Annotated in this window: 59 protein-coding genes and 1 pseudogene (2 of these 60 cut by a window edge); 28 read left to right on the top strand and 32 right to left on the bottom strand. The window is 44.4% G+C overall.

The features are described 5' to 3' along the window. From HYN46_RS06170 to HYN46_RS06180, 3 genes are all read left to right on the top strand, one after another. Window positions 1-383 carry the 3' portion of a YraN family protein gene (locus HYN46_RS06170; protein WP_114898560.1) on the top strand. It extends 25 nt beyond the left edge of the window, so only the last 383 of its 408 coding nucleotides appear in the window; its start codon lies beyond the left edge, outside the window; its stop codon occupies window positions 381-383. A 336-nt stretch (window positions 384-719) separates the two neighbouring features. After that, window positions 720-1,490, top strand: coding sequence for a BON domain-containing protein (locus HYN46_RS06175; RefSeq protein ID WP_407640793.1), 771 nt, complete (start codon window positions 720-722; stop codon window positions 1,488-1,490). Window positions 1,491-1,568: 78 nt separating this feature from the next. After that, window positions 1,569-2,531 carry an alpha/beta hydrolase gene (locus HYN46_RS06180; RefSeq protein WP_210009419.1) on the top strand — a complete coding sequence of 321 codons (963 nt, stop codon included), beginning with the start codon at window positions 1,569-1,571 and terminating at the stop codon, window positions 2,529-2,531. Window positions 2,532-2,559: 28 nt separating this feature from the next. On the opposite strand, the gene HYN46_RS06185 is transcribed toward HYN46_RS06180, so the two are convergent. Beyond that, complete coding sequence (locus HYN46_RS06185) at window positions 2,560-3,240, bottom strand: alpha/beta hydrolase (protein WP_114898561.1); 681 nt, start codon at window positions 3,238-3,240, stop codon at window positions 2,560-2,562. A gap of 159 nt (window positions 3,241-3,399) precedes the next feature. Here HYN46_RS06185 and HYN46_RS06190 point away from each other — a divergent pair, with 159 nt between their 5' ends. Both HYN46_RS06190 and HYN46_RS06195 read left to right on the top strand, forming a co-directional pair. Continuing rightward, the gene (locus HYN46_RS06190; protein ID WP_114898562.1) at window positions 3,400-3,921 is read left to right on the top strand and encodes a GNAT family N-acetyltransferase; all 522 of its coding nucleotides are present in this window, start codon (window positions 3,400-3,402) and stop codon (window positions 3,919-3,921) included. Window positions 3,922-4,041: 120 nt separating this feature from the next. Continuing rightward, entirely contained in the window at window positions 4,042-4,917 is an 876-nt protein-coding gene (locus tag HYN46_RS06195) for a Kdo hydroxylase family protein (RefSeq protein WP_114898563.1), read from the top strand. Between the two features lie 73 nt (window positions 4,918-4,990). On the opposite strand, the gene HYN46_RS06200 is transcribed toward HYN46_RS06195, so the two are convergent. The 6 genes from HYN46_RS06200 to HYN46_RS06225 form a co-directional block, all read right to left on the bottom strand. Continuing rightward, window positions 4,991-5,503, bottom strand: coding sequence for a hypothetical protein (locus tag HYN46_RS06200; protein ID WP_210009421.1), 513 nt, complete (start codon window positions 5,501-5,503; stop codon window positions 4,991-4,993). 227 nt (window positions 5,504-5,730) lie between these two features. Then, a complete protein-coding gene (locus HYN46_RS06205; RefSeq protein WP_114898564.1) occupies window positions 5,731-6,939 on the bottom strand; it encodes an MltF family protein in 1,209 nt (402 codons plus the stop codon). 229 nt (window positions 6,940-7,168) lie between these two features. Then, window positions 7,169-7,654: a transcription elongation factor GreB gene (gene greB, locus HYN46_RS06210; protein ID WP_114898565.1), complete on the bottom strand. Its 486-nt coding sequence runs from the start codon at window positions 7,652-7,654 to the stop codon at window positions 7,169-7,171. Between the two features lie 114 nt (window positions 7,655-7,768). Beyond that, window positions 7,769-8,395, bottom strand: a complete 627-nt coding sequence (locus HYN46_RS06215) for a superoxide dismutase (protein ID WP_114898566.1) — start codon at window positions 8,393-8,395, stop codon at window positions 7,769-7,771. A 248-nt stretch (window positions 8,396-8,643) separates the two neighbouring features. After that, on the bottom strand, window positions 8,644-9,246 hold the full coding sequence (locus HYN46_RS06220) for a peroxiredoxin (protein ID WP_114898567.1): 603 nt from the start codon (window positions 9,244-9,246) through the stop codon (window positions 8,644-8,646). A 204-nt stretch (window positions 9,247-9,450) separates the two neighbouring features. Next, window positions 9,451-10,248: a Nif3-like dinuclear metal center hexameric protein gene (locus HYN46_RS06225; protein ID WP_114898568.1), complete on the bottom strand. Its 798-nt coding sequence runs from the start codon at window positions 10,246-10,248 to the stop codon at window positions 9,451-9,453. Window positions 10,249-10,441: 193 nt separating this feature from the next. Between HYN46_RS06225 and HYN46_RS06230 the strand changes: the two genes are divergently transcribed. The 5 genes from HYN46_RS06230 (at window position 10,442) to HYN46_RS06250 (ending at window position 16,842) form a co-directional block, all read left to right on the top strand. Beyond that, window positions 10,442-11,674: a S1C family serine protease gene (locus tag HYN46_RS06230; protein WP_407640773.1), complete on the top strand. Its 1,233-nt coding sequence runs from the start codon at window positions 10,442-10,444 to the stop codon at window positions 11,672-11,674. 107 nt (window positions 11,675-11,781) lie between these two features. Further along, entirely contained in the window at window positions 11,782-12,405 is a 624-nt protein-coding gene (locus tag HYN46_RS06235) for a glutathione S-transferase family protein (RefSeq protein WP_114898570.1), read from the top strand. A gap of 111 nt (window positions 12,406-12,516) precedes the next feature. Further along, the gene (locus tag HYN46_RS06240; protein WP_114898571.1) at window positions 12,517-13,188 is read left to right on the top strand and encodes an RluA family pseudouridine synthase; all 672 of its coding nucleotides are present in this window, start codon (window positions 12,517-12,519) and stop codon (window positions 13,186-13,188) included. A gap of 176 nt (window positions 13,189-13,364) precedes the next feature. Beyond that, window positions 13,365-16,184 (top strand): RNA polymerase-associated protein RapA, encoded by a 2,820-nt coding sequence (rapA, locus tag HYN46_RS06245; protein ID WP_114898572.1) that lies wholly within the window; start codon window positions 13,365-13,367, stop codon window positions 16,182-16,184. A 127-nt stretch (window positions 16,185-16,311) separates the two neighbouring features. After that, a complete protein-coding gene (locus HYN46_RS06250) occupies window positions 16,312-16,842 on the top strand; it encodes a hypothetical protein (protein WP_114898573.1) in 531 nt (176 codons plus the stop codon). A gap of 9 nt (window positions 16,843-16,851) precedes the next feature. Here HYN46_RS06250 and HYN46_RS06255 read toward each other — a convergent pair whose 3' ends face one another. Continuing rightward, a complete protein-coding gene (locus HYN46_RS06255; RefSeq protein ID WP_114898574.1) occupies window positions 16,852-17,751 on the bottom strand; it encodes a Rossmann-like and DUF2520 domain-containing protein in 900 nt (299 codons plus the stop codon). Between the two features lie 6 nt (window positions 17,752-17,757). After that, window positions 17,758-20,016: a bifunctional 23S rRNA (guanine(2069)-N(7))-methyltransferase RlmK/23S rRNA (guanine(2445)-N(2))-methyltransferase RlmL gene (gene rlmKL, locus HYN46_RS06260; protein ID WP_114898575.1), complete on the bottom strand. Its 2,259-nt coding sequence runs from the start codon at window positions 20,014-20,016 to the stop codon at window positions 17,758-17,760. 162 nt (window positions 20,017-20,178) lie between these two features. On the opposite strand from rlmKL, the gene HYN46_RS06265 reads away from it, so the two are divergent. From HYN46_RS06265 to HYN46_RS06290, 6 genes are all read left to right on the top strand, one after another. Then, a complete protein-coding gene (locus HYN46_RS06265) occupies window positions 20,179-20,541 on the top strand; it encodes a DUF962 domain-containing protein (protein WP_114900650.1) in 363 nt (120 codons plus the stop codon). After that, the gene (thiE, locus tag HYN46_RS06270; protein ID WP_114900651.1) at window positions 20,531-21,175 is read left to right on the top strand and encodes a thiamine phosphate synthase; all 645 of its coding nucleotides are present in this window, start codon (window positions 20,531-20,533) and stop codon (window positions 21,173-21,175) included. The genes HYN46_RS06265 and thiE overlap by 11 nt, the downstream gene beginning before the upstream one ends. Window positions 21,176-21,307: 132 nt before the next feature. Then, the gene (locus HYN46_RS06275; protein ID WP_114898576.1) at window positions 21,308-23,425 is read left to right on the top strand and encodes an FUSC family protein; all 2,118 of its coding nucleotides are present in this window, start codon (window positions 21,308-21,310) and stop codon (window positions 23,423-23,425) included. Continuing rightward, window positions 23,422-23,652, top strand: a complete 231-nt coding sequence (locus HYN46_RS06280; RefSeq protein WP_114898577.1) for a DUF1656 domain-containing protein — start codon at window positions 23,422-23,424, stop codon at window positions 23,650-23,652. The genes HYN46_RS06275 and HYN46_RS06280 overlap by 4 nt, the downstream gene beginning before the upstream one ends. Window positions 23,653-23,658: 6 nt before the next feature. After that, complete coding sequence (locus tag HYN46_RS06285) at window positions 23,659-24,627, top strand: efflux RND transporter periplasmic adaptor subunit (protein ID WP_114898578.1); 969 nt, start codon at window positions 23,659-23,661, stop codon at window positions 24,625-24,627. Beyond that, a complete protein-coding gene (locus HYN46_RS06290) occupies window positions 24,627-26,135 on the top strand; it encodes an efflux transporter outer membrane subunit (protein ID WP_114898579.1) in 1,509 nt (502 codons plus the stop codon). The genes HYN46_RS06285 and HYN46_RS06290 overlap by 1 nt, the downstream gene beginning before the upstream one ends. A gap of 52 nt (window positions 26,136-26,187) precedes the next feature. Here the strand turns inward: HYN46_RS06290 and HYN46_RS06295 are convergent, their stop codons facing one another. Next, the gene (locus HYN46_RS06295) at window positions 26,188-26,769 is read right to left on the bottom strand and encodes a TMEM165/GDT1 family protein (RefSeq protein ID WP_114898580.1); all 582 of its coding nucleotides are present in this window, start codon (window positions 26,767-26,769) and stop codon (window positions 26,188-26,190) included. 131 nt (window positions 26,770-26,900) lie between these two features. Next, window positions 26,901-27,800 (bottom strand): LysR family transcriptional regulator, encoded by a 900-nt coding sequence (locus HYN46_RS06300; RefSeq protein WP_114898581.1) that lies wholly within the window; start codon window positions 27,798-27,800, stop codon window positions 26,901-26,903. Between the two features lie 98 nt (window positions 27,801-27,898). Here HYN46_RS06300 and HYN46_RS06305 point away from each other — a divergent pair, with 98 nt between their 5' ends. After that, the gene (locus tag HYN46_RS06305) at window positions 27,899-29,071 is read left to right on the top strand and encodes an MFS transporter (protein ID WP_114898582.1); all 1,173 of its coding nucleotides are present in this window, start codon (window positions 27,899-27,901) and stop codon (window positions 29,069-29,071) included. 105 nt (window positions 29,072-29,176) lie between these two features. Further along, entirely contained in the window at window positions 29,177-29,977 is an 801-nt protein-coding gene (dkgB, locus tag HYN46_RS06310; protein ID WP_114898583.1) for a 2,5-didehydrogluconate reductase DkgB, read from the top strand. Window positions 29,978-29,989: 12 nt separating this feature from the next. Here dkgB and HYN46_RS06315 read toward each other — a convergent pair whose 3' ends face one another. After that, the gene (locus HYN46_RS06315; protein ID WP_162818102.1) at window positions 29,990-30,418 is read right to left on the bottom strand and encodes a hypothetical protein; all 429 of its coding nucleotides are present in this window, start codon (window positions 30,416-30,418) and stop codon (window positions 29,990-29,992) included. A gap of 262 nt (window positions 30,419-30,680) precedes the next feature. Between HYN46_RS06315 and hemL the strand changes: the two genes are divergently transcribed. Next, complete coding sequence (gene hemL, locus HYN46_RS06320; protein WP_114898585.1) at window positions 30,681-32,012, top strand: glutamate-1-semialdehyde 2,1-aminomutase; 1,332 nt, start codon at window positions 30,681-30,683, stop codon at window positions 32,010-32,012. Between the two features lie 46 nt (window positions 32,013-32,058). Then, on the top strand, window positions 32,059-32,397 hold the full coding sequence (locus tag HYN46_RS06325; protein ID WP_114898586.1) for an FKBP-type peptidyl-prolyl cis-trans isomerase: 339 nt from the start codon (window positions 32,059-32,061) through the stop codon (window positions 32,395-32,397). Window positions 32,398-32,444: 47 nt separating this feature from the next. On the opposite strand, the gene HYN46_RS06330 is transcribed toward HYN46_RS06325, so the two are convergent. Together HYN46_RS06330 and HYN46_RS06335 are read right to left on the bottom strand one after the other, a co-directional pair. Further along, window positions 32,445-32,951 carry a DUF1993 domain-containing protein gene (locus HYN46_RS06330; protein ID WP_114898587.1) on the bottom strand — a complete coding sequence of 169 codons (507 nt, stop codon included), beginning with the start codon at window positions 32,949-32,951 and terminating at the stop codon, window positions 32,445-32,447. Between the two features lie 231 nt (window positions 32,952-33,182). Then, a pseudogene (locus HYN46_RS06335) lies at window positions 33,183-34,388 on the bottom strand (multifunctional CCA addition/repair protein); the annotation flags it as partial. A gap of 278 nt (window positions 34,389-34,666) precedes the next feature. Between HYN46_RS06335 and trhA the strand changes: the two are divergent. Then, window positions 34,667-35,365 carry a PAQR family membrane homeostasis protein TrhA gene (gene trhA / locus HYN46_RS06340; protein WP_114898589.1) on the top strand — a complete coding sequence of 233 codons (699 nt, stop codon included), beginning with the start codon at window positions 34,667-34,669 and terminating at the stop codon, window positions 35,363-35,365. A 79-nt stretch (window positions 35,366-35,444) separates the two neighbouring features. Here the strand turns inward: trhA and HYN46_RS06345 are convergent, their stop codons facing one another. Next, window positions 35,445-36,383, bottom strand: coding sequence for a DMT family transporter (locus tag HYN46_RS06345; RefSeq protein WP_114900652.1), 939 nt, complete (start codon window positions 36,381-36,383; stop codon window positions 35,445-35,447). Between the two features lie 205 nt (window positions 36,384-36,588). Between HYN46_RS06345 and HYN46_RS06350 the strand changes: the two genes are divergently transcribed. The 4 genes from HYN46_RS06350 (at window position 36,589) to HYN46_RS06365 (ending at window position 39,827) form a co-directional block, all read left to right on the top strand. Continuing rightward, window positions 36,589-37,386 carry an AraC family transcriptional regulator gene (locus tag HYN46_RS06350; protein WP_114898590.1) on the top strand — a complete coding sequence of 266 codons (798 nt, stop codon included), beginning with the start codon at window positions 36,589-36,591 and terminating at the stop codon, window positions 37,384-37,386. A gap of 132 nt (window positions 37,387-37,518) precedes the next feature. After that, complete coding sequence (gene gspE / locus HYN46_RS06355) at window positions 37,519-39,006, top strand: type II secretion system ATPase GspE (RefSeq protein ID WP_228254908.1); 1,488 nt, start codon at window positions 37,519-37,521, stop codon at window positions 39,004-39,006. A 3-nt stretch (window positions 39,007-39,009) separates the two neighbouring features. After that, complete coding sequence (locus HYN46_RS06360; protein WP_114898592.1) at window positions 39,010-39,444, top strand: GNAT family N-acetyltransferase; 435 nt, start codon at window positions 39,010-39,012, stop codon at window positions 39,442-39,444. Between the two features lie 17 nt (window positions 39,445-39,461). Next, window positions 39,462-39,827, top strand: a complete 366-nt coding sequence (locus tag HYN46_RS06365) for a nuclear transport factor 2 family protein (protein ID WP_114898593.1) — start codon at window positions 39,462-39,464, stop codon at window positions 39,825-39,827. 23 nt (window positions 39,828-39,850) lie between these two features. Here the strand turns inward: HYN46_RS06365 and HYN46_RS06370 are convergent, their stop codons facing one another. From HYN46_RS06370 to HYN46_RS06380, 3 genes are all read right to left on the bottom strand, one after another. Beyond that, complete coding sequence (locus tag HYN46_RS06370) at window positions 39,851-40,204, bottom strand: DUF1304 domain-containing protein (protein WP_210009543.1); 354 nt, start codon at window positions 40,202-40,204, stop codon at window positions 39,851-39,853. Window positions 40,205-40,342: 138 nt separating this feature from the next. Continuing rightward, window positions 40,343-41,089, bottom strand: a complete 747-nt coding sequence (locus HYN46_RS06375; RefSeq protein ID WP_114898595.1) for a DUF3108 domain-containing protein — start codon at window positions 41,087-41,089, stop codon at window positions 40,343-40,345. Window positions 41,090-41,258: 169 nt separating this feature from the next. Continuing rightward, the gene (locus HYN46_RS06380) at window positions 41,259-41,630 is read right to left on the bottom strand and encodes a winged helix-turn-helix domain-containing protein (protein WP_114898596.1); all 372 of its coding nucleotides are present in this window, start codon (window positions 41,628-41,630) and stop codon (window positions 41,259-41,261) included. A 207-nt stretch (window positions 41,631-41,837) separates the two neighbouring features. Between HYN46_RS06380 and HYN46_RS06385 the strand changes: the two genes are divergently transcribed. Beyond that, the gene (locus HYN46_RS06385; protein WP_114898597.1) at window positions 41,838-42,380 is read left to right on the top strand and encodes a YaeQ family protein; all 543 of its coding nucleotides are present in this window, start codon (window positions 41,838-41,840) and stop codon (window positions 42,378-42,380) included. Between the two features lie 21 nt (window positions 42,381-42,401). Here HYN46_RS06385 and yfcF read toward each other — a convergent pair whose 3' ends face one another. From yfcF to HYN46_RS06440, 11 genes are all read right to left on the bottom strand, one after another. Beyond that, window positions 42,402-43,028, bottom strand: coding sequence for a glutathione transferase (gene yfcF / locus HYN46_RS06390; RefSeq protein ID WP_114898598.1), 627 nt, complete (start codon window positions 43,026-43,028; stop codon window positions 42,402-42,404). Between the two features lie 44 nt (window positions 43,029-43,072). Then, window positions 43,073-43,852 carry a class II aldolase/adducin family protein gene (locus HYN46_RS06395; RefSeq protein WP_114898599.1) on the bottom strand — a complete coding sequence of 260 codons (780 nt, stop codon included), beginning with the start codon at window positions 43,850-43,852 and terminating at the stop codon, window positions 43,073-43,075. A 354-nt stretch (window positions 43,853-44,206) separates the two neighbouring features. Next, a complete protein-coding gene (locus HYN46_RS06400) occupies window positions 44,207-44,509 on the bottom strand; it encodes a hypothetical protein (RefSeq protein ID WP_114898600.1) in 303 nt (100 codons plus the stop codon). 82 nt (window positions 44,510-44,591) lie between these two features. Continuing rightward, window positions 44,592-45,404: a thiazole synthase gene (locus tag HYN46_RS06405; RefSeq protein ID WP_114898601.1), complete on the bottom strand. Its 813-nt coding sequence runs from the start codon at window positions 45,402-45,404 to the stop codon at window positions 44,592-44,594. After that, window positions 45,401-45,811 (bottom strand): hypothetical protein, encoded by a 411-nt coding sequence (locus HYN46_RS06410; protein ID WP_114898602.1) that lies wholly within the window; start codon window positions 45,809-45,811, stop codon window positions 45,401-45,403. The genes HYN46_RS06405 and HYN46_RS06410 overlap by 4 nt, the downstream gene beginning before the upstream one ends. Then, complete coding sequence (thiS, locus tag HYN46_RS06415) at window positions 45,811-46,014, bottom strand: sulfur carrier protein ThiS (RefSeq protein WP_228254909.1); 204 nt, start codon at window positions 46,012-46,014, stop codon at window positions 45,811-45,813. Before thiS ends, HYN46_RS06410 begins: the two co-directional genes overlap by 1 nt. Further along, window positions 46,011-46,373: a DUF423 domain-containing protein gene (locus HYN46_RS06420; protein ID WP_114898603.1), complete on the bottom strand. Its 363-nt coding sequence runs from the start codon at window positions 46,371-46,373 to the stop codon at window positions 46,011-46,013. The genes thiS and HYN46_RS06420 overlap by 4 nt, the downstream gene beginning before the upstream one ends. A 92-nt stretch (window positions 46,374-46,465) precedes the next feature. After that, complete coding sequence (gene rpoH / locus HYN46_RS06425; protein ID WP_114898604.1) at window positions 46,466-47,386, bottom strand: RNA polymerase sigma factor RpoH; 921 nt, start codon at window positions 47,384-47,386, stop codon at window positions 46,466-46,468. A 207-nt stretch (window positions 47,387-47,593) separates the two neighbouring features. Next, a complete protein-coding gene (gene ruvB / locus HYN46_RS06430; protein ID WP_114898605.1) occupies window positions 47,594-48,664 on the bottom strand; it encodes a Holliday junction branch migration DNA helicase RuvB in 1,071 nt (356 codons plus the stop codon). Beyond that, a complete protein-coding gene (gene ruvA, locus HYN46_RS06435; RefSeq protein WP_114898606.1) occupies window positions 48,664-49,272 on the bottom strand; it encodes a Holliday junction branch migration protein RuvA in 609 nt (202 codons plus the stop codon). Before ruvA ends, ruvB begins: the two co-directional genes overlap by 1 nt. A gap of 63 nt (window positions 49,273-49,335) precedes the next feature. Beyond that, window positions 49,336-50,667, bottom strand: a complete 1,332-nt coding sequence (locus tag HYN46_RS06440; protein ID WP_114898607.1) for a deoxyguanosinetriphosphate triphosphohydrolase — start codon at window positions 50,665-50,667, stop codon at window positions 49,336-49,338. A gap of 238 nt (window positions 50,668-50,905) precedes the next feature. Between HYN46_RS06440 and HYN46_RS06445 the strand changes: the two genes are divergently transcribed. Next, on the top strand, window positions 50,906-51,799 hold the full coding sequence (locus tag HYN46_RS06445; protein WP_114900654.1) for a LysR family transcriptional regulator: 894 nt from the start codon (window positions 50,906-50,908) through the stop codon (window positions 51,797-51,799). 21 nt (window positions 51,800-51,820) lie between these two features. On the opposite strand, the gene HYN46_RS06450 is transcribed toward HYN46_RS06445, so the two are convergent. Genes HYN46_RS06450 through modA form a run of 3 tightly spaced genes read right to left on the bottom strand, consistent with a single transcriptional unit; the run spans window position 51,821 to window position 54,051 of the window. Further along, a complete protein-coding gene (locus tag HYN46_RS06450; protein WP_114898608.1) occupies window positions 51,821-52,504 on the bottom strand; it encodes an ATP-binding cassette domain-containing protein in 684 nt (227 codons plus the stop codon). Between the two features lie 32 nt (window positions 52,505-52,536). Next, window positions 52,537-53,259, bottom strand: coding sequence for a molybdate ABC transporter permease subunit (modB, locus tag HYN46_RS06455; RefSeq protein ID WP_114898609.1), 723 nt, complete (start codon window positions 53,257-53,259; stop codon window positions 52,537-52,539). Then, window positions 53,260-54,051, bottom strand: coding sequence for a molybdate ABC transporter substrate-binding protein (gene modA / locus HYN46_RS06460; RefSeq protein WP_114898610.1), 792 nt, complete (start codon window positions 54,049-54,051; stop codon window positions 53,260-53,262). Window positions 54,052-54,275: 224 nt separating this feature from the next. Between modA and purL the strand changes: the two genes are divergently transcribed. Then, window positions 54,276-56,981 carry the 5' portion of a phosphoribosylformylglycinamidine synthase gene (gene purL / locus HYN46_RS06465; RefSeq protein WP_114898611.1) on the top strand. Its footprint extends 1,140 nt past the window's final position, so only the first 2,706 of its 3,846 coding nucleotides appear in the window; its start codon is at window positions 54,276-54,278; its stop codon lies beyond the right edge, outside the window.

Consider the following 56,981-nt stretch of genomic DNA (forward strand, 5'->3'; position numbering starts at 1 on the left):
CCACGCATGCTGCTGGGCAATATGCTGAAGAGCATGCTTTAGCCTTTTTAAAAATTCAGGGATTTACACTTGTTGCTCAAAATTTCCATGGCAAAGTGGGTGAAATTGATCTCGTTATGGCAAAAGATAAATTACTCATTTTTGTCGAAGTACGATTAAGACGACCTAGTCGATTTGGTAGTGCAGCAGAGAGTGTGACCTTTGCCAAACAACGTAAGATCAGCAAAACAGCAGCTTTGTTTTTGCAACGATTTACTCAGTATGAGTCTTATGATTGCCGATTTGATGTCGTCACTATTGAAGGAAATTCAGCGTTTCACGATTCTGCTCCTATGACAGCATTTAAGATTGATTGGTTAGAAGGCGCTTTTTACGCGGTGTAGTGATGAACCATAGTTACAGGCTCTCCACATATGTAATGGGGTTCTCCAAACTTTCACTGGATTTAACACAATCAACTCATTTTGTGAGTAACTATTTTGCTAGACTTGGGTCTAAAGAAAGATTGGTGGGTGTTGAGGCAAGATATGCAGGGTTTAAATGATTCGGTTTTAAGTCAAATTGATCTAAAAAATAAAGAGGCGAGAATGCAACGATTTAAACGGCTTTCCAAAGATCAAAAAGCTGAAAAAAGCAAACGTATAGCGCTTGTTTGGAAAAACATGTTTGCAAAAACCAATGCGCTTTTAAAGACCACCAGTTTTGCAACGGCAACGAGCATCTCTAAAGTGACGACCGTATCCGTGTTGTCTTCAACACTGCTACTCACAGGGTGTAGTTCTTTTATCGCTGCGAATACAGGAACTCAGCCAGTTGGGATAGAGTCGAGCGACCGCTCATTTAGCCAGGTGCTACTTGATAACTCAATTGAACGTACTGCAAGCATCAATATGTACAAACTGGATTCACGCTTTAAACAATCTCGTGTGAATATCACTAGTTTTCATAGCGTTGCTTTGCTGACTGGGCAAGTACCAGATGCTCATCTCAAGCAAGTTGCAGAAGATAATTTAAAAGCGATGAGTGATGTTAAAGCCGTACAAAACTATTTAACGGTTGGCGATGAAATCGGTTATGCACAAATTGTTCAGGACGGCATTACGACGGCGACTGTGCGTAAAAACTTTTTGTTGTTGAAAGGATTTAAAGACTCGCGGGTTAAAGTCGTTACTGAAAACAATGTGGTTTATTTGATGGGTAAACTACCCAAGAGCGATATTGATTGGCTCATCGATACTTTGCAGCGTACATCCAGCATCGCGAAGATCGTTTCACTAATTGATGTCTTGCCAGAAGTCGCGCCTACATTGCAGCCTTCTACACCTGTGGAGAGTAAACCGCTGACTAATGCGACTGCGAGCAGCAACACCAATATGAACAGCGATACGGTGACGACACCTGTGGCGATAGACCCGATGACTTCTACGCAGCCATTGATCGCCAATAGTTCAGCAAGTTTTAATGCGACGAGTCTGCCTAATTCGCAATAAGGGTATTTTGATCATTGAGTGAAGTGCAGTCGTGTTTGTAAAATGGAACCATTCTTTTTTAGTTATTTTGGTTAAATCATGAATAAATCGCTGCGCTTTCCTCAGTTGTCAAAATTATCAAGATTGTCTGGATTTAAGAAAGCTGCGATCGTAGGGACCTTAGGAGGAGTAGTTGTTGGTATATTCAGCTATTCGCCTGCTAAGGTATTAACGGCGTTATCCTCAATGCAAGGGCTGAAAATCTATAAAAAAATCCCTTACGGTACGCATCAGCGCCAATTCTTAGATGTATATCAACCCACAAACCTTCCTGCTGATCTCACGATTCATGCTAAAAATGGCTTGCCGGTGGTCGTTTTTATTCACGGAGGTTCATGGCAACATGGTGAAAAAGAGGGTCATGGTTTTATTGGGCGTAGCTTGGCTCAAGCAGGTTATTTAACGGTCGTGATTGACTATCGTTTAGCGCCAAAAAATATCTATCCTGATTTTATCCATGATTCCGTCAGTGCGATTGCTTGGGTATATCAGCGTATTGCCGAATATGGCGGTGATCCGAACAAGCTATTTATCATGGGACATTCCGCAGGTGCTTTTAATGCAGTCGTTGCTGTGGATGATGCGCGCTTCTGGCGCAATAGTCATGTGCCAAACGGTGCCATTAAAGCCGTGATTGGTTTAGCGGGTCCTTATTCGTTTGATTATCGACAATACCAGAGCAAGGTAGCATTCCCTGCGCATTTACATCCTGAAGGGGTTATGCCGGATCGACATGTACGCCCAGATGCTCCGCCACATTATTTGATGGTTGCAGAAAATGATAATCTGGTCGGCATCAAAAATATGCTGAAAATGAAGCGCGCCCTTGAGCGCGCCAAAGTTCCAGTCAAGTCAGTGGTTATTCCAAAGGTCAATCATATGACCATGATTGTCGCCATGGCCAAACCAACTCGTTGGCTTGGAAAAACACGTGAATTGGTACTGGATTATATTGCCGAGCGGCTTGAGGCTGACGCGTTAGAACAGAAAAAATCTGCATGATTTTGTTATTCTAACGCGGTAAGAAATATTATTTCTTTTCGTTAACACGTTCAACAAGCCATTTCCCAATGGCTTTAATTTCTTCTAAATTGACTGAGTGGGCCATGTGATAGGTATGCCAAGTGATCGGGCAACCCAACGCTTGAACGGTATCGCGCGCACTTTCACCCATACTTAAGCTCACCACATCATCCTGACGTCCATGCGCAGCAAAAATAGGTGTATTTTGATTCGCTGCATCAAATTCTGTTTTGATCAATGTCGCTGAAGGGATATAGGTTGAGAGTGCAATAATCCCAGCCAGTTTCTGAGGGTGTGTTAACCCGGTCGTGTAGGCAATAGCACCGCCTTGAGAAAAACCTGCAATGATTATACGTTCACTGGGAATACCACGCGCATTTTCTTGTGTGATTAAGGCACGAACTAGGTTTCTGCTCGCAATGATGCCGGCTTCATCGACAACGCGGCTATTACTATCTAATGTCAAAATATCATACCAGGCAGGCATCTGGTAACCGCCATTGATACTAACCGGGATAACTGGCGCATTCGGAAAAATAAAGCGAATAGCAGTATCATTAGATAATCCCAGTTCTGGGATTATGGGTACAAAATCATTCCCATCTGCACCTAAACCATGGAGCCATATAACCGACAATGTGGGATGGGCGGCGGTTTCGATTTCGATGGGTGGTTTTGCTGCAGGCATGATGTTTGATCCTGATAAATGATGTAAAGCGGCTTATACTATACGATAAGTTGCCGTTTCTAAAACAGATCGAATGTGTATTGTTCTATTTTAGTTATACTCAAGACAGATTTGATGTTTGGCAATGATTCTTTTTGTTTGCGATGAGGTTTGTGAATCATGCAGTTTGTCAGTTGTACTTATGAGTTACATGCAACGGCTATTCTTGATATTTTTAATGAAGCTATTGCCAATTCAACGGCACTGTATGATTACAAGCCAAGAACACTAGAAATGATGCAAGAGTGGTTTCGGGTTAAACAAGTGGGGTCTTTTCCGGTCATTGGTCTTGTTGATGATAACGGACAATTAATGGGCTTTGCCAGCTATGGCACCTTCCGTGTCTGGGCCGCCTATAAGTATACAGTCGAGCATGCGATTTATATACATCAGGATCATCGGGGTAAAGGGCTGGGCAGGATACTGCTCAATCAACTCATTGAATATGCGACAGAGCAGCAACTTCATGTCATGATCGGCGGGATTGATATTGCCAATCACGCCAGTATTGCTTTACATGAAAAGCTCGGCTTTAAACATTCGGGAACAATTCAGCAAGCTGCGTTTAAATTTGGTCGTTGGTTAGATTTAGGCTTTTATCAGTTAATTTTACCGACACCATTGCAGCCGATTGATGGCTAGAGCATGCTTTGAATGTGCAATTTTCACCGAGTACAGCCTGATTTGAGTTCCTTCAAACATCTTCTCCCATGATTCTTTGCTACAATCATAGGGTCAATGAAACGAATTAGAGTGTGCGCTATGAGTGCTGTCTTCGAGCTACCGATTACCGATTGGAATCAAACTTTCTCTCAAGAATTGACTGAGCAAGCTGTACGCTCACTTGAACAGGGCGACGTACTTATTTTACCGCAGCTACACTTTGCATTGAGTGAAGAAGAAAATCAGTTTTTATCTCCGTCTATTATAGGCAAAAGCAAAAACGTGAGCTTTGATCCCAAGACTGGTAAAGTTCAGGGCAGTATTGTAGATGATGAGGCCGCTGTTTTATTGCAAAAAATGATGCAACGCTATGCAACGTTTGCCAAAGGCCTCATGGATCATCTGTTTCCTGAGTATCAACAAGACTTGATTCAGTCACGGACCAGTTATCGTCCTCTGGAGATAGCGGGGCGTACGACCTCATGGCGCAAAGATGATACACGCCTTCATGTCGATAGTTTTCCTGCAACGCCTGTACAAGATAAGCGTATCTTAAGGATTTTTACCAATGTGAATCCTCATGGCAAACCGCGTTCATGGCGATTAGGAGAATCTTTTGAGAAAGTTGCTCAGCGGTTTTTGCCTCATATTGCCAGCCCCACATGGGGGGTTAGCGGTTTTTTAAATTCAGTGGGGCTGACTAAAAGTCGTCGCAGTGATTATGACCACTACATGCTACGGATGCATGATGGTATGAAAGCGGATCTCGATTATCAAGCGACTGTTGAGCATCTGGCTTATGATTTTCCAGCAGGGAGTACCTGGATCGTATTCACGGACCATGTTTCTCATGCAGCAATGGCAGGTCAATACGTCTTTGAACAAACCTTTTATCTGCCTGTACATGCCATGAATGATGAGAGCCAAGCTCCGCAACGTATTTTAGAACGGATGAAGCAGCAGCCCTTACTGTAAGGTGAATAAAAAAAAGGTTGCCGAGAGTGGGCAACCTTTTTTTATGGAATATAGCTAAATTTTAGATCACGTCTTAATGATCGTGACCATGTCCTTCATGTCCTTCATGTCCGCCATGACCATGTTCCCCTCGGTCATGGTCACCTCGATCATGTTCCCAGCCGTGACCTTCGCCATGCCGATCCCAGTCGCCACGGCGCTCTTCATGACGATAGTCCCGATAGTCATCTCGGTATCCAACATCACGATAATGTCTTTCACGGTAGTGCGGAACATAGACTGTGTTGTACCAATTATCGCGCACGAAATAAACGGGTCTACCGCAGGCATCATAGCGACCACAATAATAACGCCAACGTCTAGCGTGATCATAAGGCACATGTAAATAAATTGGTTCCAGTTCGACTGGACGTCGTTCTACCCACATGGGTTGTGTATAGATGAGCTGTGGAGGGGGTGCATCACCGAGATTAATCTGGCCATAGAAGCCGGGCTGTCCGACATTAACAGATACGCCCACATATGCAGTTGCAAGAATGGGGGCGGCGAGCAGGCCAGCGGTCATGACTTTTAATAAGCGCTTCATCGTCTATCTCCTCTTCAATTTCAAAAATCAAAATTAAATGGGCAGAAAAAGCTGCCATTCTTTTGTTTAATGATGTCAGTCTAAGGATAAGAAAATGATGATTCTATATAAATATGATATAGCGCCCGTAGACACGACCAGTGGCAACACCATAAAGAAACGCCCAGTGAGCAGGTCTCATTGAGCGTTTCTTATGTCTGATGGATTTTTAAATCAAGCGGCAGGTTTTAAATTTTAGTCAGATTACGATCTTGCTTAATGGCTTCTAAGTAACCACGAATGCGAGTGACATAATGCATACACTGTCCGTACTGAGTATTTTTAGCTTTGTTGTCCGCCAGATATTGAAAGACATCAGCCCAGTTATTTGGATTTTTCCCCGCTTTTCTGAGCATGGTACGTACACGCTCTAAAGTGCCTGTACCCATGTTATAGGCAGCAAGTGAAAACCATACACGATCAGGATTTGGGATATCGGTATATTGATCTTGCATTAATTTAAGGTACTGTGCTCCGCCTTTGATGCTTTCAACAGGATCTCGACGATTTTTAACGCCCATCTGCATGGCAGTGCCTTGAGTCAACATCATCAGACCTGTAACGCCAGTCGGGGAGATCGCAGTAGAGACCAGATGTGATTCTTGATAACTTACTGCGGCTAAAAGCTGCCAATCAATCTTTTGCTGTTTAGCATTCATTTGAAAGGATGCTTTCAGTAGTGGCAATCGTGTTGAAAGAGCTTCTGCGAATGCTGTTCTTTCGACTTGGTCATTCATCATCGTACGGCTATAAAAAGCCGCGAGTTGCTTTGTGCTACCGATTTGACGCTGCTCACATACAAATCCATGGCTACTTCCGACCAATGGATCAAGACCATCACGGAACGCCCAATTCAAAGCAGGATCTAAGCCCTGAGTCGTCAATACTTGTGTGTTTCCGCAGGTAAGGTCAACTGCGGCTAATGATTTACTTTGCAATTGAGATGTTGTGGCTGTCGTCAGCGCAATATCGGCTTTCCCTTTTTTAACCAGATCTAGGGCTGCGGCTGTAGTTGCAACTTGTTTAAATTCAAATTTGACATTGAGGTCACGGGCGAACTCACGTGACATTTCATAGCCAAAACCATGTAAAAAGCTGTCACGGCTAAAAAAAGTCGTATCGCCAGCCACGCTGACTACGCGCAGTTTTTGGCTTTCGATGACTTGATCAAGTTGTGTCGCTTCACCAAAACCTTGCAGTGATAATCCAGCAATAATTAAACTGCTGACCAATACGGGTTTTTTGAGTGTATTAAAAGCGGTTTTTTTAGAGAAGGAGTAAGATTGTATGGTCTCTGTTTGTTCTTGGTTTAAACGAATCTTAGGGCTTTGAGTCGAATCGTTGTTTAAAGAAAAAAAGGCAGGCCTTAAGGCTAACCAATCGGAAATGGGGCGCATGGGTGTCTCCAGCAGTCAGGTATCGGAACGATGCTAAAAAAAAGTGCATCGTGCACGGTATGGCTCGGTTCGGCATCGCATAGCGTCACAAGTGACGGTATTTAAGTGGGGGGCAGTATGCAGATTCAGAGGTCGTTTGTCATGCTTTTTTGGATAAACGGTATGTTTTTTATGCGAAATTTATGAAATTGTTTCTAAAAATTTACAATTATTTTTCTTCTTGGTATTTTTAAGTCACTGATAAGTCGTATCTAAAATTTAATATGTAATAATTAACGCGGCGGTTGTCTGGTAACAAAATATTTACATCTTCATCGACTTTTTTTCCAATTAAAGCGCGTGCTAGAGGCGATTCAATGCTGATCCAATGTTGTGCGGGATCAAATTCATCTGAACCAACAATGCGAATATTAATGATTTCGCCTTCATCATTTTCGAGTTCTACAGACGCGCCAAAGTAGATTTTTGTTGGGTCATCGGGTAACCGATCGATGACTTTTAAGTCAGGCAAACGCTTTTGCAAAAAGCGAATACGGCGATCAATTTCGCGTAGCATTTTTTTGCCGTAGATATACTCCGCATTTTCTGAGCGATCGCCCATCGCTGCAGCTTCGCTGACGGCGCGGGTGACTTCTGGACGACGAACCCGAAATAAAAAGTCCAGTTCATCGCTTAAGCGTTTGTATCCTTCAGGGGTGATATAGGGTGCACGCATGGTCGTTCTTTCCATTTTATCCGCATAAAAAACAGGCTACCGAAGCAGCCTGTCATTCAAAGCATTTTCAAGTGACCAGCAACCAAAAAATGATTGCTATATCGACTATCTAAATTACTTTTCGATACCTGCAGGTTGACCTGCCAATTTCGCGTTTGCATATTCCCAGTTGACCAATTTGTCTAGGAATGTGGTCACGTAGTCAGGACGGCGATTACGAAAGTCGATGTAGTAAGCATGTTCCCATACGTCTACAGTCAATACAGCAACTTTACCGTGTGCCAATGGGGTATCGGCATTTGCAGTTTTAACAATGGATAGCGCGCCATTCACTTGATCTGCAACGAGCCATGCCCAGCCAGAACCGAATTGAGTCAGTGCAGCTTGCTTGAACTCTTCTTTGAATTTTTCATAGCTACCAAACGCTTCAGTAATTTTAGCTGCGATAGGGCCTGTTGGTTCACCGCCGCCATTTGGCGTGATGCTGTTCCAATAGAAGGTGTGGTTCCAGATTTGAGCAGCGTTGTTAAATACACCAGCTTTGCTTGCGTCTTTTGCAGAGATCAGAATGATTTCTTCAAGTGATTTACCTGCCAGATCAGTATCTTTGATCAGGTTGTTCAGGTTGGTGACGTAAGTTTGGTGATGTTTGCCATGATGAAATTCGAGTGTTTCTGCACTGATATAAGGGACAAGTGCGTCTTTGGCGTATGGTAGCGCTGGTAGAGTAATCTCTGACATGATGCTTTCCTTAAATTGGCTGTGATTCAATAGAATCTATTGGCTGTTGTTTCTTGATAAGCAGTATCTAGATAAACAGTTTAAGCACTTGAGAGAATCAACTGTTTGACTTATTTCAAGTGTTTAAATTATTCATTCACACTATTTATTAAAATCATTATAACTTAAACAGCTCAGAACATGTTCTGAGCTGTTCTGTAATGCATATCGCTCGATCTTATAACGAACTGACGATACGCAGTGTTGAATTACAGTTTGTCTGCGTTTGCACCTAAGTAAGCGGCAACACCTTCTGGAGATGCGGTCATGCCTGCATCGCCTTTTTTCCAGTTTGCAGGGCAAACTTCGCCGTTTTCTTCAGTGAATTGCAGTGCGTCAACGATACGCAGGATTTCGTCCATGCTACGGCCGAGTGGCAAGTCATTGACGATTTGTGAACGAACGATACCGTTTTTGTCGATGATGAATGCACCACGGAATGCAACGCCACCTGCTGATTCGACATCATAGGCTTGTGCAATTTCGTGCTTGGTATCTGCTGCCAAGGTGTATTTCACTGGACCAATACCGCCTTGATCAACAGGGGTATTACGCCATGCGTTGTGGGTGAATTGTGAGTCAATTGAAACACCAACGACTTCTACACCACGTGCTTTGAATTCAGGGATTTTATGATCAAGTGCAATCAGTTCTGAAGGACATACGAAAGTGAAGTCGAGTGGATAGAAAAATACAAGTGCGTATTTGTCTTTGGTTGCTTCAGCGAAATTAAATGTATCAACGATCTCGCCAGAACCAAGTACGGCTGCAACGGTAAAATCTGGGGCTGGTTTGCCAACTAAAACTGCCATGATAACTTCCTATAAGGGACAGGTTGATGAAAAGTGATTCGATGCATTAACTTGCTATTGGATACCATTTAAACAGGCCAAGAGCGATTTAATGCGCCCCAATACCTTGCCCCAAACGACCACGCTTTGGCAAGGCGTGATATGTGTGTTTGTGTTGCTAAAGCCCAAAAAATGGGCGAAATACGATGGTATTAAACGATGATGTTAAACGGGATTTTCGATATTAATAAATTCCACATCAATTCCAAACTCTTTGGCAATGGCTTGTCCTAGTCGGTGTATCCCCCCACGTTCAGTAGCATGATGTCCACATTCAAAATAATGAATACCAAGCTCAGCGGCTTCATGAAAAGTCCGCTCACTGACTTCGCCTGAGAAATAAGCATCACACCCCATTAAGGCAGCTTGGTTGAGGAGGCCTTGTGCACCGCCAGTACACCAGCCTACCTTGCGAATGATTTCAGGCCCCCCTGCAAGGTGCTGTGGCTTGCGCCCCAGTCGTTGCTCCAGCAAATCACTCATTGCTAAAGCTGTCATGGGCTCACAGTATCCGATATTTCCAACCGGATATTTTTCGACGGGATCTAATCCTGAAGTCGTCGTAAATTCCATAAGGTCAGCAAAGGCTTTATTGTTGCCGAGTTCCGGATGCGCATCTAAGGGAAGGTGGTAGGCAAGCAAGGAAATATGGTGCTGAAATAGGTGCTTTATTCGTTTTCCTTTCATGCCTGTTAAGCATGCGTCCTCACCTTTCCAGAAGTAGCCATGATGAACCAGAATGGCATCGGCTTGGGCTGCAATTGCAGCATCTATGAGTGCTAGATTTGCTGTAACGCCCGTAACGATTTTACGAATATTTGTTTTACCTTCAACTTGTAATCCATTCGGCGCATAATCTTTGAATGCATGAGACGATAAGGTTTGATCGCACCAGCGAATAAGCTCTTCTAGTGAAAGTTCAGGATGTGTCGTATTTGGTGATAACGGACTAGATACAGGCATAGCACAAGACATAACAGTTTGTTGATTCACAAGTTTACCTAAACTAGGTGAAAATAATGCATTGTTTATGTGAAATTTAAAAAATTATCGCGATATATTGAAGATGTCTCAGCAATGACGCAGCACGGGTATGAGTGATGCGTCACAATGCAGTAAGAGTTGTTCACTAGTTCAGTACATGAGGGGAATGAACGTGCGGCGTGTCATGATGTTATTGCCTTGGTTTTTGTTAGTTGCAGTTGTGGCATATTTTTGGCAGTTACAAGAAGGGTGGAAGAAACACACAGAGACTGTGACTGTGCAAAACCAGCCTCCATTAGTTGTCCAAGGTTCTGGGGCTGCTTTTTCCTACAGTGCCGCAGTCAAGGTTGCTGCACCTGCTGTAGTCAATATCTATACTACTCAAAAGGTGCGCGTTCATCCTTTATTGCAAGATCCGATGTTGCGTCGTTTCTTTGAATTTCATCAAGGACGTGCCGATCAAGATAATCCATCTGATGGCTCTTCCAATAAGTCACCAGAACCGACTAGCTTGGGTTCTGGTGTTATTGTGACTGCGGATGGTTATATCCTCACGAATAATCACGTGGTTGCTAAAGCGGATAAAATTGTTGTTGCCTTGCATGATGGAAGGCGCGCTCAGGCCAAAGTGGTAGGTACTGATCCAGACAGTGATTTAGCCGTGATCAAAGTCGATTTAACGGGATTGCCTGTGTTGCCATTCCGTAAGTCATCCACCGAAGTGGGTGATATTGTTTTGGCTATTGGTAACCCCTTTGGTGTTGGGCAAACGGTTACGCACGGAATCATTTCCGCAACTGGGCGATCTGGTCTTGGAATCAATGCGTATGAAGATTTTATTCAAACGGATGCAGCGATCAATCCCGGTAACTCAGGGGGAGCTTTGGTTGATGTGTCAGGGAGTTTAGTCGGTATCAATACTGCAATTTTCTCAAGATCAGGTGGATCGATGGGGATTGGTTTTGCTATTCCAGCAAACTTAGCACAACAAGTTTTGACCGATATTATTCAGAACGGGAAGGTGACACGTGGTTGGCTAGGTATCGAAGTTCGTAATCAGGTGGATCCTGCAGATGATTTGGTTGCCAGCTCTGGGACTAGTACCGGTGTAAAAATTGTGGGTACGCAAAAGAATGGTCCTGCAGATAGGGGCGGTCTAAAAGCAAATGATACGATTCTAGATTTGAACGGTACACCGATAACCTCGGCTGGTCAGCTCATTCAATTGGTTGCGCTTCAGAAGCCGAACACTCAAATTCAATTAAATGTTAAACGCGGTGATCAGACTTTGAAGCTAGCCATCAATGTCGCCGAACGTCCACCAGCAACGGCAAAGAGTGATGATGACCAGAATAACGATGATGATGCCGGTCAGTTGCCGTTTGGATTGTTTGGTGGGCAGTAACGATTAAGTATCATTTGAGATTTAAGGCATCAAGTGCTGGTATACAGCACTTGATGTTTATGATTAGGTGTCTGAAATAGAAAAATTTGATAAGGGAATTGCGAAAAATGAAATTATATATTGCTGATCGAGCACCGAACCCGAGGCGAGTCCTTTTGTTTTTGGCAGCCAAAGGTTTGAATCCCGTTGATATTGGACTTGAGGTGATTGGAATTAATCTGTCCGATTCAGCAAACCGTGCCCCTGACTATTTGCGGGTCCACCCTCTCGGACAGATTCCAGCGTTAGAGCTTGATGATGGGCAGGTTATTACCGAGTCAATGGCAATCTGTCGATATCTGGAAGGTAAATATCCAGAAACACCATTGTTAGGTGATGAGTTAATGTCGCAGGTTTGGATCGATCAATATAGCCGTCAGGCTGAGATTGAGATTTTGTTGCCGCTCATGAGTGCATTTCAGCATGGCCATCCATTTTGGGCTGGGAAATACGAACAGGTTCCGGATGTTGCACCCGTCGCACGCCGCCGAGCTCAATCCCGTTTTTCTTATTTTGACCATCGTTTGCAAGCTGTGCCATTTTTGGCGGGAAATAACATCACCGCGGCAGATCTCACCCTCTATGCAGCATTGGATTTTGGCCGATTGGCAGGCTTAAAAGTTGATGAACAACATCCAACATTATTACGTTTTTATCAACGTATGCATGAACAATTTAAGGATGTCCGTTAAAGGCTAGTCGTTCTTTTGGCAACAGGGCAAAATAGTGCTTGTGCGTTAAAAGTATCGAACAAGTGCTATAATGCGACTATAGTTATTTATAAATCATAGTTAGCGTTTTGTATGTCTACCGATTCGGTCGTTCCTGAAGCACCTCATTATACGGTTCATTATCGCTGTGATGATTATTTGATCGTCAATAAGTCGTCGGGTTTGCTTTCCGTACCGGGAAAAGGCGAGCATTTATTTGATAGTCTATTAACCCGTTTACAATCGGTTGAACCTAATATTAAATTAGTCCATCGTTTAGATCGTGATACCTCTGGTTTAATGGTTTTTGCCTTGAATATAGAGGCGCAGCGTAATATTTCCAGACAGTTTGAAACCCGTTTGACCGATAAAGTTTATCAAGCCATTTTGCTCGGGGAGTTGGTTGGGGAAGGGAAAGTTGATGTGCCTGTGCGCTATGAACCTCTCACTCCGCCGTTACATGTAGCGGATAAGTTTTATCCGAAAATGGCACTGACACATTGGGAATCAATTAATAATTTAAAAATAAACAATGTAGTAGTCACAAAAGTGTTACTGAAACCAGTCACGGGGCGATCTCATCAATTGCGTGTACATAGTCAATATATCGGTCATGCGATAGTGGGAGATTCGCTATATGCGGATGATGCTGGGTCTAGGCTGATAGATCGTTTATGTCTGCATGCTGCAGCGCTTAGTTTCAATCATCCAGTAACTGGTGAGCGGGTGACCTATACGAAAGATGCAGATTTCTGGTCACTATAATCGTTGTGTTAGATGAAGAAATAGATACTTTATTTTTTGAAAAAGAACGATAAAAATCGTATAAATATGTGAAAATGAGCACCATGAAATTTGATTGGTTTTTATTGTGCTCAAGTCGTGCCAAAACAATCATTTTTTAGTTGCTATTCTTTAGTTCAGTTGGAAATAAAAGCGTTATGCAAGAGTTTGCAGTAGGCCAGCGGTGGTTATCAGATACCGAATCAGAGTTGGGTTTGGGCGTGCTTGTTGATGTTGATGAGCGAACCATCAGTATTTTATTTCCAAAGAGTGATGAGACGCGAGTCTACTCGCGTGCAACAGCACCATTATCACGAATTATTTTTGCAGCAGGTGATTCTCTAACGGATCAAGATGGTATTGATTGGTTGGTGATTTCAACCGAAGTCAAATCAGGCGTTTTACGCTACCATTGTTCACAGATTAGCGCGCCAGAAATTACTAAAACACTTTCCGAAACGCGTCTTGCCGCGCATTTGCAGCTTGCACGTCCTCTAGAACGTTTGCTCGCCAGTCAATTAGAACCCAAAGAGTGGTATGACTTACGCATCGAAGCTTTGCTCATGCAGGCACGTATGTCGACCAGTTTATTGCGCGGTATGATTGGTCCACGCGTGGGTTTGATCCCGCATCAGTTTTATATTGCCCACGAAGTGGGTCGTCGACTTGCGCCACGCGTACTCCTTGCCGATGAAGTGGGCTTGGGTAAAACCATCGAAGCTGGTCTGATTATGCACCAGCAGTTGGTGACTGGTCGTAGTGAGCGTATTCTTGTTTTGGTCCCTGATTCATTACAGTATCAGTGGATGATTGAGATGCGTCGCCGTTTCAATCTTAATTTCTCATTATTCGATCTCGAGCGTACGGCTTTTCTTAAAGAGAACGACCCAGAAGCAAATCCATTTGCGACTGAAAGCTGCATCATTGCTAGTATCGATTTACTACTCGATCATGAAGATTTAAAAGCACAGGCTTTAGATGCAGGATTTGATCTATTAGTCGTTGATGAGGCGCATCATCTGACTTGGCATGAAGATGTCGGTGGTAATGATCGTTATGACGTAGTTGCAGAGTTTGCTGATCAAACGGCTGGTGTGCTGCTATTGACGGCTACCCCTGAGCAATTAGGCGTGGATAGTCATTTTGCACGCTTGCGATTGCTAGACCCAGAACGTTTTGACACGTTAAATCACTTCCTTGATGAAGAAGCCAATTACGCAAGTACTGCACAAGTCGCTGAAGCCTTGATGCAAGAAGGCTTGCTTGATGATGAGCAGCATGAAGCCATAGCTGCGCTCTTAGGTCATCCTGTTGAAGATACTCCAGATGCTCGCTATCGCGCAATCAACGAATTACTTGACCGTCATGGAACAGGTCGTATTTTATTCCGTAATACCCGTGAAGCGATTCAGGGGTTCCAAGGCCGAGATTGTTTGCCAGCACCATTGCCTGCCCCAGAAAGTTGGCCTATCACGGGCAGCTTGCGTCAGCAGATGTGGCCAGAAGAGCAGCAACTGGATGGCGAGTGGATGCAGAGTGATCCCCGTGTCCCTTGGCTATTAAATCTGCTGAAGACCGAACTCAAGCACCAAAAAGTATTGCTCATTGCGCGTAGTGGACCCGTTGTTGAGTCGCTAGAGCTTGCTTTGCGCGTGCATGGTGGAATTCGCACTGCCATGTTCCATGAGGCGATGAGCTTGCTGGAGCGTGATCAAGCTGCTGCTTATTTTGCAGATGACACCTATGGCGCACAGATTTTATTGTGCTCTGAAATTGGTTCAGAAGGTCGCAATTTCCAGTTTGCCAGCAACCTTGTGCTGTTCGATATGCCATCTAATCCTGATGTGTTAGAGCAGCGCATCGGTCGTCTGGATCGTATTGGTCAGCAGAATCGTATCCAGATTCATGTGCCGTATTTAATGGCAACCGCTCAAGAGCGCATGTTCCGCTGGTACAACGAAGCATTGGATATTTTTGGTCATATTTCACCGACTGCTCAAGTCCTGCAAGAAAATCATTTAGTCGAGCTAAAAGACCACCTGCTGAGTGATACAGGCGAACAGTTTGATGCCTTATTGGTTCAGGTCAATGATGAACGCTTAGAACTGGAGACTGAATTGCAAGCGGGGCGAGATCGTCTGCTTGAGTTCAACTCTTGTCGTCCAAAAGTTGCGAGTCGTATCGTGCAAGCGATGCAAGAGCAAGATGCACATAATACCTTGCCTGACTTTATGCTGCGTTTCTTGTCTTCAACCAACATTGAACATGATGAACAGCATGATGGTAGCTTAATTATTCATTCTTCTGATCAGATGCTGGTTGATGGTCTAGATTTGCCAGAAGACGGCATGACCGTGACATTCCATCGCGAGCAAGCGCTCACCCGTGAAGATACGGAATACCTGACGGTTGAACACCCGCTGATGGGTCGTATTTTTGAACTGGTCCGGACTCAGCCTTTTGGCAATGCCAATGTGGCGGTACTGCGTAGTTCAGTGATTCCTGCAGGGAAGATTCTGATTGAGGCATGGTTCCGAGTTGAGGTAATTGCGCCCAAAGTGCTGAACTTGAACGCCAGTTTGCCTCAACAGTTGATCCGTGTTTTGATCAGTGAAAGTGGTCAGGATTTATCTGCGCGTATTAACTCAGCCATGCTTCATCCACAAATCCACGCACTGGATATGAACAACGCGCGTCAAGTTGTGAAGTTGCGTCGTGATGTGATTGAGGCGCGTTACAAGCAAGCGGAAGAGCTCGCACGTGCACAGATCAAGAGTTTTTCACAAACAGCTCAGAAGCGCTACGGCGACCATTTGCAGCAAGAGCTGGATCGCTTGATTTATCTCAAAGCACATAATCCCAGTGTGCGAGATGATGAAATTGACCGCTTAACGCATCAACGCGCTCAAGGCTTGCAACTGCTTGAGCAGTTGTCACTAGTACCGGATTCTATTCGGGTGTTGGTGGTGATGAAGTAGGTTCGAGGCTATTTATACTGTGCCTGATGTTGAATTAATTCGATATTCTTCATCATGTGCAGTAATTATCGTGGTTTTAGACCTTGAATGGTTTTCATATTGATACTTAGAAATTTAGGCATAGTCGATGGGCATAATATCCCGTGCCATAAAAGAAAAAATGAAGGATTTATTGTGGCCATTAATTCCTCTTGTCATAGGCTCTTTGATATTATTCAATGTTAATCTTATGTCTGGAATACCTAACCATTCTTCATTGTTGAAAGCTAATGGTTTAATTTCGAAGATTGAGTATGTACAAGGTAAAACTTCATATACGAATATTTGGTTAAGTGGTAGTCCTTATGTATTTCAATATCCAACAATTAATGGCTCATTAGGGCTTGTTAATAGCTCTCTTGAGTTAGCTAAACTCAAATCTGAACCATTAGAAATTCTCTATGAAGATCGAAAATTTACTTTTTTCTTTAGCCGTCGAGAAGTATTAAGTATATGGCAAATAAAAACGGGTAATCAAATGATTCGCTCCTTCTCGGAAGTCTCTATTTCAAATCAAATGAATAATCGCTTTGGTCAATTGGCTGGGAGCATCTTCATAGTGATTGGGGTATTTCTAGGCTTTATTTTTTTTAAAAGAGAGTCGAATAAAGGCTTTTAATTTAAAAAATTAATTTAGAAGATTCTTTCTTAATGTTTCAATGCCATGCCTTGTCGCGATGTTTTTAATCTCAGCCAACTCCAACGCTACACCACCCAACAATCTATACAACTCCCCGTACTCTGGCTTCCACTGCTGAAAAGCCTCTAATTGCCTAACTACAGTCTCTACATCCCCCCGAGCTATCGGGCCTGTGAGTGCTTGAGCTGTACCCAGACTCACTATATTTTTTAGCGTTCCTTGAGCAATAGGATCAATGATGGCAAGTGCTTGCTCTCGACTGATGCCCGCTTGCATATAGCTTTGAACACCCAGTTCCATAAGTGCGGTGAGATAATTACTTACAACGACACCAGCCGCGTGATAATAGGTCTTTTGAGCTGAATCAATCGGGAGAATCTTTCCACCAATCTTTTCAAATGCCGGGATTAAAATCTCCAGTGCATCTTGGGCGCCTTCTGCCCCGCAGAACGTACCTGCAAAACTTAAAGTAGAGGCTTTAGGATCAGCAAAACTTTTAATGGGATGGATACTGGCGATCGATGCGCCGACAGCACGAACGGCATCCAAAATCGACGAGGGCAGTGCACCGCTACAATGAAAAACGATATTGCCAGCACGAAGAATGTTTGATGCAAGCAGTGCAGCACAACATTCCGCGATATGTTGATCGGGTGTGCCAATCAGATAGAGATCAGCGGGGCGTATGTCGGCAAATGACTGAACGACATGCCCTGCCTGTATGAAATCAACCGCGGCAATACTGCTTTGGTGAGATCGATTCAGAATGTCTTGCACCTTAAAAACATTCTGACGCGTCCAAAGATGGCCCAAGGTTTTGCCAACATTACCGCAGCCGATGATATTCAATGTCACAGGCGGTGCTTTCATAAGGAGTGTTTCATTCATCGTTGATCACACCGGAAAGTGACGAATTTCCCATGCTTTATGGATCTTGGTGTTGCGCTTAAAGTCAAAACCAATGGTCGATTGAGTAATTTCTTTGATTTCAAACATTTCAGGTAACAACTCATCTAACTCAAAACGACGGAAGTTATTTGAGAAATAAAGTACACCGTCGCTGGTTAAGCGATTCATCGCACGCTTAATGAGTGACATATGGTCACGTTGAATATCAAACGTACCAAAGAATTTCTTGGAGTTAGAGAAGGTTGGTGGATCGATAAAAATCAGATCATACATTTCGCTGCCTTCTTTTAACCACTCAAAGACTTCAGCAGCAAAGAATTGATGTTGCTGGTCGGGGTGATCGACAGTCAATCCATTCAAGGCAAAGTTGTTTTTGCCCCAGTCTAGGTAAGTATTGGAAAGGTCCACACTCGTCGTACTGGCTGCTCCCCCGAGAGCCGCATGAACGCTGGCAGTACAGGTGTAAGAATAGAGATTGAGGAAATGTTTACCGCGTGCTTCTTGCGCAATTTTAAGGCGCATTGGGCGATGATCGAGAAACAGACCCGTATCTAGATAATCAGTGAAGTTCACGTAAAGACGCGCGCGGCCTTCCTGTACGATCAAGCGTTTACCGGTATCGCTTTTCTTCTCATATTGCTCATTGCCTTTTTGACGGGCTCGCGTTTTGATATAGACGTTTTCACGCGGTAAGTTTAAGACCTGACGAACTGCAGCTAATGCCAAATTGAAACGTGTCTTGGCTTTTTCTGGGTCAATAATCTTAGGCGGCGCGTACTCTTGTACGTGAACTTGATCGCCGTAGAGATCAACGGCAAGATTAAATTCTGGTAAGTCAGCATCGTAGATGCGTAAGTTACTAACGCCTTCGCGGACAGCCTGTTTTTTCAAATTAGCAATATTCTTGATTAGGCGATTAACAAAATCTTGGGCCGACGCGGATTCTTCTGGCAACTGAATATTGGGCGTTTGCCAGGCTTGCAGGAACGAGGGCTTTGTTGAAGTCGGTAAAATATCACCGATACGAATATAGATCGGTAATTTGCCGTTCATCAGACGTGTATTACTGATATTAGTCAGTTGCAAGACGTCGGCTTGTTCAATCTGTGAGGCAATAATGGCTGCAGTTTGGCTGGGTGCGAACTTTTGCAGGTTATAACCTAAACCTTGATACAGTGCACGATTACTGACTTTGTCACCTAGACGCTCACCGTATGGTGGGTTGGTGATAATAAGGGCGGTATCTGGGTGTTCAGCCGAGGCTGACTGTAAGTGGAAGTCAGGCCAATCCGCAAGTGTCCGTTCTTCCAGCTTAATAAATGGCAAACAGCGCTCGAGTCCTGCCGCAATTATGTTGGTTCGCGTCGCCTTAACGGCTTCCCAGTCGGCATCAAAAGCATAAACAATCAGTGGATATTCATCGGCATCGACAAGTTTGGAGAGTGCCGCTTCAAAGCGATCTTGTGCTTCGAGTTTAAGTTCTTTCCAGATTTGGCCATCATGCCCAGACCACCCTGTGAAACCAAAGCGACGATTTAAACCTGCGGCGCGATCTGTTGCCATCAGTAGGGCTTCGATCACAAAGGTACCTGAACCACACATCGGATCGATCAAGGTGTTGTATTTGTTGGTATGCCAATTCGCGAGACGAAGAATGGCTGCTGCTAAGTTTTCTTTGAGCGGCGCATCGGTCATTGCATGGCGATAGCCACGGCGATGTAGGCTGTCGCCTGAGAGATCGAGACTAAAGGTATGGTTACGTAAGCCAGCCAGCACGGTTAAAGTGATTTCGGCATTTTGAGTATCAATACTTGGACGACGACCATGACTGTCCATAAAGCTGTCTACAACCGCGTCTTTTACGCGTAGCGTTGCAAACTGACTGTTCATCTTGACGTCACGTTCAGTTTGTATGCGTACGACAAATGTACTTTGCGGGCTGAAGATCAAGGACCAATCGAAGTCGCGTGCTGCTTCAAAGAGTTCTTCGGCAACGTCACGGACATCTTGACGCTCAACCTCAACGGTAAAGAGTGGTAACAGTACACGTGAGGCAAGGCGGGACCATAGGCAGATGCGATAAGCCGTTTCTAAAGTGCCTTCAATAATGACACGACCCTGCTGGAATGGAGGCTGGTGATCCACAATCGTTGCGCCAAGTTCGACGACTTCTTCTGCGAGTAAGCGCTCTAGGCCGTCGGCGCAAGTGATATGGTAAATAGAGCGGCGTTTCGATGCAGTCATCGGGCTTTCCAAAAAAGATATGAAACAAAATAAATAGAGCAATCACAAAGCGTATAGTTTACCTGATTTTGAGATAATTCTTGGAGTAGAATGAGTGAATCGACTTATTCAAGCCGTATAAGTGAATCAAAATTGATGGATCAATTGCCAGAGGATGTCGAAATGAGTGATGTACAGAACGTTGCAAGCGGTAAACAAGTGATGCCAATCAAAGATTATGAGCAGTTTTACAAGTTCTATTTGACCGAGCACTCCAACTCAACCAGCCGAAAATTGCATTTTGCGGGTAGCACTTTTGGTCTGATTGGTCTTGGAATGGCAGTGAAGAAAGGTAAGCTACGTTATGCACTTATGGGAATTACCGCTGGGTATGCATGTGCATGGGTGGGTCATTTTATTTTCGAGCGGAATAAACCCGCTTCTTTTAAACAGCCGCTCTATAGCTTTATTTCGGATTTCCGTATGTACAGTGATGTGTTGCGTGGACGTATCAGTTTAAAAGGTCCAGAGTTTGATAAAAAATAATTCAAGGTCCAGTAACGCACTTCAAGGGCTCTATCTTATTACCAACGATGATCCCTTCGACGTGCTGTTTCCAAAGTTAGAAGAGGCTATGCACGCGGGTATTGCCTTATTACAATATCGCCGCAAGAAAATTTTACCAACTGATCAAGAAAACGAAGCATTAAATATATTATCATTATGTAAACAATATCACGTTCCATTGATTATTAATGATAATATCGCGCTCGCTGAGAAACTGTACTGCGGCGTACACTTGGGTCAGGGCGATGGTTCGTTAATTGATGCCAGAGTCCGCTTAGGTACAGATGCGATTATTGGGCGCACATGTCATGCATCATTAGCATTGGCTTCACAAGCCGTCGATGATGGGGCGAGTTACTTGGCATTTGGTGCAGTTTTCCCGTCATTGACCAAGCCTCATGCGAATCGAGTTGACCTAGAGACTTTAAGCACCGCAGCGGAACGTTTTCCATTACCCATATGTGCCATCGGTGGTTTGACTGCCGAGAATGTTGATGAGGTGCGGTCAGCAGGCGTAAATTTATTCGCAGTGGTAGGGGATGTCTTGAATCTGCCCGTTGGAAAAATTGCAGAGCGTGTTAATCAATGGCGAGACACACTCCAAAGTGTGTAAATGACGTTAGAATGAAATCATTCAGCAAAGTGATACACCCTATTTAAATCCTTGTCAGCTAATGCAATACTAAGCCACGTCTTGTGGTTTGGGCACTGAGGTTTTCAGAAGAATCAATCAGGTCATTTCCGTATGAGCGTTCTGAATACGCGTAGTTTTATCTTTGGTATAAACTGCTATCTTGCGGTGGTTATGGCGCTCTTTATTGCCTATAGCCTTAATCTCTCGAACCCCATGTGGGCAGTCATTACGGTATTTATTACCAGTCAGCCTTTTGCGGGCGCCATTTTATCTAAAGCATATTATCGTGTGTTGGGCACCTTGATCGGGGCTGCTGCTGCTTTAATTATTGTTCCAAGTTTTGTCGATACGCCGATTCTGTTGATGGTGGTGATGGCATGCTGGGTAGGGTTCTGCTTATATTTATCGTTACTTGATCGTACTCCCAAAGGCTATGTCATTATGCTAGCGGGGTATACCGCTGCATTGGTAGGTCTTCCGCAGATTATTGATCCTACAGGTTTGTTTGATAATGCGCTTGCACGAGCCGAAGAAATTACCATTGGGGTTGTATGTACAACATTGACTCACAGTTTAATTTTTCCGCGCACGGCTGAAGGAGCTGTTTTAGGTAAGCTCAACGCCACACTTGCAGATGTCAAAAAATGGATGATTGCCGCCCTTTCGGCAGAACCCGAGTCTGCTGCGAGAACTGCAAGACGGCGCATCGCAATTGATTTGACTGAGCTAACCATCATCGGAACTAATTTTCGTTTTGAGATCACCGCCTCTAGGCCCTACATCAATGCAATTCTGGCCCTTGAAGAGCGCCTCATTACTGTTCTGCCTTTGCTCAATGCGATAGAAGATCGACTTCAAGCCCTACGTCAAAGTGGTGAAATTCCGCCTAGAACAGAACATTTGGTTAATGAGGTGAAAACTTGGATCACAGGTCTAGATATTAAAAATATTGCAGCCAATAAAAACTTGATTGAAAGAGGCGGTCAGAGCACAGAGCAGCTTAAAATTGCTGCATTGATTGAAGAGTGTCACGCTATTGCGGTTATGCACGTGGTATCACCTACATGGCGTGATATTTTAGAGCTTAATTTGGTTACCCGAATTAAAGATCTCGTGGAGGCTTGGGCAGATTGTTTGGCACTCTATGCAGCGATTCTCCAGCCTTATGAAAAACCTAATCGAATCATTAAAGAAATCATTTCTATAGATAGAAAACGACCGCTGCATGTTGATCGTGGTCTTGCAATGTTCTCTGCAGCAACTGCTGGGATAGCGGTGCTCACCTGTGCCGGTTTTGCGATGGTGTTTCAGTGGACACAAGGTATTGCTGCTGTGGGGCTCGCTGCGGTGATGTGCTGTATTTTTGCGACCTTTGATAATCCAGTGATGATGCAACGAAAAATGTTTATGGCGACAATCACGACATTCCCAGTTGCAGCACTATACGTATTTGGCATTTTCCCGGCGATTGATAGTTTTCCCTTAATGGCCTTGTCGCTATTTCCCTTGATGGTGCCGATAGGGATGTTTATTAGTAATCCCCCGACATTTTTAGGTGGACTCAGTTTTGCAATTCTGGTTGTTTCGGGCATCGGTTTCTCGCCTACGCTTCACTTAGATTTTCCAAATTTTGTGATGGGAAATCTTATTGGGATGGCTGGGGTGCTGGTTGCAATTGTAGTCACACTTTTTATTCGTGTGATTCGTGTCGATGTCAGTATTCATCGTATTTTAAAAGCGGGTTGGGAAGAACTTGCTGAGCATGCGACTGGGAAGATACCTAAAGAGTATGTCACTTGGGCCAGTTTAATGCTTGATCGATTAGGGTTACTGATTCCTCGTCTTGCAATTGCCCAAAATTCAGAAAGCCTTAAGATTGATAATGCACTGAAGGATTTACCCATAGGTTTTAATATCCTTGAGCTGAGAATCGCGGCAAAGGGCATGCCTCAATCTATCCAGAATAAAGTCAATGTTTTGCTCAAGCAATTGGAAGGATATTTTCTGGGTATGGCAAAAAAAGGCTATGAACCACCTAAAGCTGAACTCGTTGCTGAGATAGATGCCATTATTACCGAGATATTGAATTGGCGGTCTTTGCCTTATACCAAGCCAAATACCTTTGATACCAAAGATCTACGCCTAAATGGGCTGATTGCAAGTACGGGGCTTCGGCGTAATTTATTTCCCCATGCAGCAGCGTATCAACCCGTGGAGTATTTAGCATGATTGCAGAAGTGAATATTTTCGGGGTCTTCATCAGTACGGCTTTGTTTACTGCGGGCATCGCAGGATTACTACATGTGCTTTTTAGGCGTTTGCTACAGCGGGTTGGTTTCTATCGTTTTGTTGCGCATCAAAATTTGTTAGATATTTCTTTGTTTGTCATTCTCTGGGGTGTAATCGCATTGACGATGTCAACATTCGCAGATTTTTTTCACTCGATTTTGGGCTAATCCTCCATGAATACAAAACTTGTCCAGATGACACGTTACGCAATTACCACCATCGTTGTCGTGATTGCATTGGTTATTCTGTATTTACTTTGGCAGCACTACAAAGTCCAGCCGTGGACACGTGATGGGCGTATTCGGGCCAATGTTGTGCAGATTGCACCAGATGTTTCTGGGCTAGTGACTAAAGTTTTGGTTCGAGATAACCAAGAGGTTAAAGCAGGCGATGTTCTTTTCGTGATTGATCATGAACGATATCGTTTAGCCGTAGATCAGGCCAAAGCATCCCTTGAAAGTGCTCGAACACAGCTTGATCAGGCTGAGCGAGAGGTCAAACGTAATGCATCATTGAAGGATTTGGTTTCAGCAGAGCAGAGTGAGCAAAGTATCTCTAAGAGAGATCAACTCAGAGCACTCATTGCCCAAGATTCAACAGCGCTAGAGAGTGCTGAACTCAATCTGTCTCGGACTGATATCAGGGCTTCTGTGAACGGTCGTGTTACCAATCTTGAACTTAGACCAGGGACTTATGCGACAGCTGGGAAGGCGGTTTTAGCACTTATTGATTTGCAGTCTATTTATGTCATTGGTTATTTTGAAGAAACAAAAATCGATCATATTCAGGTTGGTGATGAAGTTCATGTCCGTCTGATGGGTTGGAACAAAGTACTCAAAGGTCATGTCGACAGTATCGCTGGTGGTATTGAGGATCGAGAACTCGGTGCAAGCAGTAATTTACTGGCAAACGTGAATCCGACGTTTAACTGGGTTCGGCTTGCACAGCGCATTCCTGTGCGGATTTCGCTGGATGAGGTGCCAGAGAGTACACAGCTGATTTTGGGGCGTACGGCATCTGTTGAGGTGATCCCAAGAGATAAATCCACCGAGTCTAAGCCAGTACAAACAACTACGACACAGACGACCACAACTCAAGTCGTACCTGCATCTGAGGTTAAGCCTGTGCAAGGAGCTTCATAATGCGTCGCCTCCTGCTTTTTGTTGCTGTATCTGCTGTCCTTGCTTCTTGTACGACGGTTGGGCCAAATTACCAGCGCCCAGCTGATGCCGTGATTGCTCGTACCGATGCCAATAGTGCATTTCTGGGAAGTCAAAATGCTGCACTTGCTCAAACTGCACCACCGAGCGAATGGTGGAAGCTCTATAAAGATCCTACTTTGACAGCGCTGATTGAACAAACGATCAAAACCAATACTGATTTAAGAGTTGCCGCGGCGAATCTTGCCAGAGCTCAGACCAATTTAGAATATGCTGACTCTAGTCGTCATCCCGAAGTTTCGATGTCCGCTGGTGCGGAATACGCACGTTTTTCTGCAGAGGAAAAACTCGTTCCAACGGAAGGTAAGGCTCTACCGAATTCCTACGTATATTCTTCTGGTATATCGGTTGCGTATCAGTTGGATTTATTTGGACAGATTTCTCGCACGATCGAATCCGCTAAGGCTGATCTGGGCACAGCAGTTGCTGCACAAGACGCGACTAAAATTACAGTGATTGCTGAGACTGCTCGGGCTTACATGGATGCCTGTTCAACCGGCCACGAGATCGAAGTCGCTAACAAGGTTCTGGGCATTCAGGCGCGTAGTACAAAATTGACTCAGCGTCTATTTGATGCGGGACGCGGTACTTCTTTGGATACCACACGCTCATCGGGACAAGAAGATCAGATCCGGGCGAATATGCCTTTGCTCTATGCTCAAAAGCGGCTTGCACTTTACCGTCTTGCTGTGCTGACAGGTCATGTGCCCGCAGATTTCTCGCAAACGGTTGCGATGTGCAAGACAGAGCCAAAACTCAGTGTATTGTTACCTGTAGGTGATGGTATGACACTACTCAAGCGTCGCCCAGATGTCAGGAAGGCCGAATACGAGCTTCATTCTGCAACTGCGAAGATTGGCGTATTGACTGCAGACTTGTATCCTAAAGTTACCTTTGGTGCTTCCTTGGGTTCTGTAGGTTTAGCGAGTCATTTCTTACATGATGATACGGTGAGTTTCGGGATTGGCCCATTGATCAGTTGGCAGTTTCCTGAGCGTGATCGACTTGGTGCTCGTATTCGTGGTGCTGAAGCAGAGCAACAAGCCGTGTACGCAAAATTTGATGGCGTGGTACTTAATGCACTACGCGAAACGGAAAGTGCTTTGGAAACCTATGCGCGTGATCTGGACAGACAAGCGTATCTGAAAACCGCTTTGGATAAAGCCAGAAAGTCGGCAAAAGACTCTGAGACCTTATTTAAGTTAGGCCGTCAAAGTTATCTCCCTGTCTTAGATGCCAATAGAACCTTAGCAACTGCTGAACAGTCATTGGCCAGTGTAGAAGGGAAGATTTTATTGGATCAAGTCGCCGTATTTCTAGCATTGGGAGGAGGGTGGGAACCTGATACGCCAGCGCCAAAAGCAATCATTGTTCAGGATCCGCTGTCTAAATCGACTAAGTCAGTCGATGCGGATGTCACTAAAAAATAAAGCGCGGGTTAGCATTTAACCCACTCTTTGAATGCAGTCGGATAGTCGTTCTTTAATGGGTGACTGCGGTATAAAGTGCAATCGCTGCAAATGTTGCAAATACAACCGCAGCAATCCGTTGTAGTAGATGCAGTGGTACTTTGGCTTGGATGACTTTTCCTAATAGTATTGCTAGCGCAGCTACACCGACGAGCGCCAACCAAGAACCTAAACCTACCTCTAAAGGTGCGTGATACTTTGCGGTCAAGGCCACGGTTAATAGCTGTGAAGCATCTCCCCATTCCGCAGCAAATAGCACCGTGAATGAGACAACAGCCATTTTAAACGATGATGTCGTGTCTACTGATTTGACATCGTCATCCTCTTCAACAGATGCTGAACGCCATAAGACAACTGCTCCAATTGCAAACAAAGCTGCAACAATATACGCGACGACATAGGCTGGTAGTAATCGCAACAATGAACCTGCCATGACAGCCAGCGCACATTGCACGAGAAAGGCAAGACAGACACCGACAAATACCGGTAATTTTCGATAGCGTGTCGATAAAATGAGTGTCGCGATTAAAGTCTTATCTGGCAGCTCTACAAGTAGCATTGTGCTAAAGCTGGAAGCGAAGGCAACCCAGTTCATGCTGTAGTTCCTTCAAAAAGTTACATGTAATAGTCGTTTAGTTAAAGCGACAGGGAAGTCTATTCAATTTCTTAGCCAAGATTTTATGGTTCGCTCTTTGCGTTGTCAAACCATGACGGAAAATAGACAAGTCATTTTTCGGTATCTCGGCTCATGCGCTCAATCAGAAAATCAAGAAAGCACACAATGCGTGCGGACAATTGTGTATTGCGGTAATACACTGCATTGATAGGCTGACGGACCAAGATAGTTTCTGCTTTGAGTACTTGTACTAATTCACCGCGCCGCTGATCGGCTAAGGTCATAAAATCTGAAATACACACCAATCCCACACCAGCGAGTGCAAGCTGACGTACGGTTTCTCCACTCGATGCACGAATGCTCGGCGTAATTTGCCAGCTATCGCCATGCGTATGACGTATTGGCCACTGGTTAAGGTGCTCCGGTTGATTAAAACCAATCAGACAGTGATTGGAAAGTTCCTCGGCAGTTTTAGGGACTCCAAATTTTTCCAAATAATCGGGACTTGCCAGAATCGAACGCTGAGATACGGGCAAAGCGCGTGCATGCAGCGTTGAATCCCGAAGCGTACCGATACGAATGGCGATATCTGTATCCTGAGCAAGTAGATCAATCAAGATATCATCGGTATTCAGTTCCAGTTCAATTTCTGGATAAAGCTCACGAAATTCAGCAACCAAAGGTACGATCACATGCAACATAAAGGGTGTCGCCGCATTTACCCTGAGACGCCCAGCTGGCTTTTGGCGTCGAATCGCAATTTGGTCTTCTGCTTCATCTACCGAAGCGAGGATGCTCCGAGCATGATTCAAGAAGGCAATGCCTTCTTCAGTAAGCACTAAACGCCGAGTCGTACGATTAAGCAGGGTGGTCTCAAGTTTTTCCTCTAAGCGGCTCAAAGCACGGCTAATCCCAGACACCGTTTGTCCTAGAGACTCGGCAGCAGCAGTGATAGAACCCGTGTCTACAACGGTACGAAATGCCAGTAACTCTTCAAGAGTAGTTTTCATTATTGACTAAAATGCAAATATGTTATGCAGATTATAGTATTTTTTGAAAAATATAATCCATAGATAATGCGTCATCACATCAAAAGGAGCATTTAAAAATGCCCATTGCCTTATTAGCGTTAACTGCAGGTGCCTTTGGTATTGGTACTACAGAATTTGTCATCATGGGCTTGCTCCTGCAAGTTTCTGCTGATCTCCATGTTTCAATTGCTGCTGCAGGTCTCTTGATTTCTGCTTATGCCCTTGGTGTTGCGATCGGTGCACCGATCTTGACGATTTTGTCGAGAAAAATGCCTCGGAAAACTGTGCTTTTGGCACTGATGGTCATTTTTATTTTAGGTAATGCCGCCTGTGCGATTGCGCCGGACTTTTATAGTTTAATGGCGGCTCGCGTATTGACGTCATTGACGCATGGCACTTTCTTTGGCGTAGCATCAGTGGTTGCGACTACTTTGGTTCCCGCTGATCGCAAAGCCTCGGCTATTGCCATCATGTTCACAGGTCTGACTGCTGCGACCCTGTTAGGGGTGCCCGCTGGTGCATGGCTCGGTTTGCACTATGGCTGGCGTGCAACGTTTTGGGCTGTAGCATTGATTGGTGTGATTGCGACATTGATCATTGCGATCTTTGTTCCTAAAGATGGTGAGCGTGAGGAACTGGGTTCTTTACGCGATGAGTTGACTGTTTTACATCGCCCGCAAGTTTGGCTAGGCCTCTTAATGACAGTATTCGGATTTGGTGGAGTATTTGCGCTCTATACCTATATCCAACCGATTCTTACCAAGATCACAGGTTTCTCGGATGCCGCTGTATCGCCTATCTTGCTCGTATTTGGTGGTGGCATGATTATTGGAAATCTGATTGGTGGCAAACTAGCAGATCGTCGTTTGATGCCTACATTACTGGGTTCACTTGTATTCTTGGCTGTTGTTTTGGGCTTTATGACTTTCGCAATTCACGATCAGATCGCTGCAGTTCTATTTGTGGGATTGCTGGGTATTGCAGCTTTTGCAACCGTGGCACCCCTTCAGATGCGCGTGCTTGAGAAAGCTCATGGTGAAGGTCAAAACTTAGCTTCTAGTCTAAATATCGCCGCATTTAACTTAGGTAATGCGATGGGTGCATGGGTTGGCGGTCTGGTCATCACCCATCAATTAGGACTCAATGCGGTGCCTTGGGTTGCAGCACTCCTTACAGTCTTCGGCTTTATCGTTGCCGTATGGAGTCTGTTGCTCGATAAACGACCTGTAAAGACACAAATCACCGTTTAATTTATCTCTATAGAACCGTCTTAGTTCTTCAAATTAATACAGAGGCTAAGACGATCTATTCAAATTTGATATCCGTTTCAACATTTACCGTAAAAGGAAAACATGATGAATATGCCCGTAATTGGTTTAGGAACTTTTCGTTTAAAAGACCAAGTGGTGATTGACTCGGTCACCAATGGTCTAGATGTTGGATATCGTCATATCGACACTGCTCAGATTTATGGCAATGAAGCAGAAGTCGGTCAGGCGATTGCAACAAGTGGTATTTCACGTAACGACCTGTATATCACCACCAAAATTTGGACTGAGAATCTGAGCCGTGACAAACTCATTCCAAGCCTAAAAGAAAGTTTAAATAAACTTAAAGTTGATCAGCTTGATTTGACGCTGATTCATTGGCCGTCGCCGAATGATGCACTTCCCGTTGCAGAATACGTTGCTGCATTGGCACAAGCCAAGGCACAAGGGCTGACTAAAGAAATTGGCGTTTCAAACTTTACCATTAGCCAGATGCAACAAGCGATCAATACAGTTGGTGCCAGTGAGATTGCGACAAATCAGATTGAACTGCATCCCTTCCTGCAAAACCAAAAAGTTGTTGAGTTTGCGCGGCAGCATGGCATCCATATCACCGCATATATGCCACTGGCTTATGGCAAAGTGATGGAAGATGCGGTACTGAAGCAGATTGCCGCAACTCATGGCACGACACCTGCGCAAGTGTCTTTGGCGTGGTTACTTCAGCAAGGCTTTGCAGTGATTCCCTCATCGACGAAGCGTGAGAATTTGATCAGTAACTTAAAGGCTGATCAGATCAAACTGAGTGATGGGGAAATGCAGGCGATTACGAAGCTGGATCGTGCAGAGCGTTTGGTGAGTCCTGATTTTGGACCGAAGTGGGATTGAGGGTTTCGTATTTTAAGCTCCGGACCGGCTTTGCTCGTCTAGTAGCTTATTTATATAGTAGTGGTTTTTTAATCGCCAATAACTACAGAAACTGAGAAGTAAGAAAACAAACCATAATCCAATTAAGTGAAACCAAGTGTATCGCCATGTGTTTGCATATGGCACAGATGCATAGGATACCGAAGGGTTATTTTCGATATAAGTAACTTGGGCCGACTGGCCTAAGGTCACTTCACCTGTTTTCACTCCGCAGCCTTCAATCGTATTTTGAAAGGTCTGACTTGCTGCAGTATAGGCGACAACTGCTTGGGAGTCGCAAGGGTATTTTCCAGTAATAGGATGAAGCTCAGTAATGTATCCTAATGTATTTCTGCCATATTTTTTAAGAGCTTCTTTCTCCTCAATATCTTTTAATGCTTTGGGTGTTTCAATAGCTGCCACAATGAGACTCGTGGAAGCACTTAGAATCAATATCCAAGGAGCGATTCTTCTTTCTTTGTTTAGCATATGATCTATTTATCATCTATAAGTTTGATGTATTGCAAATATATTAGAGGTCGATCCAGATATAAGCATCATATCTATAAGATACTTATAGTAAATCTATCCTATTGTTCAAATCTAGTGAATTATTCACATCAACAATCTTTCACACGTTAAACTATCGCATTAATTTTCAAACCTCAATTTAAGTCCAATCGCTATGACCAACTCAACCGATACCACCAGTAATCAATCGCTCTTCAATGCTGCCAGTGTGCATATCCCAGGCGGGGTGAATTCCCCTGTTCGCGCTTTTAAGGGCGTCGGTGGCACGCCTGTATTTGTACAAAAGGCGAGTGGTGCGTATTTGTTTGATGCTCAAGGCAAACGCTATATTGATTATGTTGGCTCATGGGGGCCGATGATTTTGGGGCATGCACATCCGGATATTGTACAAGCAGTGATTGCAGCAGCTGCAGATGGCTTAAGTTTTGGCGCACCGACGCCCAGTGAAACCACGGTTGCTGATCTGATCTGCGAAATCATGCCATCTATGGATATGGTGCGTATGACCAGTTCAGGTACAGAAGCGTGTATGAGCGCGATCCGCCTTGCACGTGGCTATACCGGTCGCGATAAGATCATCAAGTTTGAAGGTTGTTATCATGGCCATGCAGATTCATTACTGGTCAAAGCTGGCTCGGGCATGCTGACACTGGGTGTGCCGACTTCACTGGGTGTGCCTAAAGACTTAGCTCAGCACACGCTGACACTGCCGTTTAATGATATTGAAGCTGTTAAAGCCTGTTTTAAAGAATATGGTGATCAGATTGCCTGTGTGATCGTTGAGCCCGTAGCAGGCAATATGAATTTGGTACTACCGATAAAAGGCTTTCTACAAACTTTACGTGATGAATGTACCCAAGCCGGTTCAGTATTGATTTTTGATGAAGTGATGACTGGCTTCCGTGTGGCGCTCGGTGGTGCTCAAGCACATTACGGTATTACGCCTGATCTAACGACGTTGGGTAAAATCATTGGTGCAGGTCTACCAGTCGGTGCCTTTGGTGGTAAACGTGAAATCATGAATTGTATTGCGCCATTAGGCGGTGTATATCAAGCTGGGACACTATCGGGTAATCCGCTGGCGATGCGTGCAGGTATTGCGATGCTTAAATTGATCCGTGCTGAAGGATTCTATGATCAATTAGCAATGAAACTCTCTTTCCTCCTGAATGGTCTTAAAGCGATAGCGGATGATGTGGGTATTCCGTTGCAAGTCCAGCAGGCTGGTGGCATGTTTGGGATTTACTTTACGGATTCCAGAGATTTATCCAGCTATGAAGCCATGACCCAATGTGATGTCGCAGCATTTCGCGAATTTTTCCACGGTATGTTAAAACGAGGAGTCTATCTCGCGCCTTCGGCGTTTGAAGCAGGATTTATTTCAAGTAGTCATAGTCAGGCTGATTTGGAAGAAACTTTGGTGGCGGCGCAAGAAACGCTGATTGAAATGAAAGCGGGTGTGAAGCAGTTTGTTGAAGATGCTTAATTGGATTCAATATAAAATCAAGAAGATGGGATAAGGAATTATTGTCATGAGTCATGAACTTCAAATCATTGATTTGCTCGTAGGAGAGGGAAAGGCTTGTGTCAAAGGAGCGCTGATTACGACTCAATATACGGGTCAATTAGAAGATGGCACGGTGTTTGATTCGTCCTATGATCGTGGTCAGCCTTTCCAATGTGTGATTGGTACTAAGCGCGTGATTCAGGGCTGGGATCAGGGATTGATGGGTATGAAAGTCGGTGGTAAGCGTAAACTGTTTGTGCCTGCCCATTTGGGTTATGGTGAGCGCCAAATTAATAAAATACCACTCAACTCCAATCTGATCTTTGAAATTGAACTGCTTGAAGTATTGACGAGAGATGATTGAAATATGGATAAGGTGCGCTGGAGATGCCAGCGCACCTTCTTTTTTAATTAATATGCACCCATAAAATCACGTTTGCCGATCTCAACGCCGTTGTTTCGCAATATTGCATAGGTGGTTGTCACATGGAAAAAAAACTGCGGTAAACCATAGTTTAGAAGATACGTTTCACCATTCAGTTTCTTTTCTTTGGGTGTACCTGGACGCAGGACAATTTCCAAAGACTCTTTACCATCAATTTGATTTGCTGTAATGCCGTCAAGAATTCTCAGGGTATTATCAATGCGTGTTTGCAGTTCAGCAAAAGTCTGCTCAATATCTTCATATGCGGGTACTTCGATACTGGCTAAGCGTGAAGGAACACTCTTTGCAAAGTCAGCAGCGATTTGAACCTGACGCACCAGAGGGAACATATCTGGATACAAGCGCGATTGCAGGAGTACTTTAGGATCAATCTTTTTGTCTGTCGCATATGTTTCTGCGATGGTGAGGACATTTTTTAAAGCGGTCAGTAGTTGTTTAAAAACAGGTACAGAAGCAGTATAAAGCGTTGTCATAAAACATCCTTAAATATGAAATCATCAATCACAAGTGATTTTCACGAAAAAAGCTCGCTATAAAATAGCGAGCTTAGCGTTATTTACATCTATCGAATCATTACAGCCCATGTAGCTAGGATAGCATCAATGGGCAAATTGAACACCTGCATTCGGCATCACTTCGTCTACAAACTCATCAGCGTGTTCAGGGGTAGGGAGTTGTGACAGTTCGGTTTGTTTAACCACAGGGAGCGCAGTGATTGCAGCAATCCGTGCGGAAACTAAGGCCTCTCCAATGCTTAACCCTTTCAGGTTTTCAGGTAAATCCGCAGCCCGGATTTTTCGCACGGCGACGACTGCAGCCCGCAGATAATCCGCCTGCGGATAATCTCGAGTTTCTAAACCTAAACGACCTCGAGCATCGCATAAACAGGATTGGATGTATTCTTCAACACGTTCAGGTTTACGCAGTACATCAATGCGCTGTAATAACCGCCATACAGTACCAGGCCTTAAATCAAGTACGCGGTGACACATCAAATGTTCACGGCAAACAATCTCCGCAAGATCGCGGTAACTGCTTGGCACTTTAAGACGACTACAAACTTCACGGACGGGCGCAAGTCCCCGTTCTTCATGCTGTACGTGACGTGGCCATTCTTCTGAGGGCGTGAGTGCTTTGCCCAAGTCATGCAAAAGAGTCGCAAAACGGACTTGGGTGGAGTAACCATACTCACAGGCACGTTGCAGAGCCATCATCGTATGAACACCCGTATCTATTTCTGGATGATGCTGCGGTCGTTGCGGAACACCATACAAGGCATCGACTTCTGGAAGTAATACCGCAAGAGCGCCGCATTTACGAAGGATTTCAAAATAAACATCTGCGCGATCTTCACCGAGCGCACGCTCTGTTTCTTTCCAGACCCGCTCGGGAGTTAATGCGGATAGTTCACCGCTATCTGCAAGCTTACGCATCAGCGCAATGGTCTCATCTGCAACGGTAAAGCCCAGTCCAGCGTAACGTGCAGCAAAGCGCGCAACACGAAGGACTCGAAGAGGGTCTTCTGCAAATGCTTCAGAGACATGGCGCAATACGCGTGCCTCAAGATCAGCTTGACCATTAAAGGGATCAAACACAGTGCCGTCTTCAGACTGTGCCATGGCATTGATGGTTAAGTCTCGACGGATTAAATCTTCTTCTAGGGTAAGATCAGGTGAGGTATAAAAGGTGAAACCACCATAGCCTTGACCAGATTTACGTTCGGTACGCGCGAGCGCATACTCTTCATGTGTCTTGGGGTGTAAAAACACGGGAAAGTCAGAACCTACAGGTTTAAAACCAAGCTCGACCATTTGCTCAGGAGTACTGCCGACCACCACATAATCGCGTTCTGTTACAGGGCGACCCAACATTGCATCCCGTACCGCACCTCCAACCAAATAAATGTTCATGGGAAATAGCCTCTTTATGCCATGAGCATGGTGCAGAATTAACTTATTAACAAGTAAAAAAAGGTATCATTTGGTTATTAATTTAACGCTTAGATGTTAGGCTTTAAATTTGAATACAAATTGCTTGTCGAGCTTGGCTAGACAAGTTTGCTTAAATTAGTGCAAGATTTATAGCCCGCTAAAATAGCCAATTATTTTATTCATCAATAAGATACTGTTGAGGCATCGTTCTATTGGCGGTATCTACGGCTTATGTTATTCGTTATTGAAGGAAGATTATGCAAACTGAACCAAGTAGTCCTGAAATCAGTAGCATCAGTGAGCAAGAGAAGCCTTTTGAGCCTCATTATCCGTATGAGGAGGTGGCAAACTCAGTGAGCCACGGTCTCGGTATGTTAGCTGCGATTGTTGCAAGCGTATTTATGTTAATGAAAGCAACAGCACCGACTGCTCACTTATCTGATGGACAAGTGGCTGGGGTTGCTGTGTATGGCGCGAGTATGATTTTGTTATTTTTATCTTCGACGCTTTATCACAGCGCAGTTGATCCAGCGAGAAAGGCGATGTTTAATCGCTTAGATCACTGCGCAATCTATTTGTTGATTGCGGGCAGTTACACCCCGTTTTTAATGATTACATTAAAAACGACATTGGCTGATGTACTGCTGATCATCATCTGGGCACTTGCTGTGGCCGGGATTGCGTTTAAGATTTTCTTTATTGATAAGTTCCCTAGAACATCTCTTGCAACTTATTTGATGATGGGCTGGCTCTCAATCATTGCGATTTATCAGCTATATCAAGTTGCACAAATGCCATTGGTTTATTTATTGATAGCCGGTGGGGTGAGTTATAGCGTCGGAACGATTTTTTATGCCATTAACAAGATTCCCTATAATCATGCGATCTGGCATATCTTTGTACTCGTTGGCGCGGCTTTGCATTGTTTTGCGATCTGGCAGTTCGTGATTCCTTAAGGTGAGATGTTTAGTGTAAAAAAGCCATCATGCTCTGCAGCGCATGATGGTTTTTTTATACATGAATTTGGATCAATGATTAGCTGACTTTTAAAGAGCTTCTATGAAGAATTTGCTTAATCTTGGTGACATTGACTTGAGTAAGCATCACGCCGAGTAAGGTTAACAGCCCTCCAATCAAATGGTACCAATGCAATTGTTCATTTAAGAACACCGCTGCAATTAATGCAGTGAATACAGGGATCAGGTTCATGAAAATGCTGGTACGGCTTGGCCCTAGGTGATGAATGGCGCGAGCCCATAAGAATGGTGCGAGCAAAGATGCAAAGATGCCTGCATAAAGTACCAACGAAATATTATGGATATTCAATGCCGAGCCACCGCCCATAAATAATACGACTGGAAGCTGCACCAGAACAGCGACACAAATTTGGATGTAGAGAATTGACCAGAGGTCTATAGGTAGCCGCCAAAGTCTGAGCAATACGCTATATATTGCAAACAGTAAACAGCCAATCACCATCAAGCCATCGCCCAGATGCACACCCTGACGGATCAAGCTAGACGGATCACCATGACCGAGCAACATACCCAATCCATATAGGGATAGCGCACCACCTATGATAATAAACAGTGTAGGTCGTTCACGGAGTACGACCATCCCTACGATCATTGTAAAGAGCGGCAGAAAAGCATTAATAATGCCCATGTTCGTTGCGGTTGTCGTTTGTGCCGCAATATAGGCCATGCCTTGATACAAGACCATACCCAGTAAACCCAGCACTGCAAGCTTGCCAAGATGAGGACGGATGATATGACGTGTGCGCCATACTTTGAGCAACATGATCGGAGTCAAAATTAATGCAGCCACAAACCAACGATAAAAACTGATCGCCATTGGTTCGATGACATCAGCAGCCATGCGCGTCACGATGATATTAATCGACCAAATGGCGACGGTAATAATCGGGAGTGCTATGTATTTTAGCGGCACTGATGGGGTTGCTGAAGCTGACATAATGATCTGCTCTGAAGCTTGTGGTGGGGATTGCATAATCATAGATTTTGTCTTTATTTAATGATATAGTTTTTTTCAGACATTTGGTTGTCGCATTCAGACATCGTTTAGACCGCATGGAAAAAATATCAATTTAGTAAGCAATTACAAGGTTTGTGGCATGCTTTTAGTTGTGCTAATGCCAATCCATTAATCGAGTAGATTTATGCAAATAGATGACCTACAAGCGAGACTTTCTCCGGAATTACCATACCCTATTGCATGTCACGTGAGGCACTATGAGGCAGGCATTGCGATTTCTGAGCATCAGTCACCATGGGGGGAGTTATCCTTTGCTCTGAATGGTGTAATGGAATACATGATCGAAGGGCAGCCCTATTTGTCCCCTCCACAATATGGTTTATGGATTCCCCCCGATATCCCACATAAGTGGACCAATCGTAGCGAAGTTCACTATGTGACGCTTTATCTTGCCAAGGATATTTGTGCAAATATCTCATCAAAGCCATGTACGGCAACACTCAGTGCTTTATTCCGTGCGATCGTGAATGATTTTTCGATGCGAGATGTGATCTATCCAGAAACTCAAGAAGATTTGAGACTAGCTCAAGTCCTTATCGACCAGCTACGACTGGCGCCCACTTATTCAAGCTATTTACCATGGACAGGAGATGTCGCACTGGCATCTTTACTCAGTCAGCTCCAACAAAATCCAGGTGATAAACATAGTGCATCCTATTGGGCTGAAAAATTTGGCATGACTGAGCGTACTCTACTGCGGCATTGTCAAAAGCTACTTGGAGTTTCCTTCAATGAGTGGCGACAACGTTTGAAGTTGGTCAGTGCAATGTCTTTGCTGGATGAAGGTTGGTCGGTGCAACATATCTCGGCTGAACTGGGGTATAGCACTCCTTCAGCATTTATCAGCATGTTTCAACGGCTAACAGGGATGTCACCTGAACGAATGCGTAAAACAGGTTATATGGAAATTCGCCAGCCTTAAATTTCAAAGATATTGTTATATTCAGTTGTGTTGAGTTAAAGCTTTGCCAAAAGGATAACAAAGCTATTTCACATCAAAGCTTACTTCCAGTACACTCGCTGATATGATGCTTCAATCACAATGGACGATGTAGTGCAATTACCTTATCAGCAACCGAACCAACTTCCTTATAGTTTCGCGAAACGTCACGGCGTTTTACTTAAATTTGACGGTCAGCATACGACGATTGTATTACGTCAAAACGCGCCATTGCCAGCGTTGAATGAAGCGCGGCGTATGGTTGGTGCACCATCAACCTATCAGACCGTTACCGATGATGAATTTACCCGTTTATTGGCGGGCTCCTATTCTCGCGATAGTGGACAGTCACAAGAAGTCGCTGCTGGTCTTGAAGATCACCCTGATTTATTGAGCCTTGCGGATCAGGTTCCTGAGGCTGAAGACTTGATGGATCAAGAAGATGATGCTCCGATCATCCGCCTGATTAATGCTTTGCTTTCCGAAGCCATCCGACTAAATGCTTCGGATATTCATATTGAATCATTTGAGAAAAAGCTGTCTGTGCGTTTGCGCGTAGATGGGCAATTGCGTGAGATTGTTCAACCACGCCGTGAACTTGCTCCTTTACTCGTTTCTCGTATTAAAGTCATGGCCCGTCTCGACATCGCTGAGAAGCGCATCCCGCAAGATGGTCGCATTTCTTTGCGTTTGGCTGGGCGTGAGGTGGATGTTCGTGTTTCAACGTTGCCATCCAGTCATGGTGAGCGTGTCGTAATGCGTCTGCTAGATAAGCAGGCAGGTCGCTTAAATATGTCTCACTTGGGGCTGATGGATGATGACTACGAGCGACTGACTCAACTGATTCATAGACCTCACGGCATCATTTTGGTCACAGGCCCAACGGGTTCGGGGAAAACTACAACGCTTTATGCGGCACTGTCTGATTTGAATGACCATACCCGTAATATTTTGACAGCCGAAGATCCTATCGAATATCAACTGGAAGGGATAGGCCAGACTCAGGTGAATACCAAAGTCGATATGACCTTCGCCCGTAGTTTACGTGCGATGCTACGTCAAGATCCAGACGTGGTGATGGTTGGTGAGATTCGAGATTTAGAAACAGCTGAAATTGCAGTTCAAGCATCGCTGACAGGACATTTGGTCTTGTCCACACTACACACCAATACGGCGATTGGCGCAGTAACCCGTCTTAAAGATATGGGGATAGAGCCTTTCCTACTCTCTAGCTCATTGATTGGTGTAGTTGCTCAGCGTCTCGTGCGTACCTTATGCCCACATTGTCATTCATGGCGTGAAGCAGATGATTATGAAGAGGCCTTATTTAAGCTTGTGAAGCATGAGCATCCACTTAAACTTCCAATTGCAGTCGGTTGTGAAAAGTGCAACGAATCAGGTTTCTCTGGTCGTACCGCGATTTATGAGGTGGTGCCTGTGGATGATGCCATGCGCCGCTTGATCCATAGTGAAGTGGCCGAACATGAGCTCGAAGAGCTGGCTCGAACGATTGCACCCTCAATTCGTCAAGACGGTTTACAAAAAGTACTTTTAGGTAAAACGACGATTGAGGAAGTATTGAGAGCGACTCGTGCTGAGTAAATAATGTCAAATGTGATTATTCGTAAAGCTCAATTGGGTGACGCTGAAATATTGGCGGAGTTATCTCGCCAACTGGGTTACCCCTCTACAGTTGCTGAAGTCTTAGAACGACTTGAAGCGATTCTCAGCCAACTTGATCATCATGTCTTAATTGCTGAGATTCATGGTCAGGTTGTGGGCTGGGTCCATATTTTTACTGCATATCGTGTTGAGTCCTCGCCATTTGCTGAAATCGGCGGTTTGGTTGTTGATCAAAATTTCCGCGGTAAAGGCATCGGGCTTGAGCTCGTCATACAATCAAAGCAATGGGCTAGTGATCAAGGTTTAGGACAAATCCGAGTGCGCTCCAATGTGATGCGAGAAGCAGCGCATCGTTTCTATCAGCGTATTGGATTCGAACAATCAAAGACGTCTATCGTCTTTTCTATGCAGATTTAACGACAGAGAATCGGGTGATGACGATATCTTCAGCAGAAGCGGTAGTGCAACAACAACTCGACGCGTATAACGCCAAGAATGTAACAGAGTGGCTTGCAACTTATGCACCGACCGCTGAGCAGTTTACGTTGCATGGAGAACGTTTTGCATTTGGACATGAGGAAATGCGAGCCCGAATCCTCGTTCGCTTTTCTGAGCCAGATCTTTATGCGGAGTTACTTCATCGTATCGTTATGGGAAATATTGTCATCGACTATGAACGCATTACTCGTAATTTTCCTGATGGGAGGGGGACGCTTGAAATGATGTGTATTTATGAGGTGACTAATGGGCTCATTCAAAAAGCTTCTTTTGCGATTGGTGCTCAGAAGCTTTTGAGTTGAATGTGTGAACCGAGTACACGCCTTTAATGGGAGAGAAATACCGAGATCAGCGCTAAAATAGCGGGTACGCCTTGGATGAAGAATATTTTTCGACTGACAGTGAGCGCGCCAAATGATCCGGCGACAATCACACAAGCTAAAAAGAATAATTTAATGGAAAAACCAGCATCACCAAGACAGATTCCCCAACTTAAACCCGCCGCAAGAAATCCATTGTATAAGCCTTGATTGGCAGCAAGCGCTTTTGATGCCGTAGCAAACTCTGGGGTCAAGCCAAATGCTTTCCGACCTAATGGTTTATCCCAAAAGAACATTTCCAATACCAAAAAGTAGAAGTGTAAAGCGGCAACAAGTGCAACCAGTATGCTGGCTAAAATGATCATGCTTGCTCCTTGCAATCAATATTTTTATGGGAACCAAAGTAGATTCCCATAGGGTCTTTGACCAGCATAATCAAATCAGTACGCAAGTACAATCAACATTTTTGAAGATGGCGTTCAGAGATTTCTTGGCAGTTACTTCCCAGCAGTTGTTTTACTTGTCGCCTGATAGCTCGTTAAATTCAACTCGTAGGACAAATTACCGTCATCTTGATGGACACGTACGGGGAGGTAATCGAGTTTCGGCGCTAACCAAAAATAGGTTTTACGTTTTTCATTGTCCTGCACTAAACGTAACTTCACTGCGTCATATTCACCCGCCGGTGTCTCAACTTTTTCTTCACCTTCATTCACAAATTGAATTTCTGTAATCCCTTTTTCACTCGCAAGGAGATATGACGGGCGAAGTTGTTTATGCTTTATATCTTCTCTGACCTGTAACTCAAGATTAAGCATATCTAAAGCCCCGACTTGGGCAGGGTAGGAGGTATCGCCATTTTTGGTAGAAGAGGCCGTGACTACTTTATTCGGCCAATCGATTTTGAAACTACTGTTTTTAATATTATTTAGGAATTTAAAGTTATAGGCATGATCAAGAGTTTGAATTTTGGATGATTCATAACGAAAATGACTGACTTCACTTGCTGTTGCCATGGACACAACGCTCGCTTTAAAGGTGTAGTTCCAAATTCCATCTTGTTGGCTCAACGTGCGCGAAGCATTACCGTTTAGGAGACCTGCAATATTAAAGTTATAGTTTGCCTGATAGGGTTCAAATGCTTGAGCCGATTGGCTGATGATTGCAAAACTGATTGGAATGGCGAAGACAAAGCTCATTTGGGTAAATAAGCCGAATCGCTTGTGAAGCGTACGATTGTGCATAATGAGTTTAAGTTCCAGTAAATATTAGATTTAGCATTTATGATAAAGAAATATATGGAGATTCACCGTTAATAAACGTTGCGTTTATAAGGTAATGTTTTTACAGCAGTACAGTTGCAGTAGTGTAGATTGCTTTGAGCTTTGATTTATGTAGGAGTCATAGGAAAGATTATTCCTGCTGTAGAAGATTTTTTTGCAGTTCCTCTACATACTGCGCTGCTGTGTGCTCAAGTGCGGATGTAAGAGCGCGGTAATTTTTGAGCATCTCTAAACCGAGCGGGCTTAATTGTGCTCCTCCGCCCTGTTTTCCACCTGCAGTTGATATAACCAAAGGCTCTTTGAAACAACGATTCATCGTATCAACCAGTAGCCATGCGCGTCGGTAGCTCATATTCATATACTTGGCTGCAGCCGAGATGGAGCCTTTTTCAGCTATGGCTGCCAATAAATCTACCTTCCCAGGTCCAATAGCAATTTCCTCTCCATAAAACAATCTTGCACGGATGTGCAAATGAGCTTCTTTAGTCGGCTGTTGTGACATGCTGGCTTCCATACAAGGTGTGAAGCAAAAGTTTGTGAGTTTATTCTAAAAGCAAATCGTATTCTCAGATGAAAGCAAGACCCCTTTATTTCGTATGTGATGGATCATTTATAGTTTTTAAGAAATAAAAAATATTCATGATTTCAAGACATAAATCTACTATGCTTGCGCATCATTTTCATTGTAATCGGTTAGGCGGATTTTTTCATGGCACTTAAGGCAACAATTTATAAAGCCGATTTGCAAATTGCAGATATGAATCGTCATTACTATGAAACGCATAGCCAAACGATTGCACGTCATCCTTCCGAAACGGAGGAGCGGGTTATGGCACGTGTACTGATGTTTGGTCTTTATGCCAGTGAGTCGCTGAGTTTTACAAAAGGTTTATTTGAAGTAGATGAACCGGACATCTGGGATAAAGATTTGACGGATGCGATCCAACTGTGGGTTGACGTCGGTCAACCTGATGAAACGCGTATTAAAAAGGCATCTAATCGTTCTAAGAAAGTCGTTGTTCTCAGCTACAACAGTAGTACCGATGTTTGGTGGAAAGCGCTAGAGAGTAAAATAGCACGTCTAGATAATGTCACTGTTTTACAGCTTTTACCCGAAACCAGCGAGGCATTGACTGCATTGGTCACACGATCAATGCGCTTTAGCTTCACGATTCAAGATGATGAAATTTTAGTATCGTCTGATGATGGCTCAGTGGATGTGAAATTGGTGGTGTTAAAAGCGGGGAGTTAATCTAGTGCTAAGCCGCAGAGATTATAGTAATGGCCGTTTTTGATTCAACCAGAGCTGGACTGAGGGTCTCTGCCATTGGTATTTTGCATATGCAACGAGACGCTCAGGGACATCATCTCCTGCTAGAATTAGACGATTGAGCATTAGCGCAAGATCAACATCGGCGATACACCAGTCTTCAAATAAGTATTCTGACGGGATCGTAATCAATTGATTGGCAGTGCGGAACAGTTTTTGGGCTGCTAACTGTGCCTGTTCAGAAAGGGGTTGTGTTTTTGCCTGATAGAAGATGACTTCTGTAGAACGCTCTTGTCGGATAGGCATCAGATCACTGCGTAACCAAGCTTGAATTTGCCGAGCACGTGCGCGTTTTTGAAGTTGTTTTGGATAAATGGCATTAGTAGGATATTTTTCTTCTAAATATTCAGCAATAGCTGAGGATTCCGATAAAGAGAAGTCACCATCAACAAGTGTTGGAACGCGACCTGTAATGGATGTTTCAGCATACGCTTCGGTATGATTTTCATCTATCCCCAGATCGATAGCAATCATGCTAAATGTTAGTCTTTTTTCCGTCAGTGCAACAAACGCAGACATGGCATAAGGACTAGCATATTGAGTGTCGACGTATAGATTTAGTTCAGACATTAAGAGATCCTAAGAGTGTAGAGAAAGATACATATCTCATGTACTTAATCTTTATATGAGGGGTCTGCACGATCCAATCTTCTGAGTAAACCAGGCCAGTTCAGTGCACCGATACCTAATCCAGTTGTTGCTTTACTCACAGAATTTTTGACACCCGCAACGATTCTTGGATCGACTTCAACCAGTTCACTATTCCCAGATTGTGCACGGATTTGAATGGCGCAGACCGTTTCAAACAAATACATTTTGACAAAAGCATCAGCAATCGAGTCTCCCACAGTGAGTAGTCCGTGATTGCGCAGCATCAGAAACATTTTGTTATTGAGATTATTTACTAGCCGTGGTTTTTCATCATCGCTGAGCACGATGCCTTCGTAGTCATGATAACCAAGTGACGATAAAACAAAAGTGGACTGCTGAGAGATGGGTAATATCCCATGTTTTTGTGCTGATACTGCAACGCCGTTCAAACTATGAATGTGTAATACGCAATTTACATCTTCTCGCGCAGCGTGAATTGCACTATGGATTACAAATCCTGCTGGTGAAATCGGATAATTTGTCTCCATGACGATATTACCATTTAAATCAACTTTGACGAGGCTCGAAGCGGTAATTTCATCGAAAAGCATGCCATACGGATTAATCAGAAAGTGATGCTCTGGCCCAGGCACTCGTGCAGAAATATGTGTAAAAGCAAGATCATCCCAGCCAAATAAGGCAACTAGACGATAAGCAGCAGCCAAATCAATTCGGGTTTGCCATTCAGCCTCACTAACCTGTGGTTGTACTGTCGAAAGAGGACCTCGAGTGATTGCTGTCATGGACATTTCCTTTTGCCATAATATTTAATTGAAGAGAGTATGAAACTTGTACAGAACACAGTCATATTCATCAATGTATTTTTGGTGAATATCATACTAATCGCGGGCAATTTGAGAAATAACTTTATGGCAAAATATTGATGCAGGGGTGTTTATAGAAAATGCGTCAATTTCTGAAGAGGGTCGAGACTAATTCTAAAAAGGATTAGTCTTGAGGTATGTTGTTCAATAAATTGGCGATCGGTAAAATAAGTACCCAAGATGGGTGGCGAGAATACTTTTGTGATGCACATGTAATTTAAAAAATATGCGGACATGAAGAGAGATTGCTGGGTAGTGAAACAATCCCGACCATTAATTTGAACCTTTTGCAGCCATAGTTCTACCCATCTGATCATCGATCATGTCCCTAGCTTGTTGCTCAGTTTGACGACGTTCCTCTTCAGTCATCACACGGCAAGGCTTATGCTTTGAGAAATTGCTACCGATAGTCGGCTCTTCTATCGTACAAGTTTTAGTAGTACTTGATGCCTGTGTCGCTGAAGAACTGGGCCCAGCAGCACAAGCACTTAAAAATACACTTACTGAGCCTATGATCAATAGATTTAGAAAGCCATGTGAGAATGTACTATTTTGATGAGCGAATAAACTTTTCATGTTTCAAATCCCAGTTTTGATTCTTTGAGTGTAGAGCAGGGTTCTAAATAAAACACCTAACATATTCAAATTAATATACTGTCTATTTGAAAAAGTATCCAGTCTCAGGTGAACTTGCATTTGCATAAGCTTTTTTAGGCATACGTCCAGCTAAAAATGCTTCACGTCCCGCTTCAACAGCTTTTCTCATGGCAGAAGCCATCAAAATAGGATTCTGTGCGGCTGCAATTGCAGTATTCATGAGTACACCAGCACAGCCGAGTTCCATTGCCATCGCTGCATCTGAAGCAGTGCCCACACCTGCATCAACGATAATCGGGACATTGGCATTTTCAAGAATAAGGCGAATGTTATGCGGATTGGTTAGGCCAAGTCCCGAGCCGATAAGGCTGCCCAAAGGCATGACGGCCACACAGCCCATATTTTCTAATTCTTTCGCAATGATTGGGTCATCAGAGGTATAAACCATGACTTCAAATCCATCATCGATTAACGTACGTGCAGCTTTGAGCGTATCTACAACATTCGGATAAAGTGTTTTGGTATCACCAAGAACTTCAAGTTTGACTAGGTTATGGCCATCCAGTAATTCACGCGCGAGCATACATGTTCTTACCGCACTATCTGCATCAAAACATCCAGCAGTATTTGGAAGGATGGTGTAGCGCTCAGGAGGAATGACATCCAGTAAATTGGGTTCGCCCGGGTTCTGCCCAATATTACTGCGTCGAATAGCAACGGTTACAATCTCGGCACCACTGGTACTGATTGCGCCACCTGTTTCAGCAAGGTCTTTATATTTACCTGTACCCACTAATAATCGTGAGGAGAAGGTACGCGTCCCGATGATTAAGGGCTGATCTTGAAATACAGAAGGGGTGATCAAAGCATTCATGATACGGACTCTTCTTCATAAACTACGATTTGTAAATCTTCATCGGGATCATCATCTTGAACATCAAAGGCGACAACGATCTCGAGGTCGGGGAAGTCTTTAGCCAGTTTCGCTTGCCACATTGCTTGTAAGCGTTGACCAAACGAGACTAGTTCATCTCGGGTAGGTGTCGCCTTGGCATCGAACATGGCAAAGTATTCTAATACATGACGATGATTGCATAGCGCTTGAACCGTCGTCTTGTCATATTCACACGCGAGCAGAAGCTCAAGGTAGTGGTCAGCTTCCGGCGCATGATCTAAATAGACACGTCCATCGTGATAGACAAACTGCGGCCAAAACAACTCACTCAGAGAGATTAAGTTTAATGGTTCTTCATGACCATCGATATCACAACATGTTGCCATTAACCGCCTCCAACTGCATGAACAATTTCAATTTTTTGCATATCATGCAGTATAAATTCTATATGACGATGTTTTGAGATGAGCGTACCATCCACTTCAATCGCATAGCGTTTTCCAGTTAATGCAAGTTCAGTGACTAATTCAGCCAGTGTCTTGCAATCTGTTGAGTGCGTTTCACCATTCACAACGATCAACAAACTCATGCTTTAGCGACCTGAAATGCGAGCGTTAACCACCCTAAAATGAATGCCAAGCCACCAATAGGCGTAATTGCACCAAACCAGCGTGGTGCGCCCAATGTCATGAGATACAAAGAGCCACAGAATATGACGATACCAATTTGGATAAAAATTGCAGGCCAGCGTAAAGATAGAGTGGGGAGGAGTCGGGCTAGAATACCGATGAGCAGTAAACCGAGTGCATGATAGAAAAAATACGCCGTGGCAGTATGCCACCAGTCGAGTTGCTCTGGGTTGACACGGGCTTTAATCGCATGCGCGCCAAATGCACCCAATATCACTGCGAGAGCAAGATTGAGTGCAGCAATGACCAATCCATTCATTTAATTGCGCCTTAAAATAACAACTTACGCCTAGCGTAACAGGTTTTTCATTTTTCTGATTTTCGAGACAACCATCTTTTCTATTTTGCAAATCAGCCTGCAGACATCGCTGTACGGATTTTGTCCATAGCATTTTTTTCAAGTTGACGGATACGTTCCGCAGAGACTTTATATTCGGCAGCTAGCTCATGCAAAGTGGCTTTTTCATCATCCAACCAACGACGTTTGAGGATGGTGCGTGAACGATCATCGAGTTTACCCATGGCTGAAGCCAGAGCACGATTACTATGATCTTCCCAGTCAGCCTCTTCTACTTCCCGAGCTGGGTCGAATCGATTGTCTTCCAGATACATGACCGGAGCGACACGACCCTCTTCATCATCTTCTGCCTGAGCTTCAAAAGAAGCATCATAAGCAGTGAGACGACCCTCCATTTCAAGGACTTGGGCCGCAGTGACGTTTAAATCACGTGCGATGTCTTCTGCTTCTTGGAGAGTTAATTTACGGCTGGATTTTTTTAGCGAGCGTAAGTTAAAGAACAGTTTACGTTGTGCTTTAGTCGTTGCTACTTTAACGATGCGCCAATTACGAATGACAAATTCATGAATCTCGGCTTTGATCCAATGCACAGCAAAAGATACTAAACGTACACCCATCGTGGGGTCAAAACGTTTAACAGCTTTCATCAAACCGACGTTTCCTTCTTGAATCAAGTCACCTTGAGGTAAGCCATAACCTGCATAACTGCGCGCAATATGTACGACGAAACGTAAATGCGACAGCACGAGCTCGCGCGCAGCTTCTACATCACCATCATAGAAATAGCGTTCTGCCAGTTCTTTTTCTTGTTCAGGTGTGAGAATCGGGATTTGGCTAATCGTATTAATGTACGCACCGAGATTAACGCCGGGTGCGTTTAACGACAAGGTATTGAGCGATAGCGTGGCAGGCGACGTGCTTGGAGACGACGCAGACACCAGCGCTTTGTTATCACTCAAAGGACTTACACTCATGAAGGTTCCTGAAAAAAAGTGGATTTAATATCTGGATAAGGTCTACAGCAATAAGAGGCATATTCTGCCATATTTCACGCTGATAAATTGTAATGGAGCTGTGACTGATCCCGCATTTTCAGTTTAAAGTGTACAATAAAATAACGATCAGCACGAAAATATGATGCAACTATTTTTTCGGTGTGTCGAACCCTGATCTAGCGTTGGTCATCCATTGCGAACGGGCACTTCCAAACCAAATTGGAGGTAGGCTTGAGGGGTCGCAATACGCCCACGCGCGGTCCTCATAACAAAACCCTGCTGAATGAGATAAGGCTCAACCACATCTTCCAAAGTGCCACTGTCTTCAGCAAGTGAAGCGGCTAAAGATTCAACACCAGCAGGTCCGCCATCGAAACGTTCTAAAAGCATTTGTAAATATCGACGATCGAGCGTGTCTAAACCTTGTTTATCGACGGCAAGCATATCGAGGGCGCGTGCTGCGATATCACTGGTGACCACACCATCGCCCTTTACCTCAGCATAGTCACGAACGCGACGTAGCAAACGATTCACAATTCGTGGTGTCCCGCGCGCTCGTCGTGCTATTTCTACAGCGCCATCGGGATGAATAGGAACATTCAGCAAGTTTGCCGAACGAGTGACAATCGTGGTGAGATCGGCAATCGAGTAAAATTCGAGGCGTTGCACGATCCCAAAACGGTCTCGTAATGGGGAGGTGAGTAAACCCGCACGGGTTGTTGCGGCAACCAATGTAAATGGGGGTAAGTCCAATTTAATAGACCGTGCAGCAGGTCCTTCACCAATCATGATATCCAGTTGATAATCTTCCATCGCGGGATAGAGGATTTCTTCGATCACTGGTGATAAACGATGGATTTCATCGATAAATAGGACATCGCCTGCTTCTAAATTGGTAAGCAGTGCAGCCAAATCCCCTGCACGTTCAAGTACCGGACCTGAGGTTGATTTCATATTACCGCCCATTTCACGGGCAATAATATTTGCGAGGGTTGTTTTGCCAAGCCCAGGAGGACCAAAAATGAGGGTGTGATCGAGTGCCTCTTGGCGTGACTTTGCCGCATGGATAAAAATTTCCATTTGTTCGCGAACAATAGGCTGGCCGATATAGTCCTCAAGGCTGGTCGGTCTAATCGCACGATCAAATTGATCTTCTGGACGCGCAAGCCCAGTGATCAAGCGATCTTGTTCAAATCCTGATTTTGATGCCGTTTGATTTGATGATTGGACAAACGGATTACCGGGAAAAAGAGCCATTAGGTTTTAAGCATTCCTTTCAATGCCGCCCGAATTAAATCAGCGGTTTCTTGATGATCGTTTTTTACTGCAGCAATAGCACGTTGTGCTTCTAACGGCTTATAACCCAAGGATACCAATGCTGCTTCAGCTTCTGCCAGAGGTGATGCGGCACTGAGTGTGATTTGCGCCGAACCCGTGATGTTTGCTTGCCCAGTGCTGGTAGATAAACCTTGTAGACGATCCCGCAGTTCGATCACCAAGCGCTCTGCTGTTTTCTTACCCACACCTGGGATACGGGTCAGCGTACTAATATCCTGCATTTCAATGGATTGAATGAGCATTGCTGCGCTCATGCCCGAGAGGATGCCAAGTGCTAATTTAGGTCCGACCCCGTTTACTTTGAGCAGAATTCTAAACAGCGCTTTATCATTCGTATTGATAAAACCATATAACAAATGTGTGTCTTCACGCACGGTTAAATGCGTCCACAAGGTAACAACTTGTTCGTTTTTCAACTGACAAAATGTCGAAAGCGGCGTTTCCACTTCATAGCCTATACCGCCCACCTCGATCAGGATGTGTGGTGCGGTGAGCAATTGAATTTTGCCAGTAAGTGAACCAATCATTGCATGTCCTTGTTATCTTATGCCGAGTTAATCTATGGTTCTAAGTGTGTTCTTAAGTCAATATTAATAACCCATATTGCCACGGTTACCCTTGATATCTTGTGCCAATGCATAGGCTTGGTGGTCAGATAAAGCGCTGATCACATCAAGGATTTGCATCATGTTCTGGTAAGGATCGAGTCCCAATGTTGCACCATGATGCTTCAAAATGACCAAAAGGCGATGCTCACGGAAAGTTTCACGTTCACGATCAAGTGCGAGGGGCATTAACGCGCCGAGTAGTACATGGAGACTGGCACTTGCAACTAACTCTAAGCGGGCTTTTTGGGGGTTGGTAAAAATCCGAGTCCGAGTTAAGTTCTTTGCTGCTTCGATCCCTTCCGCAATATCGCGTGGACAATGGTCCAGCAAACTGCCTTGCAAGGTGCCACGCAACAAGTCTGATTGTTTACGCTTGAATGCCTCAGAGACTTCTTCGACCAATCGTTTCATCGCCCGCCCGCGGAGAGCGGCCAGCTTTTGCGCGATAGGAACATCATTCAATACTTCATGAGGCGTGCCGTAATCCCCAATTAATTTTAAAAATAACGGTTCTACATCGGAGTAATGCAGCATGCCCAGTAGCAAACCATCCTCTAGGTCAATCAAGGCATAACAAATATCATCTGCCGCTTCGAGTAAGTAGGCCAAAGGGTGCCGGCAGTATGAGCTCTCACTCAATCGAATCAATCCGAGATGTTCTGCAACCTCATCGAGTAGTTCACGTTCGCTTTGATAACAGCCAAACTTGGTACGCTTATGGCTAGGTTGCCCTGCTTGGGCTTCAAGAGGTGCTGCAAGTCGTGGGTATTTAAGGAAAGCACCTAGGGTCGCATAGGTGAGTCGCATTCCTCCTTCATTGGGGTGATATTCCAAACGGGTGAGGATACGAAAACCTTGTGCATTGCCTTCATACTGACATAAATCACTGAACTCAGGCGATGACAGTAAACTCATGAGATGTTCTTGTTTCGGCTGCCCAAACCAGTCCCGAACTGCGTACTCACCAGCATGACCATAGGGCGGATTACCAATGTCATGCGCTAAGCATGCAGCTTGAATAATTGCACCTACATCAGATGGGGTAACCCATGGCGGTAAGTCATCTGCAATTTTCTCAGCGGCCAGCATTCCTAAAGAGCGACCAACACTCGACACTTCAAGCGAGTGAGTTAAACGAGTATGGACGGCATCATTTTGTGTCAGCGGATGAACTTGAGTTTTACGATTGAGTTGTCTAAAGCTTTGCGAAAATATGATGCGATCATAGTCTTTGTGAAATGGGCTACGCGCTTGTTCTGTATGATGTTTTCTGCTACCTAGGCGAGCAGGAGAGAGCAGTTGTGCCCAACGCATTGACATAAGGAAATCAGAATTTTATGAATGAACTTCCATCATGCCAAATTTGGTAAAAGAAATATAGCACTAGACACAATATCCCACTTAAACATGCATGCTTTTCATGCAAGTAGTGGTAGTCTTTTCATCATCCCGTGGGTCCTTGAAGCTTCTTTGTAATGTGTCTATGCTCAAAATATATGGCACAGAAACTTGATTCAACGAAAGTATGTTTTGAAAAACAGGTATGAATGAAATGAATTTAAGGGAAGTCGATCTCAACTTACTGATCGTACTTGATGCGTTACTCATTGAAGCACATGTTTCTCGTGCCGCAGAGCGTGTTGGTTTATCTCAGCCAGCGACATCCAATGCACTCGAGCGTTGCCGCACTTTATTTGATGATCGTTTGCTTGAACGCGGTGCTGGAGGGATGCGTTTAACTCCCAAAGCGCTTGCTTTACGAGAACCTTTGAAACAAGCATTAAGTGCCATTGGCGCTGTCATTAATGTGCCCAATGTCCAATTTGAGAGCATCACACAAAATATTCGTGTGCTTATGTCGGATTATCCCGCCATATGTATTATTCAGCAGTTACAAAAGCGGCTCGCGGAAAGCGCGCCTTTGGTGAGTCTTGTTATTGAGCCATGGCGAGGAGTAGCCTCAGCACAGGATGATCTTGAGCGTGGTCATGTTGATCTTGCGGTATCAACCTTTCCTCTACTTGAGTTGCCTTTTCAGCGTAAAGAACTCCAAAGAGAACATTATGTTATCGTCATGAATCGTCATCACCCTGCCGCAATGGATTTTAATTTGTCGAATTGGTTGGCTTACCCGCATATCTTAATATCCGATCATGGAGAGATGAGAGATACTATCGATGACAGCTTAGCTTTACAGGGATTATCACGTCGTGTTGGTATCGTGGTTCCAAGTATTTCGATCGCAAGTTCACTTCTTGTTGATTCAGAATTAGTTGCGATTTTGCCCAGTCGTTGCTTATCTGCTCTATCATTGCATGACTTTGTACATTTTGAACTCCCTATCACTTACCCTGATATGGGTGTGCAAATCGTCAAGCATGCACGTCGTGACCACGATTTAGTTGTTCAGCATGTAGCGCAATTGATTGAAGAGATAATGATCTGATGATGAGTTTCTTTGCGTAGATTAAACACTCACTAAACGCCCATCTTCACAAAACCAAGTTTCAGCATCCAGAATTTTTGTTTCTTCTATTTGATGGGTGACATAGATCAGCGGAATGTTGAAGTGTTTAGGAACTTGTTTGAGGAACGCCAAAATCGGTAGCTTTAAAGACTGGTTCAACGCATTTAAAGGTTCATCGAGTAAGAGAAATTGGGGCATTGCAAGGAGCGTACGCCCCAGTGCCACGCGTTGGCGTTCCCCACCAGAAAGATGACGTGGTTGCCGATCAAGAAGTGTGCTGATTTCCAAAAGTTCAATCACAGACTCTGGACTAAAACGTCGACTTTGTTCGGGTTGCAATTGGTAGCCATACATTAAATTCTTGCGTACGCTGAGGTGGGGGAATAATTGACCATCCTGCCACATCAAACCGATATGTCGCATATGTGGAGGCGTAAATAACTGATTGCTTGTATCGACGAGTAATTGCCCATTCAGTCGAATGAAGCCTTGATCTGGTTTTAAAAGCCCAGCAAATAATGCGAGTAGCGTTGACTTGCCTGCACCTGAAGCTCCACATAATGCCGTAATTGGTGCTGTAAAGCAGCCTTGGGTATCAAGCTGAAAGCCTGTTTGGGCATCGCCACGATGCAGGCGCAAAGAAAACTCTAGGCCTTGGCTGTTTGTTGAGTCAAGCGTTTGCATAATGATTCACTTAAGCTAATTTGAGTTCTCTTTTAAACATCGCGATATCCCAAGCGGGTCTGGCTTCGACGAGCAAGCCATTGGCTTGCCCAAAGGGTCAATAGTGCGACTATCACCGAGAGTATGACTAGGCGCAACGCCAACGTTTCCCCATCAGGGGACTGTATTGCTGAGTAAATCGCCAATGGTAGCGTGCGTGTTTCCCCGTCTATATTCCCGACAAACGTAATGGTTGCACCAAATTCACCTAAACTTCGTCCAAACGATAAAACCGCACCCATTAAAATTGCGGGATAACAAAGCGGTAATGTAATAGTCAGAAAGGCCCGTATGGGGCTAGCACCCAAGGTCTGAGCCGCTTGTTCAAGTCTGATGTCGACATTTTGAAGAGCCAAACGAATGGGCTGCACAAATAACGGCAAACTCATGAGCCAAGACGCGAGTACGGCACCAGTCCAGTGAAAGGCGAGCTGAATATCGAAATGTTGGAGCCATTGGCCGATAAAACCATTATGACCAAAAAGCACGAGTAAGAGATAACCGAGCACAACGGGTGGTAAAATCATGGGGAGATAAACCAGTGCTTCGAGCAATGATTTCCCCCAGAAGTCTCGTCTTGCAAGTAACCACGCGATACTCAGTGCAGGAAGTATCCCCATCAGGGTGCACCAAAAGGCGACTTTCACGGATAAAAACAGCGCGCGTGATTCAGCTGGACTGAGATTTAAATTGAAGTAACTAAGAGTATCGATCATTTAATGTTTGACAGCGCCAAATCCGTATTTACTAAATATTTTTTGAGCCGCTGGCTGTTGTAAATATTGCCAAAATTGTCGACTTGCCGGACTCGCTTGAGTTTGAGTTGCCGAGGTCTTAAGTAAGGCCAGAGGGTAAATAATAGGAGCATGGCTTTTATCTGGAAAAGTTCCAATGATCTTAACTTTATCACTGATCAGGGCATCTGTGGAGTAGACCACACCGACAGGGCATTCGCCACGTGAGACAAATGCAAGTGCACTGCGGACGTCCTCGGTGGGCACGACACGAGATTGAAGCTCATCCCACCAGCCTAACGTGATTAACGATTGTTTGCCATATTTGCCAGCTGGTACGCTATCTGGATTACCCAAACAAATTTTTCCTGTAAAAGCCCGCGCCAGATGAAAATCTTTTTCCATCATAACTGGGAAGGTGTGATCCACAGGTGTGATAAGAACCAATTGGTTAGCCAGTAATTTAACTCGTGATTTGTCGATCAGGACATTACTTTTTTCTAAGCTATCCATCCATGGCTCATCCGCAGAAATAAAAATCTGAGCTGGTGCACCTGCTTGGATTTGTTTGGCAAGGACTGATGATGCCGCAAAGGAAGTTTGAATCTTGTCATTCTGGTGGCTTGTTTCATACAATTTTGAGATTTCAGTCAGTGCATTATTCAAGCTTGCTGCAGCGAATACAGTAATGTTTTCAGCATGGCTCAATACAGGAAGCAAGGCGGTGAGTGCAATAGTTAATTTTGTTAAGCTGGTTTTAGATATTGATTGCATCGTACTGTAACTCCTGATTGTTTTTGGTAGGAACAGAATATTTTTAAGTCCACCGTTATATCATGACAGATATAGCGGTGGACTTAAAGTGATGCACAATGTTCGTTTTAATCATTGTTAAATCATGTTAAGGACTAGAGCAGAAGCGCAAACACGCGTATCATATACACCTTCTTTCTAAGGCTTTAGCAGTCTGTGTGATTGTTAATGGAGCTCGTCCTAGTATGTTTATTGTGGCTGGTGCGCCTGCACTCTCTACCTTCAAGCAACGTCAGTTGCTCTCCCGTTTATCTGGTCTTGCGTCTGTAGAAGGAGTAGAAAGTCAATTTCTTTATTTCTTTGATCAGCCTCTAGATACCAAGCAGCTTAAAGCTGCTGTTGGCTTATTAAACGATGATCAAGCTTTTACAGTTCAAGCAAAATCACCCAACAGTATTCAAGTCCTGGTAACACCACGTGTGGGGACGATTTCTCCGTGGTCATCTAAAGCGACTGATATTTTCAAGAACTGTGATGTTGCGGTAAACCGTTTGGAACGAGGGATACTCTATACCTTACACGGTGTAAGCATTGCGACTAGAGAGCTCAAAGCACTTCTGCATGATCGTATGACCGAAAGCGTATTCGATGATGTTGAACAAGCTAGCCAGTTGTTTCATGTAACAGAACCAAAACCTCTTAATACCATTGATATTTTAGAAAATGGCCGCGATGCTTTAATTAAAGCCAATCGTGAGTTTGGTTTCGCACTTTCGATTGAAGAAATTGACTATTTGACGGATGCATTTACTCGCTTAGGGCGCAATCCAAACGATATCGAGCTCATGATGTTTGCTCAGGCGAATTCAGAGCATTGTCGTCATAAAATCTTTAATGCAGAGTGGACAGTGAATGGCGCAAAACAGCCATTGTCACTGTTTCAAATGATCAAAAATACCTATAAAACATCTCCTGAAAATGTACTGTCAGCATATAAAGACAATGCTTCTGTAATCGTTGGTTCATCTGCTGCCCGTTTTTATCCGCAGGGTAAACAGCATAAGTACAGCTACACCAACCAAGCCACTCATGTCTTGATGAAGGTAGAAACGCACAACCATCCTACAGCGATTGCTCCTTTTGCGGGTGCAGCAACAGGTTCTGGTGGTGAGATCCGCGATGAAGGTGCAACGGGTCGTGGTGGTAAACCTAAGGCAGGATTAGCAGGTTTTACGGTTTCCAACCTTAACATTCCTGGTGCGCGTGAGCCATGGGAAGACCAAGAAGGTGCGGAATATGGCAAGCCATCGCGTATGGCATCGCCTTTTCAGATTATGACGGATGGTCCGCTTGGCGCTGCTGCATTTAACAATGAATTTGGTCGCCCAAATCTTTGTGGTTACTTCCGTACTTTTGAGCTGAATTTAAACGGCAATGTTCGCGGCTTCCATAAGCCCATTATGCTTGCTGGTGGTTATGGCAATATTCGCCCTGACCATGTTGAAAAGTTACCTATCCAACAAGGTGATCTGTTGATCGTGCTGGGCGGTCCTGCGCTGCTGATCGGATTAGGCGGTGGCGCTGCGTCCAGTGTCGATAGCGGTACGATGGGTGAGCAGCTCGATTTTGCGTCGGTCCAGCGTGAAAACCCAGAGATGGAACGCCGTTGCCAAGAAGTGATTGATGCCTGTTGGGGCATGGAAGAGTCGAACCCTATTGTTTCGATTCATGATGTTGGTGCAGGCGGCTTGTCCAATGCGATGCCAGAGCTGGTGAATGATCATAAGCTGGGTGCGATTTTAAACTTGCGTAACATTCCTTCGCTAGAAGCTGGGATGTCACCCATGGAAATCTGGTCAAACGAAGCACAAGAACGTTATGTCTTGGCGATCCGCCCAGAGTCTTTGAAATTATTTGAAAGCCTATGTGCTCGTGAGCGCTGCCCGTTTGCTGTGCTGGGTGAAGCAACAGATGTCCGTCATTTAACGGTCAGCGATACTCATTTTGGCAATAATCCTGTTGATTTACCTATGCAGGTTATGTTGGGTGGCGCACCAAAATTACAGCGTGAATACAGCGATGTGAAGACTGTAGGTACTGAATTCGATACAACAAAAATTGATCTGAAAGATGCAATTTTCCGTGTATTACGTCATCCAACGGTCGCCAGTAAATCATTCTTGATTACGATTGGCGATCGCTCGATCACGGGTTTTGTTGCTCGTGATCAGATGGTCGGTCGTTGGCAGGTCCCTGTTGCGGATTGCGCCGTTACTGTAACAGGCCATCAGAGTACTACGGGTGAAGTGATGAGTATGGGCGAGCGCCCACCTGTTGCATTGCTTAATCCTTCGGCATCAGCGCGTCTATGTGTTGCTGAGGCCATTACTAATTTGGCAGCAACCCCGATTGATAAGCTCAGTGATATTAAACTGTCGGCCAATTGGATGGCCGCAGCAGGCCAACCGGGTGAAGATCAAGCCCTTTTTGAAGCTGTGCGTACCATTGGCATGGAGTTGTGCCCGGCACTGGAAATTGCTATTCCTGTGGGGAAAGACTCCTTGTCTATGCGGACCACGTGGAATGATGAAGGTGTAGAGAAAGCGGTTACTTCGCCAATGTCGTTAATTGTCACAGCGTTTGCGCCTGTACTTGATGTTCAGTTGCATGTAACACCTGAGTTACGTAGAGTTGATGAGGAGACCGTGCTGGTTCGTGTTGATCTCTCACGTGGTCAATTCCGCTTAGGCGCTTCTGTATTGACATTGGTTTATAACCATTTGGGTGAAGTCGCGGCAGATCTTGATGATGCGAATGATCTTAAAGTATTCTTTAATGTCATCCAGACATGGACGAAAGCCGGAAAACTGCTTGCATATCATGATATTTCAGATGGTGGACTCCTCGCCACAGTCAGTGAAATGATGTTTGCAAGTCGTTTAGGAGTTGAC

The organism is Aquirhabdus parva (assembly GCF_003351745.1).
Classification (GTDB): domain Bacteria; phylum Pseudomonadota; class Gammaproteobacteria; order Pseudomonadales; family Moraxellaceae; genus Aquirhabdus; species Aquirhabdus parva.

Excerpts from the sequence above, each read along its gene's own strand:
- HYN46_RS06180 (WP_210009419.1), top strand. The coding sequence starts at position 1,569 with ATGAATAAATCGCTGCGCTTTCCTCAGTTGTCAAAATTATCAAGATTG.
- HYN46_RS06330 (WP_114898587.1), bottom strand. The coding sequence starts at position 32,951 with ATGACAACGCTTTATACTGCTTCTGTACCTGTTTTTAAACAACTACTG.
- HYN46_RS06195 (WP_114898563.1), top strand. The coding sequence starts at position 4,042 with ATGAGTGCTGTCTTCGAGCTACCGATTACCGATTGGAATCAAACTTTC.
- dkgB (WP_114898583.1), top strand. The coding sequence starts at position 29,177 with ATGAATATGCCCGTAATTGGTTTAGGAACTTTTCGTTTAAAAGACCAA.
- HYN46_RS06215 (WP_114898566.1), bottom strand. The coding sequence starts at position 8,395 with ATGTCAGAGATTACTCTACCAGCGCTACCATACGCCAAAGACGCACTT.
- HYN46_RS06420 (WP_114898603.1), bottom strand. The coding sequence starts at position 46,373 with ATGAATGGATTGGTCATTGCTGCACTCAATCTTGCTCTCGCAGTGATA.
- HYN46_RS06325 (WP_114898586.1), top strand. The coding sequence starts at position 32,059 with ATGAGTCATGAACTTCAAATCATTGATTTGCTCGTAGGAGAGGGAAAG.
- HYN46_RS06240 (WP_114898571.1), top strand. The coding sequence starts at position 12,517 with ATGTCTACCGATTCGGTCGTTCCTGAAGCACCTCATTATACGGTTCAT.
- HYN46_RS06380 (WP_114898596.1), bottom strand. The coding sequence starts at position 41,630 with ATGTCACAACAGCCGACTAAAGAAGCTCATTTGCACATCCGTGCAAGA.
- HYN46_RS06405 (WP_114898601.1), bottom strand. The coding sequence starts at position 45,404 with ATGAATGCTTTGATCACCCCTTCTGTATTTCAAGATCAGCCCTTAATC.
- HYN46_RS06185 (WP_114898561.1), bottom strand. The coding sequence starts at position 3,240 with ATGCCTGCAGCAAAACCACCCATCGAAATCGAAACCGCCGCCCATCCC.
- yfcF (WP_114898598.1), bottom strand. The coding sequence starts at position 43,028 with ATGTCTGAACTAAATCTATACGTCGACACTCAATATGCTAGTCCTTAT.
- rapA (WP_114898572.1), top strand. The coding sequence starts at position 13,365 with ATGCAAGAGTTTGCAGTAGGCCAGCGGTGGTTATCAGATACCGAATCA.
- HYN46_RS06250 (WP_114898573.1), top strand. The coding sequence starts at position 16,312 with ATGGGCATAATATCCCGTGCCATAAAAGAAAAAATGAAGGATTTATTG.
- HYN46_RS06255 (WP_114898574.1), bottom strand. The coding sequence starts at position 17,751 with ATGAATGAAACACTCCTTATGAAAGCACCGCCTGTGACATTGAATATC.
- trhA (WP_114898589.1), top strand. The coding sequence starts at position 34,667 with ATGCAAACTGAACCAAGTAGTCCTGAAATCAGTAGCATCAGTGAGCAA.
- HYN46_RS06375 (WP_114898595.1), bottom strand. The coding sequence starts at position 41,089 with ATGCACAATCGTACGCTTCACAAGCGATTCGGCTTATTTACCCAAATG.
- rlmKL (WP_114898575.1), bottom strand. The coding sequence starts at position 20,016 with ATGACTGCATCGAAACGCCGCTCTATTTACCATATCACTTGCGCCGAC.
- ruvB (WP_114898605.1), bottom strand. The coding sequence starts at position 48,664 with ATGGCTCTTTTTCCCGGTAATCCGTTTGTCCAATCATCAAATCAAACG.
- HYN46_RS06305 (WP_114898582.1), top strand. The coding sequence starts at position 27,899 with ATGCCCATTGCCTTATTAGCGTTAACTGCAGGTGCCTTTGGTATTGGT.
- HYN46_RS06395 (WP_114898599.1), bottom strand. The coding sequence starts at position 43,852 with ATGACAGCAATCACTCGAGGTCCTCTTTCGACAGTACAACCACAGGTT.
- thiS (WP_228254909.1), bottom strand. The coding sequence starts at position 46,014 with ATGAGTTTGTTGATCGTTGTGAATGGTGAAACGCACTCAACAGATTGC.
- HYN46_RS06365 (WP_114898593.1), top strand. The coding sequence starts at position 39,462 with ATGACGATATCTTCAGCAGAAGCGGTAGTGCAACAACAACTCGACGCG.
- HYN46_RS06385 (WP_114898597.1), top strand. The coding sequence starts at position 41,838 with ATGGCACTTAAGGCAACAATTTATAAAGCCGATTTGCAAATTGCAGAT.
- HYN46_RS06225 (WP_114898568.1), bottom strand. The coding sequence starts at position 10,248 with ATGCCTGTATCTAGTCCGTTATCACCAAATACGACACATCCTGAACTT.
- HYN46_RS06410 (WP_114898602.1), bottom strand. The coding sequence starts at position 45,811 with ATGGCAACATGTTGTGATATCGATGGTCATGAAGAACCATTAAACTTA.
- ruvA (WP_114898606.1), bottom strand. The coding sequence starts at position 49,272 with ATGATTGGTTCACTTACTGGCAAAATTCAATTGCTCACCGCACCACAC.
- HYN46_RS06450 (WP_114898608.1), bottom strand. The coding sequence starts at position 52,504 with ATGCAAACGCTTGACTCAACAAACAGCCAAGGCCTAGAGTTTTCTTTG.
- HYN46_RS06235 (WP_114898570.1), top strand. The coding sequence starts at position 11,782 with ATGAAATTATATATTGCTGATCGAGCACCGAACCCGAGGCGAGTCCTT.
- HYN46_RS06350 (WP_114898590.1), top strand. The coding sequence starts at position 36,589 with ATGCAAATAGATGACCTACAAGCGAGACTTTCTCCGGAATTACCATAC.
- HYN46_RS06205 (WP_114898564.1), bottom strand. The coding sequence starts at position 6,939 with ATGCGCCCCATTTCCGATTGGTTAGCCTTAAGGCCTGCCTTTTTTTCT.
- modA (WP_114898610.1), bottom strand. The coding sequence starts at position 54,051 with ATGCAATCAATATCTAAAACCAGCTTAACAAAATTAACTATTGCACTC.
- rpoH (WP_114898604.1), bottom strand. The coding sequence starts at position 47,386 with ATGAGTGTAAGTCCTTTGAGTGATAACAAAGCGCTGGTGTCTGCGTCG.
- modB (WP_114898609.1), bottom strand. The coding sequence starts at position 53,259 with ATGATCGATACTCTTAGTTACTTCAATTTAAATCTCAGTCCAGCTGAA.
- HYN46_RS06200 (WP_210009421.1), bottom strand. The coding sequence starts at position 5,503 with ATGAAGCGCTTATTAAAAGTCATGACCGCTGGCCTGCTCGCCGCCCCC.
- HYN46_RS06290 (WP_114898579.1), top strand. The coding sequence starts at position 24,627 with ATGCGTCGCCTCCTGCTTTTTGTTGCTGTATCTGCTGTCCTTGCTTCT.
- HYN46_RS06440 (WP_114898607.1), bottom strand. The coding sequence starts at position 50,667 with ATGCGTTGGGCACAACTGCTCTCTCCTGCTCGCCTAGGTAGCAGAAAA.
- HYN46_RS06190 (WP_114898562.1), top strand. The coding sequence starts at position 3,400 with ATGCAGTTTGTCAGTTGTACTTATGAGTTACATGCAACGGCTATTCTT.
- HYN46_RS06220 (WP_114898567.1), bottom strand. The coding sequence starts at position 9,246 with ATGGCAGTTTTAGTTGGCAAACCAGCCCCAGATTTTACCGTTGCAGCC.
- HYN46_RS06275 (WP_114898576.1), top strand. The coding sequence starts at position 21,308 with ATGAGCGTTCTGAATACGCGTAGTTTTATCTTTGGTATAAACTGCTAT.
- HYN46_RS06295 (WP_114898580.1), bottom strand. The coding sequence starts at position 26,769 with ATGAACTGGGTTGCCTTCGCTTCCAGCTTTAGCACAATGCTACTTGTA.
- HYN46_RS06345 (WP_114900652.1), bottom strand. The coding sequence starts at position 36,383 with ATGTCAGCTTCAGCAACCCCATCAGTGCCGCTAAAATACATAGCACTC.
- hemL (WP_114898585.1), top strand. The coding sequence starts at position 30,681 with ATGACCAACTCAACCGATACCACCAGTAATCAATCGCTCTTCAATGCT.
- HYN46_RS06285 (WP_114898578.1), top strand. The coding sequence starts at position 23,659 with ATGAATACAAAACTTGTCCAGATGACACGTTACGCAATTACCACCATC.
- HYN46_RS06280 (WP_114898577.1), top strand. The coding sequence starts at position 23,422 with ATGATTGCAGAAGTGAATATTTTCGGGGTCTTCATCAGTACGGCTTTG.
- HYN46_RS06360 (WP_114898592.1), top strand. The coding sequence starts at position 39,010 with ATGTCAAATGTGATTATTCGTAAAGCTCAATTGGGTGACGCTGAAATA.
- greB (WP_114898565.1), bottom strand. The coding sequence starts at position 7,654 with ATGCGTGCACCCTATATCACCCCTGAAGGATACAAACGCTTAAGCGAT.
- HYN46_RS06400 (WP_114898600.1), bottom strand. The coding sequence starts at position 44,509 with ATGAAAAGTTTATTCGCTCATCAAAATAGTACATTCTCACATGGCTTT.
- HYN46_RS06265 (WP_114900650.1), top strand. The coding sequence starts at position 20,179 with ATGAGTGATGTACAGAACGTTGCAAGCGGTAAACAAGTGATGCCAATC.
- HYN46_RS06445 (WP_114900654.1), top strand. The coding sequence starts at position 50,906 with ATGAATTTAAGGGAAGTCGATCTCAACTTACTGATCGTACTTGATGCG.
- HYN46_RS06300 (WP_114898581.1), bottom strand. The coding sequence starts at position 27,800 with ATGAAAACTACTCTTGAAGAGTTACTGGCATTTCGTACCGTTGTAGAC.